Annotated in this window: 53 protein-coding genes (2 of these 53 cut by a window edge); 36 read left to right on the top strand and 17 right to left on the bottom strand. The window is 72.5% G+C overall.

The window, feature by feature from the left end:
- Window positions 1-84, bottom strand: the beginning of a protein-coding gene (locus N0B34_RS14965; RefSeq protein ID WP_263732216.1) for a GntR family transcriptional regulator. The gene continues 654 nt to the left of window position 1, outside the view; the window shows 84 of its 738 coding nt (coding positions 1-84); its start codon is at window positions 82-84; its stop codon lies beyond the left edge, outside the window.
- Window positions 85-314: 230 nt separating this feature from the next.
- Here N0B34_RS14965 and iolC point away from each other — a divergent pair, with 230 nt between their 5' ends.
- From iolC to N0B34_RS14920, 9 genes are all read left to right on the top strand, one after another.
- A complete protein-coding gene (iolC, locus tag N0B34_RS14960) occupies window positions 315-1289 on the top strand; it encodes a 5-dehydro-2-deoxygluconokinase (RefSeq protein WP_263732215.1) in 975 nt (324 codons plus the stop codon).
- Complete coding sequence (locus N0B34_RS14955) at window positions 1286-2188, top strand: deoxyribose-phosphate aldolase (RefSeq protein ID WP_263732214.1); 903 nt, start codon at window positions 1286-1288, stop codon at window positions 2186-2188. The genes iolC and N0B34_RS14955 overlap by 4 nt, the downstream gene beginning before the upstream one ends.
- On the top strand, window positions 2185-3132 hold the full coding sequence (iolB, locus tag N0B34_RS14950) for a 5-deoxy-glucuronate isomerase (protein ID WP_263732213.1): 948 nt from the start codon (window positions 2185-2187) through the stop codon (window positions 3130-3132). The genes N0B34_RS14955 and iolB overlap by 4 nt, the downstream gene beginning before the upstream one ends.
- Window positions 3129-5084, top strand: a complete 1956-nt coding sequence (gene iolD / locus N0B34_RS14945; protein WP_263732212.1) for a 3D-(3,5/4)-trihydroxycyclohexane-1,2-dione acylhydrolase (decyclizing) — start codon at window positions 3129-3131, stop codon at window positions 5082-5084. Before iolB ends, iolD begins: the two co-directional genes overlap by 4 nt.
- A gap of 34 nt (window positions 5085-5118) precedes the next feature.
- Entirely contained in the window at window positions 5119-6618 is a 1500-nt protein-coding gene (locus tag N0B34_RS14940; protein WP_263732211.1) for a CoA-acylating methylmalonate-semialdehyde dehydrogenase, read from the top strand.
- 210 nt (window positions 6619-6828) lie between these two features.
- Complete coding sequence (locus tag N0B34_RS14935; protein WP_263732210.1) at window positions 6829-7755, top strand: sugar phosphate isomerase/epimerase; 927 nt, start codon at window positions 6829-6831, stop codon at window positions 7753-7755.
- Window positions 7756-7785: 30 nt separating this feature from the next.
- The gene (gene iolG, locus N0B34_RS14930) at window positions 7786-8784 is read left to right on the top strand and encodes an inositol 2-dehydrogenase (protein WP_263732209.1); all 999 of its coding nucleotides are present in this window, start codon (window positions 7786-7788) and stop codon (window positions 8782-8784) included.
- Window positions 8777-10336, top strand: coding sequence for an alpha-L-fucosidase (locus tag N0B34_RS14925; RefSeq protein ID WP_263732208.1), 1560 nt, complete (start codon window positions 8777-8779; stop codon window positions 10334-10336). The genes iolG and N0B34_RS14925 overlap by 8 nt, the downstream gene beginning before the upstream one ends.
- Before the next feature lie 385 nt (window positions 10337-10721).
- A complete protein-coding gene (locus N0B34_RS14920; protein ID WP_412175759.1) occupies window positions 10722-12908 on the top strand; it encodes a DEAD/DEAH box helicase in 2187 nt (728 codons plus the stop codon).
- A 1-nt stretch (window position 12909) separates the two neighbouring features.
- Here N0B34_RS14920 and N0B34_RS14915 read toward each other — a convergent pair whose 3' ends face one another.
- The gene (locus N0B34_RS14915) at window positions 12910-13728 is read right to left on the bottom strand and encodes an isocitrate lyase/PEP mutase family protein (protein ID WP_263732207.1); all 819 of its coding nucleotides are present in this window, start codon (window positions 13726-13728) and stop codon (window positions 12910-12912) included.
- 110 nt (window positions 13729-13838) lie between these two features.
- Between N0B34_RS14915 and N0B34_RS14910 the strand changes: the two genes are divergently transcribed.
- The 3 genes from N0B34_RS14910 (at window position 13839) to N0B34_RS14900 (ending at window position 18315) form a co-directional block, all read left to right on the top strand.
- Window positions 13839-16598, top strand: coding sequence for an ATP-binding protein (locus N0B34_RS14910; RefSeq protein ID WP_263732206.1), 2760 nt, complete (start codon window positions 13839-13841; stop codon window positions 16596-16598).
- A 140-nt stretch (window positions 16599-16738) separates the two neighbouring features.
- Window positions 16739-17530, top strand: a complete 792-nt coding sequence (locus tag N0B34_RS14905; RefSeq protein WP_263732205.1) for an alpha/beta hydrolase — start codon at window positions 16739-16741, stop codon at window positions 17528-17530.
- Window positions 17527-18315, top strand: coding sequence for an SDR family NAD(P)-dependent oxidoreductase (locus N0B34_RS14900; protein WP_263732204.1), 789 nt, complete (start codon window positions 17527-17529; stop codon window positions 18313-18315). Before N0B34_RS14905 ends, N0B34_RS14900 begins: the two co-directional genes overlap by 4 nt.
- A 23-nt stretch (window positions 18316-18338) precedes the next feature.
- Here N0B34_RS14900 and N0B34_RS14895 read toward each other — a convergent pair whose 3' ends face one another.
- Window positions 18339-19853: an MFS transporter gene (locus N0B34_RS14895; protein ID WP_263732203.1), complete on the bottom strand. Its 1515-nt coding sequence runs from the start codon at window positions 19851-19853 to the stop codon at window positions 18339-18341.
- 109 nt (window positions 19854-19962) lie between these two features.
- Here N0B34_RS14895 and N0B34_RS14890 point away from each other — a divergent pair, with 109 nt between their 5' ends.
- Window positions 19963-20334, top strand: coding sequence for a VOC family protein (locus tag N0B34_RS14890; RefSeq protein ID WP_263732202.1), 372 nt, complete (start codon window positions 19963-19965; stop codon window positions 20332-20334).
- Between the two features lie 30 nt (window positions 20335-20364).
- Here N0B34_RS14890 and N0B34_RS14885 read toward each other — a convergent pair whose 3' ends face one another.
- Window positions 20365-21798, bottom strand: coding sequence for a DUF2079 domain-containing protein (locus N0B34_RS14885; protein ID WP_263732201.1), 1434 nt, complete (start codon window positions 21796-21798; stop codon window positions 20365-20367).
- Between the two features lie 93 nt (window positions 21799-21891).
- Between N0B34_RS14885 and N0B34_RS14880 the strand changes: the two genes are divergently transcribed.
- Window positions 21892-22578 (top strand): response regulator transcription factor, encoded by a 687-nt coding sequence (locus N0B34_RS14880; RefSeq protein ID WP_263732200.1) that lies wholly within the window; start codon window positions 21892-21894, stop codon window positions 22576-22578.
- Window positions 22575-23960: a sensor histidine kinase gene (locus N0B34_RS14875; protein ID WP_263732199.1), complete on the top strand. Its 1386-nt coding sequence runs from the start codon at window positions 22575-22577 to the stop codon at window positions 23958-23960. Before N0B34_RS14880 ends, N0B34_RS14875 begins: the two co-directional genes overlap by 4 nt.
- 20 nt (window positions 23961-23980) lie before the next feature.
- Here N0B34_RS14875 and N0B34_RS14870 read toward each other — a convergent pair whose 3' ends face one another.
- From N0B34_RS14870 to N0B34_RS14850, 5 genes are read right to left on the bottom strand one after another with little or no spacing between them, the layout of a single operon-like run.
- Window positions 23981-24826: an alpha/beta hydrolase gene (locus N0B34_RS14870; protein WP_263732198.1), complete on the bottom strand. Its 846-nt coding sequence runs from the start codon at window positions 24824-24826 to the stop codon at window positions 23981-23983.
- A gap of 58 nt (window positions 24827-24884) precedes the next feature.
- Entirely contained in the window at window positions 24885-25673 is a 789-nt protein-coding gene (locus tag N0B34_RS14865; protein WP_263732197.1) for an ABC transporter permease, read from the bottom strand.
- Between the two features lie 2 nt (window positions 25674-25675).
- Window positions 25676-26584 carry an ABC transporter ATP-binding protein gene (locus N0B34_RS14860; RefSeq protein WP_263732196.1) on the bottom strand — a complete coding sequence of 303 codons (909 nt, stop codon included), beginning with the start codon at window positions 26582-26584 and terminating at the stop codon, window positions 25676-25678.
- Window positions 26585-26586: 2 nt separating this feature from the next.
- Window positions 26587-27222 carry a TetR family transcriptional regulator gene (locus N0B34_RS14855; RefSeq protein WP_263732195.1) on the bottom strand — a complete coding sequence of 212 codons (636 nt, stop codon included), beginning with the start codon at window positions 27220-27222 and terminating at the stop codon, window positions 26587-26589.
- A 42-nt stretch (window positions 27223-27264) separates the two neighbouring features.
- Complete coding sequence (locus N0B34_RS14850; protein WP_263732194.1) at window positions 27265-27888, bottom strand: TetR/AcrR family transcriptional regulator; 624 nt, start codon at window positions 27886-27888, stop codon at window positions 27265-27267.
- A gap of 139 nt (window positions 27889-28027) precedes the next feature.
- Between N0B34_RS14850 and N0B34_RS14845 the strand changes: the two genes are divergently transcribed.
- Window positions 28028-28957, top strand: coding sequence for an alpha/beta hydrolase family protein (locus tag N0B34_RS14845; RefSeq protein ID WP_263732193.1), 930 nt, complete (start codon window positions 28028-28030; stop codon window positions 28955-28957).
- Between the two features lie 235 nt (window positions 28958-29192).
- Here N0B34_RS14845 and N0B34_RS14840 read toward each other — a convergent pair whose 3' ends face one another.
- Window positions 29193-29519, bottom strand: coding sequence for a hypothetical protein (locus tag N0B34_RS14840; RefSeq protein WP_263732192.1), 327 nt, complete (start codon window positions 29517-29519; stop codon window positions 29193-29195).
- Window positions 29520-29706: 187 nt separating this feature from the next.
- Between N0B34_RS14840 and N0B34_RS14835 the strand changes: the two genes are divergently transcribed.
- From N0B34_RS14835 to N0B34_RS14810, 6 genes are all read left to right on the top strand, one after another.
- Window positions 29707-30015: a hypothetical protein gene (locus N0B34_RS14835; RefSeq protein WP_263732191.1), complete on the top strand. Its 309-nt coding sequence runs from the start codon at window positions 29707-29709 to the stop codon at window positions 30013-30015.
- A 66-nt stretch (window positions 30016-30081) separates the two neighbouring features.
- Window positions 30082-33354 (top strand): formate dehydrogenase, encoded by a 3273-nt coding sequence (fdh, locus tag N0B34_RS14830; RefSeq protein ID WP_263732190.1) that lies wholly within the window; start codon window positions 30082-30084, stop codon window positions 33352-33354.
- Between the two features lies 1 nt (window position 33355).
- A complete protein-coding gene (locus N0B34_RS14825; protein WP_263732189.1) occupies window positions 33356-34306 on the top strand; it encodes a 4Fe-4S dicluster domain-containing protein in 951 nt (316 codons plus the stop codon).
- Window positions 34303-35349, top strand: a complete 1047-nt coding sequence (nrfD, locus tag N0B34_RS14820) for an NrfD/PsrC family molybdoenzyme membrane anchor subunit (protein ID WP_263732188.1) — start codon at window positions 34303-34305, stop codon at window positions 35347-35349. The genes N0B34_RS14825 and nrfD overlap by 4 nt, the downstream gene beginning before the upstream one ends.
- Entirely contained in the window at window positions 35337-36218 is an 882-nt protein-coding gene (gene fdhD / locus N0B34_RS14815; protein ID WP_263732187.1) for a formate dehydrogenase accessory sulfurtransferase FdhD, read from the top strand. The genes nrfD and fdhD overlap by 13 nt, the downstream gene beginning before the upstream one ends.
- 101 nt (window positions 36219-36319) lie before the next feature.
- The gene (locus tag N0B34_RS14810; protein WP_263732186.1) at window positions 36320-37351 is read left to right on the top strand and encodes an RDD family protein; all 1032 of its coding nucleotides are present in this window, start codon (window positions 36320-36322) and stop codon (window positions 37349-37351) included.
- Between the two features lie 74 nt (window positions 37352-37425).
- On the opposite strand, the gene N0B34_RS14805 is transcribed toward N0B34_RS14810, so the two are convergent.
- Window positions 37426-38586, bottom strand: a complete 1161-nt coding sequence (locus N0B34_RS14805) for an epoxide hydrolase family protein (RefSeq protein WP_263732185.1) — start codon at window positions 38584-38586, stop codon at window positions 37426-37428.
- 98 nt (window positions 38587-38684) lie between these two features.
- Between N0B34_RS14805 and N0B34_RS14800 the strand changes: the two genes are divergently transcribed.
- Complete coding sequence (locus N0B34_RS14800) at window positions 38685-39278, top strand: TetR/AcrR family transcriptional regulator (protein WP_263732184.1); 594 nt, start codon at window positions 38685-38687, stop codon at window positions 39276-39278.
- Here N0B34_RS14800 and N0B34_RS14795 read toward each other — a convergent pair.
- Window positions 39275-40117 (bottom strand): helix-turn-helix transcriptional regulator, encoded by an 843-nt coding sequence (locus N0B34_RS14795; protein WP_263732183.1) that lies wholly within the window; start codon window positions 40115-40117, stop codon window positions 39275-39277. The two genes, N0B34_RS14800 and N0B34_RS14795, sit on opposite strands and share 4 nt — an antisense overlap.
- 101 nt (window positions 40118-40218) lie before the next feature.
- On the opposite strand from N0B34_RS14795, the gene N0B34_RS14790 reads away from it, so the two are divergent.
- The 4 genes from N0B34_RS14790 to N0B34_RS14775 all read left to right on the top strand — a co-directional run bounded on the left by N0B34_RS14790 (window position 40219) and on the right by N0B34_RS14775 (window position 42637).
- Complete coding sequence (locus N0B34_RS14790; protein WP_263732182.1) at window positions 40219-40935, top strand: SDR family NAD(P)-dependent oxidoreductase; 717 nt, start codon at window positions 40219-40221, stop codon at window positions 40933-40935.
- Window positions 40936-41012: 77 nt separating this feature from the next.
- Entirely contained in the window at window positions 41013-41288 is a 276-nt protein-coding gene (locus N0B34_RS14785; protein ID WP_263732181.1) for a DUF1778 domain-containing protein, read from the top strand.
- Window positions 41228-41803: a GNAT family N-acetyltransferase gene (locus tag N0B34_RS14780; protein WP_263732180.1), complete on the top strand. Its 576-nt coding sequence runs from the start codon at window positions 41228-41230 to the stop codon at window positions 41801-41803. The genes N0B34_RS14785 and N0B34_RS14780 overlap by 61 nt, the downstream gene beginning before the upstream one ends.
- 48 nt (window positions 41804-41851) lie before the next feature.
- Complete coding sequence (locus tag N0B34_RS14775) at window positions 41852-42637, top strand: siderophore-interacting protein (protein ID WP_263732179.1); 786 nt, start codon at window positions 41852-41854, stop codon at window positions 42635-42637.
- A 53-nt stretch (window positions 42638-42690) separates the two neighbouring features.
- Here the strand turns inward: N0B34_RS14775 and N0B34_RS14770 are convergent, their stop codons facing one another.
- A complete protein-coding gene (locus tag N0B34_RS14770) occupies window positions 42691-43647 on the bottom strand; it encodes an NADP-dependent oxidoreductase (protein ID WP_263732178.1) in 957 nt (318 codons plus the stop codon).
- Between the two features lie 83 nt (window positions 43648-43730).
- On the opposite strand from N0B34_RS14770, the gene N0B34_RS14765 reads away from it, so the two are divergent.
- A complete protein-coding gene (locus N0B34_RS14765; protein ID WP_263732177.1) occupies window positions 43731-44327 on the top strand; it encodes a TetR/AcrR family transcriptional regulator in 597 nt (198 codons plus the stop codon).
- Between the two features lie 42 nt (window positions 44328-44369).
- Here N0B34_RS14765 and N0B34_RS14760 read toward each other — a convergent pair whose 3' ends face one another.
- Window positions 44370-45263, bottom strand: a complete 894-nt coding sequence (locus tag N0B34_RS14760; RefSeq protein WP_318529995.1) for a sigma-70 family RNA polymerase sigma factor — start codon at window positions 45261-45263, stop codon at window positions 44370-44372.
- Between the two features lie 81 nt (window positions 45264-45344).
- Here N0B34_RS14760 and N0B34_RS14755 point away from each other — a divergent pair, with 81 nt between their 5' ends.
- Window positions 45345-45845 carry a nitroreductase/quinone reductase family protein gene (locus N0B34_RS14755; protein ID WP_263732176.1) on the top strand — a complete coding sequence of 167 codons (501 nt, stop codon included), beginning with the start codon at window positions 45345-45347 and terminating at the stop codon, window positions 45843-45845.
- Window positions 45846-45881: 36 nt separating this feature from the next.
- On the opposite strand, the gene N0B34_RS14750 is transcribed toward N0B34_RS14755, so the two are convergent.
- On the bottom strand, window positions 45882-46898 hold the full coding sequence (locus N0B34_RS14750) for a LacI family DNA-binding transcriptional regulator (RefSeq protein WP_263732175.1): 1017 nt from the start codon (window positions 46896-46898) through the stop codon (window positions 45882-45884).
- 200 nt (window positions 46899-47098) lie between these two features.
- Between N0B34_RS14750 and N0B34_RS14745 the strand changes: the two genes are divergently transcribed.
- The 7 genes from N0B34_RS14745 (at window position 47099) to N0B34_RS14715 (ending at window position 56218) form a co-directional block, all read left to right on the top strand.
- Window positions 47099-48406 carry an ABC transporter substrate-binding protein gene (locus N0B34_RS14745; RefSeq protein WP_263732174.1) on the top strand — a complete coding sequence of 436 codons (1308 nt, stop codon included), beginning with the start codon at window positions 47099-47101 and terminating at the stop codon, window positions 48404-48406.
- 149 nt (window positions 48407-48555) lie between these two features.
- Window positions 48556-49512, top strand: coding sequence for a carbohydrate ABC transporter permease (locus tag N0B34_RS14740; protein WP_263732173.1), 957 nt, complete (start codon window positions 48556-48558; stop codon window positions 49510-49512).
- Window positions 49512-50405 (top strand): carbohydrate ABC transporter permease, encoded by an 894-nt coding sequence (locus tag N0B34_RS14735; protein ID WP_263732172.1) that lies wholly within the window; start codon window positions 49512-49514, stop codon window positions 50403-50405. The genes N0B34_RS14740 and N0B34_RS14735 overlap by 1 nt, the downstream gene beginning before the upstream one ends.
- A complete protein-coding gene (locus N0B34_RS14730; RefSeq protein ID WP_263732171.1) occupies window positions 50402-51706 on the top strand; it encodes a family 1 glycosylhydrolase in 1305 nt (434 codons plus the stop codon). The genes N0B34_RS14735 and N0B34_RS14730 overlap by 4 nt, the downstream gene beginning before the upstream one ends.
- Window positions 51703-53199 carry an alpha-N-arabinofuranosidase gene (locus N0B34_RS14725; protein ID WP_263732170.1) on the top strand — a complete coding sequence of 499 codons (1497 nt, stop codon included), beginning with the start codon at window positions 51703-51705 and terminating at the stop codon, window positions 53197-53199. Before N0B34_RS14730 ends, N0B34_RS14725 begins: the two co-directional genes overlap by 4 nt.
- 460 nt (window positions 53200-53659) lie before the next feature.
- Complete coding sequence (locus N0B34_RS14720) at window positions 53660-55714, top strand: hypothetical protein (protein ID WP_263732169.1); 2055 nt, start codon at window positions 53660-53662, stop codon at window positions 55712-55714.
- Window positions 55715-55888: 174 nt separating this feature from the next.
- On the top strand, window positions 55889-56218 hold the full coding sequence (locus N0B34_RS14715; protein WP_263732168.1) for a TfoX/Sxy family protein: 330 nt from the start codon (window positions 55889-55891) through the stop codon (window positions 56216-56218).
- 15 nt (window positions 56219-56233) lie between these two features.
- Here N0B34_RS14715 and N0B34_RS14710 read toward each other — a convergent pair whose 3' ends face one another.
- Together N0B34_RS14710 and N0B34_RS14705 are read right to left on the bottom strand one after the other, a co-directional pair.
- Window positions 56234-57037 carry an alpha/beta fold hydrolase gene (locus N0B34_RS14710; protein ID WP_263732167.1) on the bottom strand — a complete coding sequence of 268 codons (804 nt, stop codon included), beginning with the start codon at window positions 57035-57037 and terminating at the stop codon, window positions 56234-56236.
- Window positions 57038-57085: 48 nt separating this feature from the next.
- Window positions 57086-57531, bottom strand: the end of a protein-coding gene (locus N0B34_RS14705; protein ID WP_263732166.1) for an MFS transporter. 808 nt of this gene lie beyond the right edge of the window; the window shows 446 of its 1254 coding nt (coding positions 809-1254); its start codon lies off the right edge, out of view — the gene reads right to left on this strand; the stop codon is at window positions 57086-57088.

Genomic DNA, 57531 nt, shown 5'->3' with positions numbered 1-57531 from the left:
CGCGGCCTGGAGCGTCTGCGCGACCTGGTGGTACAGCGGGACCGGGCTGCTCCGGTCGAGGTCGATGCGCAGCGGCTGCGGCACGGTGTGCTCCTCCTCGCAAGGGCCCACGGAGAGCTCGCGCCGACGCGAGACCGGCGGCTCCCGGTCAGGATAGCGGTTCGATGATCGAACGTTCAGACGACGATATGTCCGGACAAACACTTGACGGCGCGACCGGCACAGGTGCATCGTCGTGGCGATCGGCCCGCTCGGCGTGGGCGGCCGTGGGGCGGGACGGAACCCGACGGTCCGGTGAGCGCGAGGAGGACGGGGTGACGCACGGCGAGCCCCCGCTGGACGTCCTCACGATCGGGCGGAGCGGTGTCGACCTCTACCCGCTCCAGACCGGTGTCGGTCTGGAGGACGTGAGCACCTTCGGCAAGTTCCTCGGGGGCAGCCCCACCAACGTCGCGGTCGCGGCCGCCCGCCTCGGCCATCGCGTCGCCGTGCTGACCGGCGTCGGGGACGACCCGTTCGGCCGCTTCGTGCGGCGTGCGATGCGCGAGTTCGGGATCGACGACAGCCACGTCGTGGTGGTGCCCGAGCTGCACACCCCCGTGACGTTCTGCGAGATCTTCCCGCCCGACCACTTCCCCCTGTGGTTCTACCGGGCACCCACCGCGCCGGACCTGCAGCTGCGCCCGGAGGACGTCCCGCTCGACGTGGTCCGCGACGCCGCGCTGCTGTGGATCACGGCGACCGGGCTGGCGGAGGAGCCGAGCCGCTCGGCGCACCTGACGGCGCTGGACGCCAGGGCGAGTCGCCGGTTCACGGTGCTCGACCTGGACTACCGCCCGTCGTTCTGGCCGGACGAGCAGTCCGCCCGCGACGCGGTCCGCGAGGTGCTCGAACGCGTCACGGTGGCGGTCGGCAACCTCGAGGAGTGCCGCGTCGCCGTCGGCGAGACCGACCCCGACCGAGCCGCCGACGCTCTGCTGGAGACCGGTGTCGAGCTCGCCGTGGTCAAGCAGGGTCCCGGCGGCGTGCTCGGCAAGACGCGCACGGAACGGGTCGTCGTCGCGCCGACGCCGGTCCGGGTGCTGAACGGTCTGGGCGCGGGCGACGGCTTCGGCGGAGCGCTGTGCCACGGGCTGCTGGAGGGGTGGCCGCTGCGGCGGACGCTCGAGTTCGCCTCCGCGGCCGGGGCGATCGTCGCGTCCCGGCTGGAGTGCTCGGGCGCGATGCCGACCGAGGCGGAGGTCGACGCGCTGATCGCGCAGGGTCGCGCGGCGGAGGCGGACCGGTGACGTCCCTCGACGAGCTCGTCTCGGTCCGCATGTCCGACCCGGCTCGGATCGCGGCACGTCTGGCCAGCCGGACCAGGTTCGCCGGGCTCCCGCCGGGGGAGCGGCTGCTGGTCATCGCGGCCGACCACCCCGCCCGGGGCGCGCTCGCGGCGGGGCGCGACCCGGCCGCGATGGCCGACCGCTGGGACCTGCTGCAGCGGATCGTCGTCGCGCTCGGCCGGCCGGGGGTGCACGGCTTCCTGGGGACCGCGGACCTGGTCGAGGACCTCACCGTGCTCGGCGCCCTCGAGGGCAAGCTGGTGCTCGGGTCGATGAACCGCGGCGGGCTGGCCGGGACGTCCTTCGAGCTGGACGACAGGTTCACCGGCTACGACGCCCGCGGGATCGCCGAAGCGGGCCTCGACGGCGGCAAGATGCTGCTCCGGATCGACCCGGACGACCCGGTGTCGGTCGACACCCTCGAGGCGTGCGCGCGCGCCGTGGACGGCCTTGCCGAACGCCGGCTGATCGCGCTGGTGGAGCCGTTCTGGTCGACCCGCGTCGACGGGCAGGTGCGCAACCAGCTGGCTCCCGAGCACGTGGTCCGCGCGATCGCCATCGCCTCGGGCCTCGGCAGGACGTCGGCGTACACCTGGCTCAAGCTGCCGGTGGTGGCCGACATGGCGCGGGTGGCGGCGGCGTCGACCCTGCCCACGCTCGTGCTGGGCGGCGAGGTCGCGGAGGACGCCGACTCCGCCCTGGCCGGCTGGGCGGCGGCCCTGCAGCAGCCGTCGGTCCGCGGCCTGGCGATCGGTCGGTCCCTGCTGTACCCCGCCGGGGGCGATGTCGCCGCCGCCGTCGACGCCGCCGTCTCCCTGCTCGGCGCGGCGATCCCCTTCCAGGAGGCGTCGACACGATGACCGACACCGAGCGCTACGTGCGCCGCGCCGCGGACCCGTCCACCGGTGTGCCGGTCGCCGCAGTGACCCCGGAGTCCGCCGGCTGGGGGTACAGCGGCCTCGAGGTGCGCGAGCTGGGCGCCGGTGCGGTGTGGAGCCGTGAGCTCGCCGCCGAGGAGGCGGTGGTCCTGCCGCTGCGCGGCGGTGTGCACCTGGCGGTCACCGGGCCGGAGCCGTGCGAGGCGGACCTGGCCGGCCGTGCCGGCGTCTTCGCCGGTCCCTCCGACTTCGCCTACGTCCCGGTCGGCTCGCGCGTGACCGTCACCGCCGGACCTGGCGGGGCACGGGTCGCGCTGGCCACGTCGCGGGCCGAGCGGGTGCTGTCGCTGCGCGTCGTGCCGCGCGACGAGGTGCGGATCGACCTGCGCGGTGCCGGGTCGTGCAGCCGCCAGGTGAACAACTACACGCTGGCGACCGAGGTGGAGGTCGACCACCTGCTGGTCTGCGAGGTGGTCACTCCCGGCGGGAACTGGTCGTCCTACCCGCCGCACAAGCACGACCAGCACTCCGAGGCCGAGCGGGTGCTCGAGGAGATCTACTACTTCGAGGTCGCCGACGGACCCGAGGGGCCCGGGGTGGGCTACCACCGCACCTACGGCACGCCCGACCGCCCGATCGACGTCCTCGCCGAGGTGCGGACCGGCGACACCGCGCTGGTGCCGCACGGCTTCCACGGTCCGTGCATGGCCACCCCCGGCTACGACCTGTACTACCTGAACGTGATGGCCGGTCCCTCCGCCGACGGTCGGTGGCTGGCCGTCGACGACCCGGCGATGGCCTGGGTCCGAGGGACGTGGTTGGACCAGGCCGTCGACCCCCGGCTGCCGTGCTCCACCACCAGCCCCACGTCCAGCCCCGTCCACGGCGTCCACGCCGACGCCCCGACCCGTGAGGACCGCCGATGAACGCGACCGCCGAACCGACGAGCCCGCGGCCTGGCACGGTCCGGCTCACCGTCGGGCAGGCACTCGTCCGTTTCCTCGCGCACCAGTGGACCGAGCGGGACGGCCACCGCCAGAAGCTGTTCGCCGGCTGCCTGGGCATCTTCGGCCACGGCAACGTCGCCGGGCTGGGCCAGGGCCTGCTGCAGGCGCACGCCGAGGCTGCCGACGCCGGCTACGGCCCGGGTTCGGCGCTCGGCGAGCACGGACCGGACGAGCTGCCGTACCTGCTCGGCCGCAACGAGCAGGCGATGGTGCACACCGCGGTCGCCTACGCCCGCACCAAGGAGCGCCTGCAGACGTTCGCGGTCACGGCGTCGATCGGCCCGGGCTCGACCAACATGATCACGGGTGCGGCCCTCGCCACCGTGGACCACATCCCGGTGCTGCTGCTGCCCTCGGACGTGTTCGCCAACCGGATCCCCGACCCGGTGCTCCAGCAGCTCGAGCACCCGCTCGGCCCCGACGTCACGGTCAACGACGCGTTCCGTCCGGTCTCCCGGTTCTTCGACAGGATCTGGCGCCCCGAGCAGCTGCTCGCCTCCGCGCCCCAGGCGATGCGCGTGCTCACCGACCCGGCCGAGACCGGGGCCGTCACGCTCGCACTGCCGCAGGACGTCCAGGCCGAGGCGTTCGACTGGCCGGAGGAGTTCTTCGCCGACCGGGTCTGGCACGTCGCGCGGCAACGGCCCGACGCCTCGGCGCTCGCCCGGGCCGCCGAGGTGATCAGGTCGGCCGAGCGGCCTCTGGTCGTGGCGGGCGGCGGGGTCGTCTACTCCGGCGCCTCGGAGCAGCTGCGCGCCTTCGCGGCGGCGACCGGCATCCCGGTCGCGGACACCCAGGCCGGCAAGGGCGCGATCAGCTGGGACCACCCGCAGGCGGTGGGCGGCGTCGGCGCCACCGGCGCCGCCTCGGCCAACGCGCTCGCGCTCGACGCGGACGTGGTGATCGGCATCGGTACGCGGTACACCGACTTCACGACGGCCAGCCACACCGTGTTCGGCAACCCGGGCGTGCGGTTCGTCAACATCAACGTGGCGGCGTTCGACGCCGCCAAGCACGCCGCGACCATGGTCGTCGCCGACGCCCGCGAGGCGCTGGTCGAGCTGACCGCCGCCCTGGCGGGCTACCGGACCACGGACGCCTACCGCGCCCGGACCGCCGACGAGGTGGCGGCGTGGCAGCGGGTGACCGACGAGTCCTACCACCGCGGTCACGGCCCGCTGCCCGCCCAGACCGAGGTGTTCGGCGCGCTCAACGAGCTGATGGGCGACGACGACATCCTGATCAACGCGGCCGGCTCGATGCCCGGTGACCTGCAGTGCCTGTGGCGGGCCCGGACACCGGTCGGGTACCACCTGGAGTACGGCTACTCGTGCATGGGCTACGAGGTGCCGGCGGCGCTCGGCGCCAAGCTGGCGCGTCCGCAGTCCGAGGTCGTGGCGATCGTCGGCGACGGCGGCTACCAGATGATGCCCACCGAGATCGCGACGTTGGTGTCCGAGCGGGTCAAGGTGATCCTGGTCCTGCTGCAGAACCACGGCTTCGCCTCGATCGGCGCGCTGTCGGAGTCGCGTGGCTCGCAGCGATTCGGCACCCGGTACCGGATGCGCAACCCGGAGACCGGGCTGCTCGACGGTGACCCGGTGCCGGTGGACCTGGTGAAGAACGCCGAGAGCCTCGGCGCCCGGGTGCTCGTCGCGCACGGCATCGACGACTTCCGTCGCGCGTACGCGGAGGCCGTGGCGTCCGACGTCACCACGGTGATCCACATCGAGACCGACCTGCTGGGGCCCAACCCCCCGGGCACGGCGTGGTGGGACGTGCCGGTCGCGGCGGTCTCCACCCTGGCCAGCACGCAGCGCGCGCGGGCCGAGTACGACGAGGCGCGCGTCCCGCAACGCCGCTACCTGTGACCCTCTCGACGGCAGTTCCGAGGAGTGAGCCCTGATGACGACCACCATCCCGCACTGGATCGACGGAGCGCCCTTCGTGGGCGACGGCGCCGCGACCTCGCCCGTCTACAACCCGGCGACCGGTGACGTCGTCGCCGAGCTGGCGCACGCCACCCCGGCGGACGCCGACCGGGTCGTCGCGAGCGCCGCCGCCGCGTTCGAGACCTGGTCCCAGGTGCCGCTCGGCAGGCGCAGCGCGATCCTGTTCCGCTTCCGCGAGCTCCTCGTCGAGCACACCGACGAGCTCGCCGCGATCGTCACGCGGGAGCACGGGAAGGTGATCTCGGACGCCAAGGGCGAGATCGCCCGCGGCCTGGAGGTCGTCGAGTTCGCGTGCGGCATCCCGCAGCTGCTCAAGGGCGAGTTCTCCGAGCAGGCAGCGACGGGCATCGACGTGTACTCCTTCCGCCAGCCCGTCGGCGTGGTGCTGGGGATCACGCCGTTCAACTTCCCGGTGATGATCCCGCTGTGGATGAGCCCCGTCGCGATCGCGACCGGCAACACGTTCATCCTCAAGCCGCCGGACCGTGACCCGAGCGCCGCCATGCTCATCGCCGAGCTGTGGAAGGAGGCGGGCCTGCCGGACGGCGTGTTCAGCGTGGTGCACGGCACCCCGGACGTGGTCGGCCGCCTGCTGACCCATCCCGACGTGGCCGCGGTGTCGTTCGTCGGCTCGACGCCGACGGCCAAGCACATCTACAAGACCGCGACCGAGCACGGCAAGCGGTGCCAGGCGCTCGGCGCGGCGAAGAACCACGGCATCGTGCTCGCCGACGCCGATCTGGAGAACGCGGCGAACAGCCTGGTCGCTGCCGCGTTCGGCGCCGCCGGTGAACGCTGCATGGCGCTGCCCGTGGCGCTCGTGCAGGAGGAGGTGGCCGACCAGCTGATCGCCCTGGTGGCCGACCGTGCCCGAGCGGTCCGGGTGCTGCCGGGCGACCACCCCGACTCGGACATGGGGCCGATCATCTCGGCACAGTCCAAGGACCGGATCACGTCGCTCATCGCCTCGGCCGAGGCGGAAGGGGCGAAGATCCTCGTCGACGGGCGGGACACGGTGGTCCCCGGGTCGGAGGGCGGCTGGTTCCTCGGCCCGACGGTGATCGACGGCGTCCATCCGGAGATGACGATCAACCGGCAGGAGGTCTTCGGGCCGGTGCTGGAGGTCATCCGGATCTCGGGTCTGGAGGAGGGCATCGCGCTGATCAACGCGAACCCGTACGGCAACGGCACCGCGCTGTTCACGTCGTCGGGCGAGGCGGCCAGGAGGTTCAAGCGCGCGGTGCAGGTGGGCATGGTGGGGATCAACGTGCCGATCCCGGTGCCCGTCGCGTGGCACTCGTTCGGCGGCTGGAAGGACTCGCTGATCGGCGAGAGCCACATGTACGGACCGGAGGGCGTCCGGTTCTTCACCCGCGCCAAGGTGGTCACCGAGCGCTGGCTGCCGCAGCCCGATGCCGTGTCGTTCCACTTCTCGGGAGATGCGCAGAAGTAGTCGCTCACGCACGCGGCCGCGGGGCAGCTGACCTGCGGTCGCGTGCGGTCCGCCACCCCGGGGTGCGCAGCTGCGATCTGAGCATGGGCGGACCTTAAATGTCAGGACAATTGCTTGACAGGTCATGTCCGAGGGCGCCACGATGGGCGCCGTGCAGGACGCGTCGTCCCTGACTCGCACCCACCCCCACGCACGTCTCTTGGAGCCGTCATGAGCAAGGCCCGCAACACCGATCCGCGCTACAGCAAGCTGACGATCGGCGTCTGCCCCGACCAGTGGGGTGTGTGGTTCCCGGACGACGAGAAGCAGATCCCCTGGGAGAAGGCCCTGGCCGAGATGGCCGAGGCCGGCTTCGAGTACATGGAGACCGGGCCGTACGGCTACTTCCCCAAGGACGCCCGGCAGCTGCAGAAGGTCATGGACGACAACGGCTTCACCGTGGTCGCGGGCACCGGCTGGGGCATCCTGCACAAGGCTGACGCCTGGGCCGAGACGGAGCGGACCTTCCGGGCGATCGCCGAGACGCACGCGGCGGTTGGCGCGGAGTACGTCGTGCACCTTCCCCCGATGTTCCGGGACGAGAAGACGTGGGAGTTCACCGACGACCGCGTGCTCTCGCCCGACGCGTGGAGCCTGTACGTCGATAACGCCAACCGGCTCGGCCAGATCCTCAAGGACGAGTACGGCCTGAAGATGGTGCTGCACCCGCACGGGGACAGCCACATCGAGACGCCGGACGACATACACCGGGTGTTCGAGGCGACGGACCCCACCTACGTGAACCTGTGCCTGGACACCGGCCACATCGTCTACGGCGGCGGCGACCCGCTGGAGATGATCAAGACGTACCCGGAGCGCATCTCCTACGTGCACATCAAGGCGTTCGACGTGGACCTCACGCGCGAGGCGCACGAGAAGGACTGGCCCTTCGGCGAGGCCGTCGCACGCGGCCTCTCGGTGCGGCCGCCGGCCGGCGCCCCGGACATGAAGAGCCTGGTCGACGCCCTCGCCGGCCTGGACAAGGAGCTGTACGTCATCTGCGAGCAGGACCTGTACCCCTGCGACCCGCGACTCCCGCTGCCCAACGCCGTGATGACCCGACAGTTCCTCGCCTCCTGCGGCCTCGGCCTGCTCTGAGCCGTCCACCACCCAGAAGGACTGACGAACATGCTGAGGTTCGCGATCATCGGCGCCGGTCGCATCGGCGTGGTGCACGCCCAGGCCATCGCCTCGCACCCCGACGCCGAGCTGGCGCTGGTCGCCGATCCGGCCGGCGACGCCGCCGTTCGGCTCGCCTCCGCGCACGGCGCCCGCTCGACGACCGTCGTGGACGACGTCTTCGCCGCCGACGACGTCGACGCCGTCGTCGTCGGGTCGCCGACCCCGTTCCACGTCGAGCAGATCATCGCGGGCGTCGAGGCGGGCAAGGCGGTGCTGGCCGAGAAGCCGGTCGACCTGGACATCGAGCGCGTCGACCGCTGCCTGGCCGCGGTCGGTGACCGCGCCGACCGCGTGATGGTGGGCTTCAACCGGAGGTTCGACCCCGGCTTCGCGGAGGTCAAGGCGCGGATCGAGCGCGGCGAGATCGGGCCGCTCGAGCAGCTGACGATCATCAGCCGCGACCCGCAGGCCCCGCCCGCGTCGTACGTCGCGCAGTCGGGCGGCATCTTCCGCGACATGACGATCCACGACCTCGACATGGCGCGGTTCATGCTCGGGGAGGTCGTCGAGGTCTCCGCGGTGGGCCAGAACACCGATCCCGAGATCCAGGCCGCAGGCGACTTCGACGGGGCGGTGCTCACCCTTCGCGCCGCCTCCGGCGCCCTGGCCACGATCATCAACAGCCGGCACTGCGCCACCGGGTACGACCAGCGCCTGGAGGCGTTCGGGCCGTACGGGTCGTTGCGCGCCGAGAACCACACGGCGACCCAGGTGCGGTACTTCGGCTCCCGCACCTCCGATGCCGCGGGCCCCTACCTGGACTTCTTCCTGCAGCGGTACGCCCAGGCCTACCGGGCCGAGCTCGACCACTTCGTCAGGTCCGTCGTCGCCGGCACCAGCCCGTCCCCGTCGCTGCTCGACGGGCGCGAGGCGCTGGTGCTCGCCGATGCGGCCACGCTGAGCGCGACCAAGGGCCAGCCGGTCAGGATCGGTCGACGTGGGTGAGGTCGTTCGGCGCGGTGCCGACTGGAGCGCGTTGCCGCCGGCGGTGGACGTGGCGGACAGCTCGGCGGGACTGTCGGCGGTGGACGCGGTGATCGCGGGCGGGCCGTTCCGGGACACCTGGGAGTCGCTGGCGGGGTATCAGCCGCCTCGGTGGTACCTGGACGCGAAGTTCGGGGTCTTCTTGCACTGGGGCGTGTTCTCGGTCCCCGCCTTCCACAACGAGTGGTACTCGCGGGAGATGTACCGCGCCGGCACGCCGGAGTTCGAGCACCACGTGGCGACGTACGGGCCGCAGGACGAGTTCGGGTACAAGGACTTCATCCCGTCGTTCACCATGGAGCAGTTCGACCCCGACGCGTGGGTGGGGTTGTTCCGCCGTGCCGGCGCGCAGTTTGTGGTGCCGGTGGCCGAGCACCACGACGGGTTCGCGATGTACGAGACGGACCGGTCCCGGTGGAAGGCCACCGCGATGGGCCCGCGTCGGGACGTGCTCGGTGACCTGCTCGATGCCACGCGGCGTGGCTGGCTGGTGGCGGGGGCGTCGTCGCACCGTGCCGAGCACTGGTTCTTCATGAACGGCGGTGCGCGGTTCGACTCCGACGTGCTGGACCCGGCCTTCGTGGACTTCTACGGCCCTGCCCAGCGGGAGGAGACCGCGCCGAACGAGCAGTTCCTCGAGGACTGGTTGCTGCGGACGGTGGAGATCATCGACCGGTACCGGCCGCAGGTGCTCTGGTTCGACTGGTGGATCGAGCAGCCGGCGTTCGAGCCCTACGTGCGCAAGCTGGCCGCGTACTACTACAACCGCGCCGCGCAGTGGGGCCGCGAGGTCGTCATCAACTACAAGTGGACGGCCTTCGCCGAGGGCAGCGCCGTGTACGACGTCGAGCGGGGGTCGATCGCCGGGATCCGTCCCCAGGTGTGGCAGAACGACACGTCGGTCTCGCGCAGCTCCTGGGGCTGGGTCGAGGGCCACGACTACAAGTCGGTGGCCGACCTGGTCGGTGAGCTGGCCGACGTCGTGGCGAAGAACGGGGTCCTGCTGCTGAACGTGGGGCCCACCCCGCAGGGCACCATCCCCGCGGCCGAGCAGGAGCTCCTGGAAGGCCTGGGCGCCTGGTTGTCACGCAACGGGGAGGCGATCTACGGCACCCGGCCGTGGGCGGTGGCCGGTGAGGGGCCCACGGCGGTGCCCGTCGGGTCGTTCGTCGACCACGAGGCCACGGCCTACACCTCGGCGGACGTGCGGTTCACGTCCCGCACGGACGTCACGGGTGACCACGTCTACGCCATCGTGCTGCGCCGGCCCCCCGACGGGACGGCGCGCATCGAGTCGTTCGGCTCCGGTCGGGGACTGCTGACCCGGGCGATCCGCGAGGTGACCGTGCTGGGCCAGGCGCACGCACCGCAGTGGCGGCAGGACCATGCCGCGCTGACCGTGGACCTCGGCCCTGCCCCCGACGGTGCGGAGCCCACCGAGGTCGGCGTGGTGGTCAAGATCTCCCTCGACGCGGAAGCCACGCGCCAGCGCACCGACGTGGTCCACGGCTGACGTCGTCGCCGAGATGGGGGGAGCGCGCCCGCCGGGGCGGCGCCCTCGTCGGTGACCCCACGCCCTCGCAGGGATGAGCGGCGAGCCGAGTCTCCACCGTTCCGGCACCCTCGGATAGGCTTCCGCCAGGTTCACGCCACCGTGGTGCGCGTCAGCACCGACCAACGTGACCCGTACGGCCCCACCGTCCGCGCCTGGCATCACCGGACAGCGCCTCGCTCTCCGCGCCAGTGCCCGCGGTTCTGATCTGCCCGAGCTGTCGGCGCCGGTCACCGAGTCCCTCGGTGGCAGCGGCGCACACCTGCGCGGCGATCGTCGGGCGCCGTGGGTCCACGTCGGGTCGGCCCGTTGACCCACGTCTGGGGTGCTCCGCGAAGGAGGAGATGTGGCCCGAGCAGGCCAGCGCGGTCAGGGCGCCACCCGGAGCGATGCCGGACGCACCCGCAACGACTCCGGTCGTCCCCGGACCGACTCCGGGGCGCCGCGGCGCCGCGGTCCGCGCCCGGACCAGCAGGGGATCATCCCGGTGCTGGCGGAGGTGGCCGGTGAGGTGGAGCGCGCCGTGCAGCGCCCGCCCATCCGCCCGTCGACCCGGACCAAGTTCCAGGTGGTGGCGCTGCTGGTGCGCGAGGAGCGCGCCCGCACCATGGCCGACGCGAGCCTGGGCCCGTCCCGACGCGGCGAGCAGCTCAAGCGGCTCGACGGGGTCGCGACGATGCTCGCCCGCATCGCCGCGCGGGACACCTCCCTGCTGCACCTGCTGGACGACGAGGCCCGCGTCTCGGACGGCGCCCGCGCCTACAAGGCCCAGCTGATGCGGGCCGGTGGCCTCGAGGTGCCTGACGAGCCCGAGCCCACCCCGCCGCCCGCCCCCGCGCCGACCGTCGAGAAGCGGGTGATCCCGCAGTCGGTGCTGTCCCACCAGCGGTCCAACCCGTTCCTCGCCCCCGACTACTCGGCGGCCGCCCAGCGCATCGCCGTCAAGCCGCGCCGGCTGGCCGGCTGGGAGCTGCTGGAGCCGCTGTTCCGCTCGTTCGAGGAGGCGTCGGCCGGCGCACCGGCGTGCATGCCGCTGCCCGAGCCGCGGTTCGTACCGCTTCCCCCGGGCCGGCAGCTGATGCCCCACCAGGCCGGCGTGGTCGCGGCCGCCGCCGGCGGGCACCGCACGTTCCTGCTGGCCGACGAGCCCGGTCTGGGCAAGACGGCGCAGGCACTGGTCGCCGCCCAGGTGACCAACTCGTACCCGCTGCTGGTGGTGGTGCCCAACGTCGTCAAGACGAACTGGGCCCACGAGGTGGGCATGTGGACCCCGCTGCGCCGCGCGACGGTGGTGCACGGCGACGGCGAGACGGTGGACGCCTTCGCCGACGTGGTGATCGTCAACTACGAGATCCTCGACCGGCACGTCGGCTGGATGGGCGACTTCGGCTTCCGCGGGATGATCATCGACGAGGCCCACTTCATCAAGAACAAGGGCTCGCAGCGCTCCCAGAACGTGCTGGCGGTGTCGCAGCGCATCCGTGAACGCATCGCGCGGCCGCTGCTGATGGCTCTCACCGGCACCCCGCTGATCAACGACATCGAGGACTTCCGGGCCATCTGGCAGTTCCTCGGCTGGATCGACGACACCAAGCCGCTCGGCTCGCTGATGGCGGCCCTGGAGGAGACCGAGCTGACGCCGGCCGACCGCGGGTTCGCCTCTGCCGCGCGGACCGCCGTGATCGAGCAGGGCATCGTCCGGCGTCGCAAGGTCGACGTGGTGGCGGACATCCCTGCCCGCCGCGTGGCCGACCTGCCCGTGGAGCTCGACGGGGCCATCGGACGGTCCATCCGCGCTGCCGAGGCGGCGCTCGCCCAGCGTCTCGTCGCGCACTACCGCTCCGCGCTGGCCGCGCGCCACGGGGCACCGGTCGAGGGCATCGACCTGGAGCTCGCACGACGGGTGGCCGCTGCCGAGCTCAAGGACTCCAGCGAGAGGTCCACCGGCGACAACGTGTTCACCATGGTGCGGCGCATCGGCCAGGCCAAGGCCGGGCTGGCCGCCGACTACACGGCGCAGCTGGCCCGCAACGTCGGCAAGGTCGTCTTCTTCGCCAAGCACATCGACGTGATGGACACCGCGGAGCAGACCTTTGCCGACCGGGGGATCCGCTATGCGTCCATCCGTGGCGAGCAGACGCCGCGCGTGCGGGCCAAGAACATCAAGGCGTTCACCGAGGACCCGGAGGTGCAGGTGGTCGTCTGCTCCCTGACGGCCGCCGGCGTGGGGATCAACCTGCAGGTGGCGTCCAACATGGTGCTCGCCGAGCTGTCCTGGACCGATGCCGAGCAGACGCAGGCCATCGACCGCATCCACCGCATCGGCCAGTCCGAGCCGGTCACCGCCTGGCGGATCATCGCCGCGCAGACCATCGACGCGAAGATCGCCGAGCTGATCGACCAGAAGTCGGGGCTCGCGGCGCGGGCGCTGGACGGGGCGGGGGAGCAGGAGGGCTCGGCGTCGGCCGACGTGCAGCTGGAGGCCCTGGTCAGCCTGCTGACGGACGCGCTGAAGGCGGAGGGCTTGGCCTGACCTATCGGCGCTCGAACCGGCGCTGGAGCTCGGCGTAGCCGAGGGCGCCGTCCAGGAAGCCGAGGGTGCCGGTGTCGAGGAGCTCGCGGCCGGCGCGTTCCAGCAGGCTGTAGGCCGCGCGCGCCAGGCTGCCGCCCAGACTGATCCGCTTCACGCCGAGCGAGAAGAGCGTCGGCGCGTCGATGGTGCTGGCCAGGCCGGCCACCACGTTGAGCGGTGCCGGGATGGCCGCGGCGAGGCGGCGGATGGTGTCGGCCTCGACGACGCCCGGCACGAAGATGCAGTCGGCGCCCGCCTCGATGTAGCGGTGGGCGCGCTCGACGGTCCGGTCGAAGGGGTCGTCGGTGGCGCCGACGAAGTAGGTGTCGGTCCGGGCGTTCAGCACGAAGCTGCCGCGGGGAGCGGCGGCCCGGGCGGCGGCGACCCGCTCGACGGCGGGTTCGAGGTCGAACAGGCGGCCGTCGGCGGCGTCCTCGAGGTTGCCGCCCACAGCCCCGAGCTCGACCGCACGGGCCACCGTGGCGGCCACGTCGTCGGGCGTACCGCCGTAGCCGGACTCCAGGTCGGCGGTGACCGGCACGTCGACCGCCGCGACGATCCGGGCGACGTGGGTCAGCATCGTGTCCCGGTCGATCGCGCCGCCGTCGGGCACCCCGAGCGACCAGGCGATCCCCGCGCTGGTCGTCGCGATGGCCGGGAAGCCGAGCTGGGCGAGGATGCGCGCCGAGCCGGCGTCCCAGGCGTTGGGGAGCACGAAGCCCGGGCCGGTGTGCAGGGCGAGGAACGCGGCGGCCTTCTCGGCGGAGCTCTGGGCGGTCATCGCGCCATCGTCCGCGCCGGGGGCTCGGCGCGGTAGTCCCGCAGGCACGTCACCATCCGGCGTCGCGTCGACCCCTGTCCAGCGGCTGCGTCGTCCCGCATGCTGAGCCCATGCCGGACATATCGCCCCTGGTCGGACGGCAGGACACGCTGCGCCGGCTGACCGCGGTCCTGGACGGGGTGCCGGAACGCGGCCGCACGGTGGCGCTGATCGGCGAGGCGGGCGTCGGCAAGAGCGCGCTGCAGGCGGCCACCGTCGAGGAGGCGCGGGCTCGCGGGTTCCGGGTGCTGGGTGCGCGGGGTAGCGAGTCGGAGTCGCACCTGCCGTTCGCCAGCCTGCACCAGGTGCTGCGCCCGCTGCTGGGCGAGGCTGCGCAGCTGCCGGTGCGGCAGCGGGAGGCGCTGCTGTCCGGGTTCGGGATGAGCGACGTCGACGTGCCGGACCGCTTCCTCATGTCGCTGGCCGCGCTGGAGCTGGTCGCGGCGCACGCGCAGGAGGCACCGGTGCTGGTGTCGCTGGAGGACCTGCACTGGATGGACGAGCCGTCGCTGGACGTCGTCTCGTTCATCGCCCGGCGCATCGAGGGTGAGCCGGTGCTGATGCTGGCGTCGGTGCGCAGCGGCACCAGCCCCCTGGCGGACGACGCGTCGATCGAGTGGCTGCACGTCGACGGGCTGGACGACTCGTCGGCCGCCGCGCTGATCGCGGCGCGAGCGCCGGGCCTGGACCCTGCCCTGCGCGAGCGCGTGCTGCGGGAGGCGGGCGGCAACCCGCTGGCGCTGCTGGAGTTCCCGGTGGCGATGGCGTCGGGACGGTTCGGCTGGACGGAGCTGTCCGACGAGCTGCCGATGACCACCCGCCTCGAGCGGGCGTTCGCCTCTCGCGCGCAGCACCTGCCGGAGGTGACCCGCACGGTGCTGGCGGTCGCCGCGCTGGAGGACGGGACGGACCTGGTCGAGATCCTCGCCGCGGTGGCGGTGCTGACCGGGGCGCCGGTGGGCGTCGAGGCGTGCGAGCCGGCGCTCGCGGCCGGCCTGCTGGTGTCCGACGGCACGTCGGTCGAGTTCGCGCATCCCCTGGTCAGGTCGGCGTTGCGGCACGCGATGTCCCAGTCGCGCAGGCAGCAGGTGCACGGCGCGCTGGCGCAGGTGCTCCAGGAGCGGCATCGCGACCGGGCCGCCTGGCACCGGGCGTCGGCCGCGGGCACGCCTGACGAGCAGGTGGCCGGCGACCTCGTGGTCGCGGCCGAAGGAGCCGTCCGGCGGGGCGCGCTCGGGTCGGCGGTGACGTGGCTGCTGCGCGCGGCGACGCTCAGCCCCGACGACGCGCTGCGCGGGGCACGGCTCCTGCGCGCCGCCGAGCTCGCCTTCGAGCTGGGGCGGGCCCGTCAGGTCGAGGAGATCCGACGGCAGGTGGACCGGGACTCGCTGCAGCCGGGGGACCGGTCCCGGCTGGTGTGGCTGGAGGGGGTGTTCGACGACGGCGCCTCCGCCGATCCGGCACAGGTGCGCCGGCTGGTCGGGTACGCGCAGGAGGCGCTGGCCGCGGACGACGTGGACCTGGCATTCCAGCTGCTGCTCGGCGCCGGACGTCGGGCGTGGTGGGGTGAGCCCGGTGCGGACGTGCGGCACGAGATCGTCGTCACCGCGCTGTCCGCCGGCCTGCACGAGAGTGACCCGCGGGTGCTGGCCGTCCTCGCGCTCAGCGAGCCGATCGAGCACGGTCCCGCGGTGCTGCGTCACCTGGCCTCGATGGTCGACGAGCCCGCGCAGCCGGACGTCGCGGCGACCCTCGCCATCGCCGCGTTCTGCGTGGGCGACCTGCGCCGTGCGCTGCGGCTGCTGACGGCACCCGTGGACGCGCTGCGCTCGCAGAGCCGGCTCAGCCCGCTGGCCGAGGCGCTCGCGATCCGCTCCTGGTCGGCGCTGTACCAGGGCGACTTCGACCTGGTGACCTCGGCAGACGAGGCGATGCGGCTGGCGGACCAGACCGGGCGCTCGCTGTGGGGCGCCGCGGGACGGATCGGCATCGCGACCCTCGGCGCGGTGCGCGACGGCCTCCCGTCGGACGGCGCCGACGCCACCCTGCTCGCCGAGGCGGAGGCGGTGGCGCTGCGGCCGGCGGTGCCCATGTCGACCCTGCTGGCGGCCGTCCAGCTGGCTCGCGGCCTGGCCGAGCTCGGCGCTGGACGGCACGAGCACGCCTACCGGCAGCTGCGGAGGGTGTTCGAGCCCGGCGACCCGGCTCACCACCAGGTCCAGCAGGTCTGGACGCTGGGTTACCTGGCAGACGCGGCGGTGGCGACGGGTCACGGGGACGACGCCCGCAGGCTGCTCACCGAGCTCGAGGCGCTCGCCGGTCACGACGCCTCACCCGCCACGGCCGTCGCCTTGGAGTATTCCCGCGCGGTGCTCGCGGACGACGAGGCCGCCGAGCCGCTCTTCCGGCTCGCCCTCGAGGGCGCCGCCCGCGGGTCGAGGTGGCACCGGGCCCGGGTCGAGCTCGCCTACGGCTCGTGGCTGCGACGGCAGCGGCGTGCGGTCGAGTCCCGCACCCTGCTGCGCGACGCCCGGACCGCCTTCGAGGGACTGGGCACCCGTGCCTGGGCCGAGCGTGCCGACCAGGAGCTGCGTGCCACCGGCGAACAGGGGCACCGGCCCACCACCTCCGACGCTGCCGAGATGCTCTCCGCGCAGGAGTCCGAGATCGCCCGGCTGGCCGCCGAGGGGCTCTCGAACCGCGAGATCGGGCAGCGGCTGTACCTCTCGCACCGCACCGTCGGCTCGCACCTGTACCGGATCTTCCCCAAGCTCGGGGTCACGTCGCGGGCTCAGCTGGGTGCGGTGCTGGCCGGCGCGCGAGTCGGATGACGCAGGCACGGCCCGCTGGCGCCGGGTCCGATGCGGCCTCGAGTGCAGTCGTCTGACTGAAGCCCGGTCCGGTGCGCCGTTCCTAGCGTCGTCGCCATGCCCCGCTCGCACCGAGCGGGCGATCGCAGGAAGGGCTGATCATGGCGACTCCGGTGCTGTTCATCCACGGGCTGTGGCTCCACGCGTCGTCGTGGGAGCCCTGGATGCACCTGTTCCGCGACGCGGGTTACGAGCCCCTCGCACCCGGCTGGCCCGGCGACGGCGAGACGGTCGAGGCGTCGCGCGCCAACGCCGACTCCATCGGCGACCACGGCATCGACGACGTGACCGAGCACTTCGCGTCGATCATCGCCAACCTCCCGGAGAAGCCCATCCTGATCGGCCACTCCTTCGGCGGGATGATCGCGCAGAAGCTGCTGGGCCGGGACCTCGGCGTCGCGGCCGTCGCCATCGACGCCGCCCAGATCAAGGGCGTGCTCCCCGTGCCGCTGTCGGCGCTGCGCGCCACCCTGCCCGTGTTCAAGAACCCGGCGAACCGGCATCGCGCCGTCTCGCTGACCAGCGAGCAGTTCCGGTTCGCCTTCGCCAACGCCGTCTCCGAGAAGGAGTCCGACGAGCTGTTCGCCCACTGGACCATCCCGGCTCCCGGCAAGCCGCTGTTCGAGGCCGCGTCGGCCAACTTCGACCCGCACTCGCCGGCGAAGGTGGCCACCGAGAACCAGAACCGCGGTCCGCTGCTGCTGATCACGGGCGGCAGGGACCACACGGTGCCCGAGGCGGTCACCCGCGCCACCCTCAAGCAGTACCGGCACTCCGACGCCGTCACCGACTTCCTCGAGTTCGAGGACCGGTCGCACTCGCTGACCATCGACTCCGGCTGGCGCACGGTCGCGGACGCCTCGCTGGCCTGGCTGCAGAAGCAGGGGCTGTGAACCTCGACCTGGCCGGCAAGGCCGTGGTGGTCACCGGTGCCAGCAAGGGGATCGGGCTGGCCGTGGCGCAGGCCTTCGCGGCGGAGGGCGCACGGGTGGTGGCGGGCGCGCGGTCGACGAGCCCCGAGCTGGCGGCCCTCGGCGAGCAGGACGACGTGGCCGTGGTGCTCGGTGACCTCACCACCCTCGCCGGCTGCGACGCGCTGGTCGCGGAGGCCGAGCAGCGGTTCGGTGGGGTGGACGTGCTGGTCAACAACATCGGCGGCGTGCGTCCGCGCACCGAGGGCTTCCTGGCGGTGTCCGACGACGACTGGCGGTGGTCCTGGGAGATGAACCTGCTGTCCGCGGTGCGCGCCACCCGGTCGGCGCTGCCGTCCCTGCTGCGGCGAGCGCCGTCGACCGTCGTCACCGTCTGCTCGGTGAACGCCGCGCTGCCGGACCCGGGCGTGATCGACTACTCCGCCGCCAAGGCGGCTCTGCGCTCGTTCAGCAAGTCGCTGTCCAAGGAGCTGGGGCCGCGCGGGGTGCGGGTGAACACCGTCAGCCCCGGGCCGGTGGAGACCTCGCTGTGGCTGGGCACCGGCGGCGTCGCGGACACGGTGTCGCAGGCGCGGGGGCTCGACCCGGCGGCGGTGCGTGCCGCGGCGGTGGCCGGGACGCCGACCGAGCGGTTCACGCACCCGGAGGAGGTCGCCGCGGTGGTGACGTTCCTGGCCTCGGGCGCCGCCGGCAACATCACCGGGGCGGACGTGCTGATCGACGGGGGACTGGTCACCACCATCTGAGCCGAGCTGGGCCGGGCCGGCCGTCACGCCTCGTCGGCGGTGACGGCCGGTCCGGAGGTCTCGTGGATCGGCGGTCCGTCCACGGCGCAGCTGTACCGCTCGCGCGGCGCCGGGGTGGGCGGCGTGGCGTCGGCGCGGGGGTTCCGGATGGTCAGCGCGGCGGTCGCGCCGCCGACGATCAGCAACCCGGCGCAGATGGCCATCGCCACCCGGAAGCCCTCGTGGAACGACGCCGGGTTCTGGTAGTCGGCACCGGAGATGCTCGCCAGTGCCGGCAGCACGGCGATGGCCAGCAGGCCGCCGGTGCGGGCCACGGCGTTGTTCACGCCGGACGCGACGCCGGCGTCGCGGTCCGCTGCGGCGGCCAGCACGGTGGCGGTCAGCGGCGCCACCATCACCGCCAGGCCCAGGCCTAGCAGGGTCACCGCCGGCAGCACCTGCGTGAGGTAGGCGCTGTGCAGGCCGAGGCGCAGCATCAGCAGCACGCCCGCGGCCGCCACCAGCGGGCCGGCGCTCATCTGCAACCGAGGGCCGATCTTCGTCGCCACCGCCCCCGACCGCGCCGAGAGCAGCAGCATCAGCGCGGTCACCGGCAGCAGCGCGGCCCCGGCCAGCAGCGGCGAGAATCCCGCGACCACCTGCAGGTTCACCACCAGCAGGAAGAACACGCCGCCCAGCGCCGCGTAGACGGTGAAGGTCACCAGGTTGGCGGCGGTGAACTGCCGGTCGGCGAACAGCCGGGGCGGCAGCATCGGGTGCCTGCTGCGTCGTTCGGTCAGCCAGAAGCCCGCCAGGGCCACCAGCCCCGCCGCGCCCAGCACCTGCACGCCGACCGACCAGCCGCCCGCGGCGCCCGTCAGGGCGTACGTCAGCGCCCCCAGTCCGACGGCGACGAGCACCGCGCCCTGCACGTCGAGCCGGGTGTCGGCATCGGGGTCGCGGGACTCCGGCACGTGCCGCCGCGCGATCACCACCACCGCCGCGGCGAGCGGCACGTTGATCAGGAAGATCCACCGCCACCCCGGCCCGGCCACCAGGTATCCACCGACGAACGGCGCGAGCGCGGCCGCCACCCCGCTGAACCCGGACCACACGCCGATCGCCTTGGCCCGGTCGTCCTGCACGAACGACGACGAGATCAGCGACAGGCTGCCGGGCGTCAGCAGCGCCGCGCCGGCGCCCTGCAGCGCCCGCACGGCCACCAGCACCCCGATGCTCGGCGCCAGTGCGCACAGCATCGAGGCGGCAGCGAACCAGACGACGCCGATCAGGAACACCCGCCGCCGCCCGAACCGGTCGCCGAGCGCCCCGGCCAGCAGGATCAACGCCGCCAGGGTCAGCGTGTAGGCGTTGACGGTCCACTGCAGCCCGCTGAACCCGGCGCCGAGGTCCCGGCCCATCCGCGGCAGCGCCACGTTGACCACCGTCGCGTCGATCCCGGCCAGCGCCGAGCCCAGCACCGTGGCGACCAGCACCCAGCGTCCGGCCGGCGCCGCGAGCGTGAGCCGGGCGGCGCCCGCGGGCGCGTCCTGGGACATGTGCCAGGCCCCCTTCCGACGACGGCTGGTTCCATGGTGCGTGACGGGTCTGACAATCGGCAGCAAATGGGAAGGCAGTCCTTAGTCGGCCCGTCGTAGGGTGCGACGCATGGCGTCTCGCATCTCCGAGCTGGTCGTCGACTGCCACGACCCGAAGCTGCTGGCCGACTTCTGGTGCCAGGTGCTGGGGTTCCGGGTGCTGGAGGAGGAGGACGGCTACGTCGAGATCGGTCCGGAGGAGGGGTTCGGCGGTCTGCAGCCGACGCTGATCTTCAGCCCGACGACGGAGCCGAAGACCACCAAGCTGCGGCTGCACATCGACGTCAACCCCGTCGGCGTGGAGCAGGACGCGGAGCTGGAGCGGCTGCTGGCCCTCGGCGCGCGGCCGGCGGACATCGGCCAGACGGGCGAGGAGTCGTGGCACGTGCTGCAGGACCCCGAGGGCAACGAGTTCTGCCTGCTGCGCCGCCGGCTCGGCTGACGCACCGCCCAGCGGGGATCCGGACCGGCCTCACGTCTCCCGCTCGAGCAGCACCACGCCGTCTGTGGCATCGACCGTCCGATAGCCGTGAGCCCGCGCCGACGCGACGAGCTCGACGAGCCCGTCACCGTCGACGGGGTACTGGCGGGTGATCGACGTGTCGGCCACGACGAACCGGGCCCGTGACTGCTCGAGCGGAACGATGCCGAGCAGGCTCACGTCCGCGCGGCCGGTGAGCTGCGGGGCCAGCGAGTTCGAGGCGGCCACCGTGACACCGTCGGGGATGCGCGCGAGGAGGTCGCGGGCGGCACGTTCATGGACGCTCGGCCGCCACAGCCCCGGTGTGGTGAGCTGCATCAGCGGCGACTGCGTGAGCAGCACCGCGGTCGCGACGACGCTCGCCCACAGCACGCCCCGCTGATGTGCGGGCGTCCACCCGGCACCGCGTCGCAATCGCGCGAGCCCGTCGACGAAGGCCGCGGTGACGACGGGCACCAGCACTGCGTCGTAGTGGAAGGCGGTGCCCCAGTACTGGGGATTGTCGGAGAGGAACCGCCACGCCAGCGTCGGCACGGCGACCAGCACGAGCGGTGAACGCAGGGCGAGAAATGCGGTGGGCAGCAGAAGGAGCACCACCGTGGTGAGCTTGAGGTGGTTCGAGAACAGCGTTCCGGCCTGCGTGATCACGGTGTCCAGGTCCAGCTGCCGGGTGTACTGGTTCACACCCGCGGGGTTCATTCTCGGGATGACGACGAGGGTCTCGAGGGCCGTGGCGCCCAGGCCGAACAGCGCCGTCCCGAGGCCGAGACGGCGACCACCGGCCGTACGTCCGAGGACGGCGACGAGCACGCCGATTCCCGCGACCGTGATTCCGAGGTCTTCCTTGACGAGCACGAGAGGCGCGGCCCAGAGCACTGCGGCCCGCCATCGGCGACGGCCGAGAGCCGTCATGGCGAAGGCGAGCAGCGGCACGGCGAACGCGATCTCGTGGAAGTCGAACGCGATCGCGTGCCAGAGGCCGCCCGCGAGCCCGTAGCTCGACGACACGACGATCGCGGCCGGCGTCCCCAGGGTCTGCCCCGCCCAGCGGGCGAGCGGCACCACGCCCACCGCGAGCAGCACGGCCTGCGCGACCAGCAGGGTCTCGGCATGCGGTACCACCGCGTAGACGGGCGCCAGCACGGCGAGGACCGGTGAGAAGTGGTCGCCGAGCAGCGGGTAGTCCACGCCCTTGAGCAGCGACGTGGGCAGCTGTCCCTCGGCGTACGAGCGCACGGCCTGCTCGAAGATGCCGAGGTCGTAGCCACTCGTCCGCAGCCGCGCATGACGCAGCAGCGAGAGCGTCGAGAAGAGCACGGCGAGGAACACTGCGCTCGTCCAGGCGACGAGCACGGGCGCGCGGATCGCTCGCTGCACGGGGGACGCGACCGACAGGGTGGACGCGACCGACAGGGTGGACGCCATGACGGCCACGTTCCGGCCGGTGCGCTGGTGTGCGGCTGACGGACCCTGACGTCGACGTCAGGATCGCCCCACGGCGCGGTGTCACACTGGGCTGTGCGCATTCTGGTCGTCGACGACGAGCGGGCATTTGCCGACGTCCTGGCGACCGGCCTCACCGCCGAGGGTTTCACGGTGGACACCGCGTACGACGGACGTTCCGGATATCTGCTGGCCGCGACGGGCGCGTACACGGCCATTGTGCTGGATCTGATGATGCCGCAGATGAACGGCTTTGCCGTGTGCGCCCGGCTGCGCGCCGAAGGCATTTCCACGCCTGTGATCGTGCTCACCGCGAAACAAGGCGAGTACGACGAGATCGAGGCGCTGAGCAGCGGCGCCGACGACTACCTCCGCAAGCCCTTCCGTTATCCCGTTCTCGTCGCCCGGCTGCACGCCCTGCTGCGGCGCCCGGCCGCGATCGCCGACGGGATCGTCACGGTGGGGGACCTCGTGGTGGATGCTGCTCGCCGGCGGGTGAGCCGGGGTGCCGATGCCATCGAGGTCGTCGGCCGTGAGTGGACCATCCTCGAGACGCTCGCGCGGGCCGCGGGCACGTTGGTGTCCAAGGAGGAGCTGCTGCTGGAGGCCTGGCCGGGAGAGGTCGACGACGTCAACCTCGTGGAAGCGCGGGTGAGCTCGCTGCGACGCAAGATCGACGCCCCGTTCGGTCGCCGGTCGCTGCAGACCGTGCGCGGCGCCGGCTACCGGCTCGTCGACGACCGGGCGCAGGCCGAGCGGTGACCCGGCTCCGGCTGCCGATCGCCGCCCGGATCGCACTGGCGGCCGGGCTGCTCGCGGCGGTCCTGCTGACGGCCGGCGCGTTCGCCGTGCGCGCCGCGATCCACGCGGCGCAGCTCCGGTCGACCCAGCAGCTGGCGGCAGTCGAGGCCACCCAGATCACGGACGCGATCGGTGCGGGCGTCCACCTGTACGGCCCGTTCGGCTCCTTGCCGTACCAGCTGGTCCGCAACGACGGGGCGGTGATCGCCGTGGCCCCCGAGGCCGAGAACGCGGTGGTCCCGCCTCCGTCCACCGAGGCCTCGCAGACGGCGGGCGAGGTGTGGCACCTCGACCCGGCGACCGCAGCCGGTGCCCGGGTCGCCGTCAGCAGCACGCTCCGGGCCTCGAGCATGACCGGCGTCGCCGACGCGGACCTGCCCGGTGGCGCCGCCGACAGGAGCACCACGGTGTACCGGGCCTACGTCTTCGTGACGCCGACGGCGGCGAGCCGGGTGGTGGCCTCGCTCGATCCGTTCCTCTGGGGTGGCGTCGTCCTCGCCGTGGCGCTCATCGCGATGACCGCGGCGACCGCGACCCGGCGCGCGCTGCGACCGGTGGAGCAGATGCGCGTCGTCGCGGACGGCATCGCCGGCGCCCCGGACGGCACCCGCCTCACCGAGCCCGAGGCGGCCGACGAGCTGCGCGCCCTCGCCACCACCCTGAACGCGATGCTGACCCGCATCGACGACGCCACCGTCCGGCAGCAGCGGTTCATCGCGGATGCCGCGCACGAGCTGCGCAGCCCCGTCGCCTCGCTCCTCGCAGCGCTCGACGTGGGGCACGCCCACCCTGAGGCCCTCCCGCCCGAGCGCACCCTCGCCAGCGTCGAGACACAGGCCCGACGCCTCGCGGACCTCACCGAGGAGCTCCTCGACCTCGCCTCGGCCGGCACCCCGGCACAGAACGACGGCGAGTCGTGCGACGCCACGGAGGTGGTCCGCGACGTCGTCGCCGGACGGAACCTGCGGGTGCCCGTCGACGTCTCCGTACCGGAGACGGCCCCCGTGCGCATCGCGGCCAGCGCGCTGGCCCGCATCGTGGGCAACCTCCTCGACAACGCCCTGCGCCACGCCGCCACCCGCGTCGACATCGCCGTGACCGTCGACGATGCCGCACGCATCTCCGTCACCAACGACGGCGAACCTGTCTCCGCTGCCGACGCCGAGCGGATCTTCGAACCGTTCGTCCGCCTCGACGCCTCGCGCTCCCGTGACACCGGGGGCACCGGTCTGGGCCTGACCATCTCGCGCGAGCTGGTGACGAGTGCGCGGGGATCCCTGGTGCTGAGCCGACTCACGCCCACCACGTTCACCGTCCAGCTGCCGCTCGCACAGGAGGGCTAGCCGGAGGGGCCGGCGCGGGGTCAGCCGGTAAGCCCGAGCCAGTCGGCGATCAACGGGCCGGCCACGGCCGCCGAGTAGACGCTCTGGTGGCCTACGCCGTTGGGGTAGTCGGTGGTCACCGGGTGGCCGGCCGCGGTCAGCGCGGCAGCGAGCTGTTCGGTGGACGCGGCCGGGACCGTGGTGTCGGCGGTGCCGTGGATCAGCAGCACCGGCAGCTGAGGTCGCTGCGGGGCGAGCGCGACGGGGTTGGCGGCGGCGATCTCGGCGGCGGTGTGCCGGCCGGGGCCCAGCAGGTCGGATGCCAGAGCGCCGAGGTGCGCGACGTCGTACGGGCCGGCCAGTCCGACGAGGCGGTCCGGTGCAACGGCCGGCTCCGCGCAGCCGGAGCCGAACGAGCCCGGCGTCAGCGCGACGACGGCCGCCAGCTGCGCACCGGCCGAGTGCCCGACGATCACTACTTCACCCACGTCCACGCCCGAGCGACGGCTGCGCGCCACGGCGTCGGCCACGTCGCACGCCACGTCCTGCGCCGGCACGGGGAAGTACGCCCCGTCCGACGACGTCCGGTAGGTCACCGTCACCACCGCGGCACCGCGCTGGGACAGCCAGGTGGCCAGGCCGGTCAGCCCGGCCGGATCCGCGGACGTCCACCCGCCGCCGGGTACCAGCACGACCACCGGCGTCTTCCCGGGCGGCGCAGCCGCCGGCGGGAACAGCCGGGAGGATGCGGCCGGGTCGAACGACACCGTCGGGCTCGGGGGGCCGGTTCGGCCGGTGCCGTCGGACGTCGACGTGCACGCGGCGAGGCCGGCCACGAGCGCGACCAGCAGCGCCGCCGTCGCCCGTCCCTGCCGCGCGTGCGTCACCGGAGCCGCACCCACCTCCGGCCGACTCCCGCGCGGATGCGGCCGACCCGCCCAGCCGTCACCGGATGTCCAGCCGCTCGACCAGGACCACGGCGGCGAGGTGCAGCACCACCCCGGCGACCACCAGCACCGTCCACGCGGTGAGCGACGGCCCCTTGCTGAGCTGGTCGCTGCCGACCGCCCAGTAGAACAGGGAGGCCGGGCGCACCGTCCTGGCCCACCCGATCACCGGAGCCAGCGAGCTGACCAGGTACGACGCGGCCGCGAGCCCGGACGCCAGCCCGAGGGCCAGCCCCCGGCTCCCGGTGAGCACGCCGATGATCAGGGCCACGAGCCCGAAGTCCACGCCCATGACCAGCACGGCGGCGGTGGTGCCCACCACCGCACCTGTCGGCAGCGTCAGGTCGTAGTGCCGTCCCAGCAGGATGAAGGCCATGGTCACCACGGCCACCGGAAGGGCGAGCAGCACCAGCACCGCGGACTTCTCCCGCACCAGGCGCCGGCGACTGAGGGGCAGCGTGGCGACCAGGCCCAGCGTCCCGTCCTCGGACTGGCCTGCGATGCAGGACGCCCCGTACCCGATGGTGAGCAGCAGGACCATCAGGGGCAGGAAGTTGGCGTAGAGGTTGCCGTTCACCCAGCCGGTCGGCGAGGTCAGCGACCCGCTCACGCCGAGCAGCGCGCCGACCGTCGGGTTGTTCGCGGTGAGGTCGCCCAGCGAGGAGTCGGACCGCACGGACGGGTACATGGCCACGAGGATGAAGGCGTAGAACGCCAGGCCCCCGGCGAACCAGAGGATGGAGCGGCGGCGCAGTCGCAGGTCGATCAGCGCGATGTTCGCGTGCACGGTCAGACCTCCTGCAGTTCGGTCGAGCGGTAGTAGCCGAGGAACAGCTCGTCGAGGTCGGCGGGCCGCGCGAGCAGGTCCACCGGGTCCAGCGGCGCGATCGCGCGCAGCACCGGTGCCACCGGCCCGGTGATGGTCAGCAGCAGGTGTCGCGGGTCGCTCGACTCGGACGTCTGGACGCCCTCGAGCCGGCCGAGCGCGGTCGTGTCGACCTCGTGGTCGAACGTCAGCTCGACGGTCCGGGGAGCGTGCCGCCGCAGCCCCTCCACGGTGTCGGTGACGACGATGCGGCCCTCGCGGATGATGGCCAGGCGGTGCACCACGCGCTGCACCTCGTCGAGGTCGTGCGAGGAGAGGAACACCGTGCGGCCGTCCGCCGTGGTCTCCTCCAGGAGCGCGACGAACTCCCGCTGCAGCAACGGGTCCAGGCCCGACGTCGGCTCGTCCAGCACCAGCAGCTCCGGGCGGTGCATGAACGCCAGCACCAGGCCCAGCTTCTGCTTGTTGCCCTTGGACAGGGTCTGCGTGGGGCGGTCGATCTCGGCCCCGAACCGCTCGATCAGCTGGTCCCGGTACCGGGTGTCGCGCAGGCCGCGGACGGAGCCGAACCTGTCCAGCACCTGCCGGCCCGTCAGGCGGGGGTAGACGGCCAGCTCGCCGGGCAGGTAGCCGGTGCGTCGGTGCAGCTCGACGGCGTCGCCGAGCGGGTCAAGCCCCAGCACGCGGGCCGCGCCGGACGACGCGTGGTACAGCCCCATGAGGATGCGGATGGTGGTCGACTTGCCTGCGCCGTTGGGGCCCAGGAAACCGAAGATCTGGCCGGGTTCCACCGCCAGGTCCACGTCGATGATCCCTCGCCGGGGACCGAACGACCTGGTCAGCGCATGCGTCTCGATGACGGCCGGTGCCATGCTCAGCTCCTTTCCACACCCTCGGCTGCGCCGTGCGGGGCGTCGGCGGCGTAGATGCCGCCGGAGTAGACCTCCAGGAGGACGGCGCCCGTCTTCCTGAGCCCTGCCGGGCTCAACGGGTCGACGCCGATGGCCTGCGTGACCAGGTCGCGCAGCACGATCTGGCCCAGGTCGTTGACGAGCAGGAACACCGCCCGGGTGTGCGCATCCACAGACGGACGCAGGATCCCGGCGGCCTCCTGTGCGGCGAGCATCGCGGTGGTCGCCTCGACCAGCCCCAGGAACAGGGCGCTCGCGGCCTCACCGCCGTCCACCAGCATCCGACGCAGATATCCCAGCAGGTCCGGCTCGTCGCGCAGCAGCGCCGCTAGAGAGCCGGCGGCTTGGCTGAGGTCCGCGCCCTCGGTGGTGGGCACCTCCGCGAGCAACGACGTCAGGCTGGTGATCAGCCGTGCGTCCGTCGCGGCCTTCAGCTGCGCCTTGGTGCCGAAGTGGTGGACGACGAGGGACGACGACACTCCGGCCGCACCCGCGACGTCACGGATCGAGGTCGCCTCGAACCCCTTCGCCGCGAACAGGCGCATGGCTGCGGCGCGGATCCTGGCCGCCGCGGTCAGGTCCTCGTCGGCTGCACGCATGTGTAGTTCATAGCACGACTGTGCAGTCCGCGGAAGAGTACGTCAGACGGCGTCCGTCGACTCCCAGCCCGGCTGCTCCTGACGCAGACCGGTGAGCAGCAACGTGACGATGCGGCGGACGTCGTAGTCGGGGTCGTGGATGGTCCACGCGACCAGGTCGCCGACGGCGCGCAGCAGCTCGTAGGGCCGGACGTCGGCCACCACCTCGCCGGACCCGCGCGCCGCGTCGAGCAGGTCGGACAGCACCGGCAGCAACCGGTTCAGGAACAGCTGGTGCAGCGCCGTCAGCCCGGAGGCGTCGCCCTGCCACACGTTGCCCAGCCCGTGCTTGGTGCCCAGGAAGTCGACGTACCGGTGCACCCACGCCAGCAGCGCGACGAACGGTGACGGAGCCGATGCCAGCAGCGCGGGACCGGCCTGCGCGCACTCGTCGATCTGGTGCCGGTAGACGGCCACCATCAAGTCCGCCCGAGTCGGGAAGTGCCGGTAGAGCGTCCCCATGCCGACGCCGGCTGCGGCGGCGACCTCCCGGACCGGGGCGTCGACACCGGACGCGCCGAACACCCGCGAGGCGGCGTCGACGATGGCGCGCTCGTTGCGCTCCACGTCGGCGCGGCGGCGCGGCGCCTCCGGCGCGGCGTCGGGTCCGGGTTCCGGGGCCGTCATCGGGTCATCGTCCCACAGGGGGGCGGCGGAACGGAGCGCGGTTCCGTATCGGCTTGTGAAATGGAGCCGCGCTCCGTATCGTCAGCGGAGCGACGTTCCGCTTTGACGTTGCCACCAGTCCCACTCGCGAGGAGCAGCCATGTCCGTAGTCGAGGTGACCGGCGTCCCGCCGGTCCAGACCGTCTCCGTCAAGCCCGTCGTCCTGCCCGCGCCGGAACGCGGGGAGGACCTGCAGGTCCGCGTCTCCGCGCCGGTCACCGGCACAGACCTGCCGGTGATCGTCTTCGCCCACGGTTTCGGCGGCTCGATGACCTTCTACGACCCGTTGGTCGACCACTGGACGGCCCACGGCTTCGTCGTCGTCCAGCCGACGTTCCTGGACTCCGCCACCCTCGGCGTCACGCCCGACGACCCGCGGTACCCCGAGATCTGGCGGATCCGGGTGGACGACCTGGAGCGCGTGATCGACGACCTCGACACGCTGCTGGCCGCCGTGCCTGGCCTCCCGCAGCGCGTCGACACCAGTCGCCTCGCCGCCGCGGGCCACTCCTGGGGCGGCCAGAGCGTCGGCATGCTGCTCGGGGCGCGGGTGCTCGGTGCGGACGGACAGCCGGGGGAGGACCGCACCGACCCGCGCATCAAGGCGGGCGTGCTGCTGGCCACCACGGGTCTCGGCGGAGACGACCTGACGCCGTTCGCCCGGGACAACTTCAGCTTCATGAGCCCGGACTTCAGCGGGCTCGCCACGCCATCGCTCGTGGTCTGGGGCGACCACGATCAGTCGGCGCTGTCCACCCGCGGCCCGGACTGGTTCACGGACGTGTACCGGCTGAGCCGGGGTGCGCGCACCTTGGTCACCCTGTTCGGTGCGGAGCACTCGCTGGGCGGCATCCACGGCTACCGCGCCGTCGACACCACGGACGAGAACCCGGCGGCGGTCGCCCTGGTCGCGCGCGCGTCGACGGCTTTCCTGCAGACGCAGCTCGGCATCGATCCGATGGCATGGAAGGCGCAGATCACGGCCCTCGCCGCGGCGGCGGAGCCGGCGGGTCGCATCGAGTCGAGGTAGCGCGCCTTCAAGCGGCCGCGAAGCAGACACCGCAGCGATGTCCACGTATGTAGTCACCGCACCGGTGTCTACATACGTGGACATCGAGCGTCGTCTGCCTGGGCTGCCGTCGAACGTCGCTGCCTGAGACAGCAAGCAGGTTCGCGATGCAGAGAGTGTCGAACAGACGTCTCAGGCGGGAATCTCACGGTTGTTGCGAGCCGGCTGCGACGGCGGCATCTCGGCCGAGCTCCGACTACGGCGAACCATGGAACAGTCCAATGGCAGAGCCGATGGTCGCGAGGAAGGCGCTCGTGGCGAGGACCGCCCAACTGAGAACGGTTCGGTAGAGCCGATCGTAGGCACGTGCCTCAGCGGGGCTCTCTCGCTTGAGTTCTTCAACGATCCTCATGTGCTCCCTGCGCCGGAGTGGATGAAGCCACGACGGCTTGGCGTCCTGCAAGTCCCAGAGGGCCACAGCGGATGCCGTCTCCGGATCACGCCGCGAGAGCTCTCGGAGGTTGCTCAGCCCTTGTGCGACCGTGCCGACGAGCGCGAAGAGGGCGGCGAGGAAATTCCACACGTGACGGAGCGTCGCAGTTGGCCACTCGGTCGCTGATGCGCCGCGCCGAGCCGACGACGGCAGTGGCGTGTCGCACACGCCGGCGCCTGCCCGCTCCTGTTGCGGCCTCCCGGTACCGCTCCGAGACTGTCGAGCGACGGTCGCGGCAACCGCGGGTCGTCCCCCTCACAGGACGGGTAGGTGCGTCGTGGTCTCCAAGCAGACGGTCCTCGACCTGCTGGACCAGGGCCTCGACTACCACCAGATCTCCGCGCGCACCGGCGTCTCCGCAGGCACGGCGTACCTGATCGCGACGGGGATGCCGGCGGACGGCGGCGACTCGTACACGCAGGAGATGCGGGACCGGCCGGGGGCCTTCCAGTCCCGTAGCCAGCTGCTGGTGCACCAGGCGGAGCAGAACCCCACGACCAAGCCCGAGGTGGGGGAGTGGATCAAGGAGCGGCTGGCCGCCGACACGCAGATGCGTGCCGCCGGGCAGACCGCCACGCACGGCTGACAGCACGGCCCGACGACCCGGCCGCGCAGCGGCGGGCGCCAGGGCGGGAACCAGAAGGAGACCGCAGTGAAGCAACTCCCGCTGATCCAGTCCTGGCCGGTGGTCCGGCAGCTCACCGGCGACGACCACGCAGGCAAGGCATCGGCCGCCAAGTCGGCCCGCACCGCCAACCTGAAGGCGCGCACCCAGACGGCGGACCGCGTCGTGAAGTCCGTCTGTCCGTACTGCGCCGTGGGCTGCGGGCAGAACGTGTTCGTCAAGGACGGCAAGGTCGTCCAGATCGAGGGGGACCCGGACTCGCCCGTCAGCCGCGGCCGGTTGTGCCCCAAGGGCTCCGCGAGCCTGCAGCTGACCACCGGTGACGCGCGCCTGCACACCGTCCTCTACCGCGCGCCCTACGGCACCGACTGGCAGCAGCTGCCGCTCGACGAGGCGATGCGCATGGTCGCCGAGCGCGTGGTGAACACGCGGGCGGACACCTGGGAGGACGAGAAGGACGGCAAGAAGACGCGCCGGACGATGGGGATCGCCAGCCTCGGCGGCGCGACGCTGGACAACGAGGAGAACTACCTCATCAAGAAGCTGTTCACCGCCCTGGGCATCGTCCAGGTGGAGAACCAGGCGCGCGTGTGCCACAGCTCCACCGTCGTCGGGCTGGGCACCAGCTTCGGCCGCGGCGGCTCGACGATGTTCCTGCAGGACCTGCAGCACGCCGACTGCATCGTCATCGAGGGGTCCAACTTCGCCGAGGCGCACCCGGTCGGGTTCCAGTGGGTGGTGGAGGCCAAGGCGCGCGGCGCCAAGATCATCCACGTCGACCCGCGGTTCACGCGCACGTCGGCGCTGGCGGACCTGCACGTGCCGCTGCGGGTGGGGACCGACATCGCCTTCATCGGCGCGCTGATCAACCACGTGCTGTCCACCGACTCCTACTTCAAGGAGTACGTGGAGAACTACACCAACGCGTCCACCCTGGTCAGCGAGGACTTCCGGGACACCGAGGACCTGGACGGGCTGTTCTCCGGGTTCGACGAGCAGAAGCGGTCGTACTCCTTCGAGACGTGGGAGTACGAGGGCGCGTCCGCGGCGCCGGCGTCCGGCATGCGCGACAAGACGCCGGGCCAGGAGGAGGCCGAGGAGGGCGGCGGCTCCGAGCCCCCCGGCATCCAGAGCGCCGGCCGCGGCGAGCAGCACGGCTCCGGCGGCACCGCGATGGAGGGTCAGCCGCACACCGACCCCACCCTGCAGGACCCGCGCTGCGTGCTGAACGTGCTCAAGCGGCACTACGCCCGGTACACCCCGGAGATGGTCGAAGAGGTCTGCGGCATCCCCAAGGAGACGTTCTTCGAGGTGGCGCAGGCGCTGATCGAGAACTCCGGCCGCGAGCGGACCACCTCGTTCGCGTACGCCGTGGGGTGGACGCAGCACAGCGCCGGCTCGCAGTTCATCCGGGCCGCGTGCGTGCTGCAGCTGCTGCTGGGCAACGTCGGGCGTCCCGGCGGCGGGATCATGGCGCTGCGCGGGCACGCGTCCATCCAGGGCTCCAGCGACATCCCCACCCTGTTCAACCTGCTGCCCGGCTACCTGCCGATGCCGTACGCGCACCACCAGATCGACCTGGAGAGCTTCATCCAGGCCGACGCGGCCCGGAAGGGCTTCTGGGCCAACATGGAGAGCTACATGGTGAGCCTCCTCAAGGCCTGGTGGGGGCCCGCGGCCACCCCGTCGAACGACTTCTGCTTCGACTACCTGCCCCGGCTGACCGGCAGCCACTCCACCTACGACACGGTGATGGAGCAGCTCGCCGGCCGGTGCAAGGGCTACTTCCTGCTCGGGGAGAACCCGGCGGTCGGGTCCGCCAACGCGACGATGCAGCGGCTCGGCATGGCCAACCTCGACTGGCTGGTGGTGCGGGACTTCTCGCTGATCGAGAGCGCGACGTGGTGGAAGGACGGCCCCGAGATCCGCAGCGGTGAGCTGAAGACGACGGACATCGCCACCGAGGTGTTCGTCTTCCCCGCCGCCGCGCACACCGAGAAGGCCGGCAGCTTCACCAACACCAACCGGATGCTGCAGTGGCGGCACAAGGCCGTCGAGCCCGAGGGGGACGCCCGCAGCGACCTGTGGTTCATGTACCACCTGGGCCGGATCATCCGGGAGATGCTGGCCGGCTCCACCGAGCAGCGGGACCGGCCGATCCTCGACCTGACCTGGGACTACCCGACCGAGGGGCCGACGGCCGAGCCGATGGGCGAGGCGGTGCTGGCCGAGATCAACGGGTGGGACTCCACGGGTAAGCAGCTGTCGACGTACATGGACCTGAAGAAGGACGGGTCGACGGCGTGCGGCTGCTGGATCTACGCCGGCGTCTACGCCGACGGCGTCAACCAGGCGGCCCGTCGCAAGCCCGGCACCGAGCAGGACTGGGTGGCGGCCGAGTGGGGCTGGACCTGGCCGCTGAACCGCCACATCCTGTACAACCGCGCGTCGGCCGCCCCGGACGGCACACCGTGGAGCGAGCGGAAGAAGCTCGTGTGGTGGGACGCCGACGCCGGGAAGTGGTCGGGGTTCGACGTGCCCGACTTCGAGCCGAAGAAGTCGCCGGACTACCGGCCGCCGGAGGGCGCGCAGGGCATCGAGGCGCTGTCCGGCATCGACCCGTTCATCATGCAGGCGGACGGCAAGGGCTGGCTGTACGCGCCGGCGGGCGTGGTCGACGGGCCGATGCCCGCGCACTACGAGCCGCAGGACTCGCCGGTGCAGAACGCCCTGTACGGCCAGCAGCGCAACCCGGCCCGGCTCGTGTTCCCCGCGGAGCACAACCGCTACCAACCTTCCGGTGACACCCCGGGGTCGGACGTGTACCCCTTCCTGGTCACCACCTACCGGCTCACCGAGCACTTCACCGCGGGCGGCATGAGCCGCTGGCAGCCGTACCTGGCCGAGCTGCAGCCGGAGCTGTTCTGCGAGGTGTCCCCGGAGCTGGCCGCCGAGCGTGGGCTCACGCACGGCGGCTGGGCGACGCTGGTCACGGCCCGCGGTGCGATCGAGGCCCGCGTGATGGTCACCCACCGGATGCGACCGCTGAAGGTGCAGGGCCGGATGGTCGACCAGATCGGCATCCCGTACCACTTCGGCCCCAACGGGCTGGTGGCGGGCGACGCCGTCAACGAGCTGTCGGCGATCGTGCTCGACCCCAGCTCGCACATCCAGGAGGTCAAGGCGTTCGCGGCGGACATCCGCCCCGGACGACGACCGCAGGGCGCCGGCCGGCCGGCGCTGGTGCGCGAGTACCAGGAGCGGGCGGGCGTCACCGCCTCGACCGGGACGGAGATCTGACATGGCGTTCGACCTGTCCGCGCTCGGCAGCTTCCTGCGCAGCGACGACCCGCCGGAGGCCGGCGGCTATCCCGATCCGGCACCGCGCGTCGGCTTCTTCACCGACACCTCCGTCTGCATCGGCTGCAAGGCCTGCGAGGTGGCGTGCAAGGAGTGGAACGCGATCCCGGAGGACGGGCTGACGTTCACCGGCATGTCCTACGACAACTCCGAGCACCTGGGCGCGAGCACGTGGCGGCACGTCGCGTTCATCGAGCAGCAGCGGCCGATGGGCGCTGGCGCTGCGGCCGGGGGGAGTGCCGGGCCCGTCGATCTCGGGATGCCGGCGATGCCGGGCGGCGCCGGGGCGCCGGCGGCGGCCGACGACGGGTCCGGCGACCGCACCGGGATGCGCTGGCTGATGGCGTCCGACGTCTGCAAGCACTGCACGCACGCCGCCTGCCTGGACGTGTGCCCCACCGGCGCGCTGTTCCGCACCGAGTTCGGCACGGTCGTCGTGCAGGAGGACGTGTGCAACGGCTGCGGCTACTGCGTCTCGGCCTGCCCGTACGGCGTGATCGAGACCCGCAAGGACGACGGCCGGGCCTGGAAGTGCACCATGTGCTACGACCGGCTCGGGGCGGGCCAGGAGCCGGCATGTGCCAAGGCGTGCCCGACGGACTCGATCCAGTTCGGCGACCTCGACGAGCTGCGCGTCCGGGCCCAGGCCCGCGTGGAGCAGCTGCACGAGGCCGGCGTGCCGGAGGCGCGGCTGTACGGGGCCGACCCGGACGACGGTGTCGGCGGTGACGGCGCCTTCTTCCTGCTGCTCGACGAGCCCGAGGTGTACGGGCTGCCGCCGGACCCCGTCGTCACCACGCGCGACCTGCCGGTGATGTGGCGCAACGCGGCGCTCGCGGCCGGGGCGCTGCTGACCGGCCTCGCGGCGACGTTCCTGGGGAGGAAGCGATGAGCGACGGCGGGTTCGGCGGGCGGTTCGGTGGCGGTGGCAGCGGCCGGCACAGGCGCCGCGGCGGGGGCCGTGGTGGCGAGGAGCTGATGGTGCCGGAGGCCGAGTTCACCTCGTACTACGGGCGTCCGATCCTGCACAAGCCCAAGTGGGAGCCGCTCGACATCGCCGGGTACCTGTTCCTCGGCGGGCTGGCGGGCAGCTCGTCGGTGCTGGCCGCCGGGGCGACGGCGACCGGGCGTCCGGCGTTGGCGCGGGCCTGCAAGGTCGGGTCGCTGGTGGCCATCTCCGGGTCGGTGGTGGCGCTGGTGCACGACCTGGGCCGGCCCGAGCGGTTCACCAACATGCTGCGGACCGTCAAGCCGTCGTCCCCCATGAGCGTCGGCTCGTGGATCCTGTCCGCCTACGGCCCGGCGGCCGGCATCGCCGCGGTGACCAGCGTGACCGGCTGGTTCCCCCGGATCGGGAAGCTGGCGACGTTCGCCGCCGCGGCCACCGGTCCCGCGGTCGCCGCGTACACCGCACCGCTGATCGCCGACACCGCGGTGCCCACCTGGCACGCCGGCCACCGCGAGCTGCCCTTCCTGTTCGTCAGCTCCGGCGCCACCGCGGCCGGCGGTCTCGGCATGCTCGCCGCGCCGGTGTCCCAGGCGGGGCCGGCTCGCCGAGCCGCCCTGGTCGGAGGCCTCACCGAGGTGGCCATCACCCGAGTGATGGAGCGCCGGATGGGGCTGCCGGGGGAGACCCTGCGGCAGGGCAAGGCCGGCACGCTGATGCGCGCGGCCGAGGCGCTGAGCATCGGCGGCGCCCTGGTGGGCGGGATCGGCGGGCGCTGGTCGCGGGCTGCGGCGGTGGTCGGCGGGCTCGCCGCGATGGCGGGGTCGGCGTGCACGCGGTTCGGGATCTTCGAGGCGGGGGTCGCCTCGACCCAGGACCCGAAGTACGTGGTGCAGCCGCAGCGTGAACGGCTGAACGAGCGTGCGGCGCAGGCGGCGGGCTCATCGTCCGGCGACGCGCAGGGGAGGGCGGACGAGTGGGCCGCCTGACGTCCCGCGTGCCGCTGGTGCGGGTCACGGTGGCGGACGACGGCTCCGCGACCACCATCGGCCGGCCCGACACCGTGGTAGCCGAGGAGCCGCTCGAGATCCGGGTCGGCGGCGAGGCTATCTCTGTGACCATGCGGACGCCTGGCCACGACTTCGAGCTGGTCGCGGGCTTCCTGGTCACCGAGGGGATCATCAGCTCCGTCGAGCACATCCGCACCCAGCGCTACTGCGCCGGCGCGACGGACGAGGGCGTGAACACCTACAACGTCGTCGACGTGTCGGTGACGGTCCCGGTGGTGCCGCGGGACGTCGCGCGGTCCTTCTACACGACCAGCTCCTGCGGCATCTGCGGCAAGGCCAGCATCGACGCGATCCGTGCCCGGTCGGCCTTCCCGCGGGTGTCGCCCGCCGAGGGTGCGGCCCTGGACCCGGCGCTCGTCGTCACCCTGCCCGACCGCCTGCGCGCCGCCCAGCGTCTGTTCGACGACACCGGCGGCCTGCACGCCGCGGGCCTGTTCGACCTGGACGGCAACCTCCTGTGCGTCCGGGAGGACGTCGGCCGGCACAACGCCGTCGACAAGGTGGTGGGCTGGGCGCTGCTCGAGGGACGGCTGCCGCTGCGCGACACGGTGCTGCAGGTCAGCGGCCGGGCATCGTTCGAGCTGGTGCAGAAGGCCCACCTGGCCGGGATCCCGGTGCTGAGCGCGGTGAGCGCGCCGTCGAGCCTGGCGGTCGAGCTCGCCGACGAGGTCGGGATGACCCTGCTGGGCTTCGTCCGGCCGCCGACGTTCAACGTCTACACGGGCGCCGACCGCCTGCGCGCGCCGGACCTCGCCGCCACCGCGGACGGGCTCGCGCCCGTGCCCTGATCCGAGCGCGTCGTCGACCGCACGCGCGGGTTGCGACGTCGAGCTGAGCTTCCCCGCTCAGACCCGCCCCGGCGCCGGGCGCGCTCTGTCAAGATCCGGATGTGAGCCTGGCCCCGGTGCTGGAGCAGCCGCTCGCCGGCGCTCTGGTCCCGCCGTACGCGAACTGGGGGCGGCGCGTCGTCGCGGCGCTGCTCGACGGCGCCGTGCTCGCGGGTGCCACCTGGCTGGTGCTCGGCAGCGGGAGCGGGGCGCCGTCGCTCACGCCCGTGCCGGACTCGTCTCCGGCCCACCAGGGCATCTCGTGGGTCAGCAGCCCGGTCCTGGTCGCGCTCGTCGTCGTGCTCCTGGCGTTGCAGGGGTACACCGGTGCGACACCGGGCAAGCGCGTCGTCGGGATCGCCGTGGTGCGCGCGTCGACCGGCAGACCCGTCGGACTGGTCACCTCGGCTCTGCGGGTGGTCGCGCACCTGCTGGACGCGATCTTCCTGATCGGCTACCTGCGGCCGCTGTGGGACGCGCAGTGCAGGACCTTTGCCGACTCGCTGCTCGGCACGGTCGTGCTGCAGACGAGGGACACGCCCCCGCACCCGTGGTTCGCCCGCCGTGCCCGCCCGACGGGGGCGGGATCGGTTCTCGTGACGGCGGGGTCGGTCGCGGTGTGCGCGCTCGGTGTCGGCTTCTCGACCACGACGACGTCGACCGCCTGGATCAGCACCGCCGTGGTGCCCTGCGTGGCGCAGACCGGCACGGACGTGGCGACCGCGACTGCATCCCGCGAGAGCTCGTGGTGGCAGGAGCGCCGGCTCTGGGTGACCCGCCCGGCGGCGCGGCAGGTGGAAGACCGGCTGAGCATCACCTGGCGCTGGCACGGTCCGGCAGCCGACCTGTCGTCGCCGACCAGCATCCGCACCGACCTGCTGGACGCCTCGGGCGTGGTGGACACGACCGTGAACCAGGAGATGGGGGAGCAGGTCGGGGTCAACGGTCCCCTCCAGCTGGGTCCCGCGACGCTGTCCACGTCCGACCTGGCGCACGCCGGCCAGAGCTGGACCGCCCGGTCGGTGATCGCTGTGTGGGGCACAACCGTGGCGTCCTGCACCGTCCGCGCCGAGGACTGGTCCGCGGCGAGCTGACACCTAGCCAGTCCGGGCACGTCGGGCGGAGGCGAACGAGGTCGGGCATCCGGTCGGTGCGAACGACAGACTTCCTACGCGCGGAGGCTCCTCAGCCCGGTGCGGAGCTCATCGACCAGGATCTCCGGCTGCTCGAGCGCGGCGAAGTGTCCGCCCCGCTCGGCCTCGCCGAAGTGGATCAGGTTGCTGTAGGTGTCCTCGACCCACGTTCGCGGCAGTCGCGGGATGTCGCGCGGGAAGACGGTGACCGCCACGGGCAGGGTCAGTTTGGGCCCGACCATGGTCGCCGTCCGGTTCTCCCAGTAGATGCGGGCCGATGACGCCGCGCTGTTGGTGAACCAGTAGAGCGAGATGGTGTCGAGCATGGCGTCGACGCTCAGCGCGTCCTCGGCGAGCCCCTGGTTGTCCGTCTTTGACTGGAACTTCTCGTAGATCCACGCCGCCTGGCCGGCCGGTGAGTCCGCCAGCGCGAACCCCACCGTCTCCGGCTTGGTGCCCTGCACGTGGTTGGACCCGCCGAGCGGGCCGCCGTAGAACGCCAGCCCGTCCACAGCCCGGCGTTCCTCGGGCGTCAGCGTCTCGGGGATCGGGTCTGGGAAGGCGTAAGGCGTGCTCAGGTGGACGCCCACCAGCCCGTCCGGCTGCATCACGCCGAGCTCGGTGGTGACCACAGCGCCCCAGTCGCCACCGTGCGCCGCCCAGCGGGAGTAGCCGAGCCGCCGCATCAGCTCCGCCCACGCGCGGGCGATCCGCGGCGCGTTCCAGCCGGGCGCCTTCGGCTTCCCCGAGAACCCGAATCCTGGGAGCGAGGGGATGACGACGTCGAAGGAGTCGGCGACGTCGCCACCGAACGCGACGGGGTCCGTCAGCGGCCCGATCAGGCCCAGGAAGTCCGCGACGGTGCTCGGCCAGCCGTGGGTCAGCAGCAGCGGCAGGGCACCGGGGTTCTTGGACCTGACGCGGAGGAAGTGGATGTCCAGCCCGTCGATCGTCGTCAGGAACTGCGGGTAGGCGTTGAGCGCGGACTCGAACCGGCGCCAGTCGTAGTCGTGCTGCCAGGAGGTGACGAGGGACTGGGCGTTGTCCAGGCGGACGCCCTGGGACCAGTCGCCGACGGTCTCCCGGTCGGGCCAGCGGGTGCGGGCGAGTCGCTCGCGGAGGTCGTCGAGGTCTGCGTCCGGGACGGCGACGCGGAACGGGCGGACGTCCGCCGCTGCGGTGGGGGTAGTGGTCATCTCACGGTTCTCCTCGACTCCCGTGCACGCCGCGGCTGGCGATTGCACACCGGTGTGCAGAGTAGGTCGATTGCACGCGGATGTGCAATCCTTGGGCCGTGCAGAACCCGTCCTCTGGCCGTCGTGACACACGGGACCGGATCCTCGACGCGGCGGTCGAGGTGCTCGGCGCGACTCCGGACGCCGGCATGGGCGAGGTCGCCTCGGCTGCCGGTGTGGTCAGGCGGACGGTCTACGGCTACTTCCCGTCCCGGTCCGACCTGGTGCTGGCGCTCGCGCGGCGCGCGGTGGACGAGATCGAGGCGGTCCTGGCCGAGGAGGCCCCAGCCGACAAGGCGGCCGACGTGGCCTGGGCGGACTTCGTCGCCCGCCTCTGGCCGCTGGTGCACCGCTACCGCGTGATGGTGGTGCTCCGGCGGGGCGAGTTCGGCGAGAACATCCACGCCCTGCTCGGGCAGGTGGAGCGCGCGCTCGCCGACTTGGTTCGACGCGGCCAGGACGCGGGGGTGTTCGGACGCCACCTGCCGGCCGGCGTCCTGAGCCAGACCGCCTGGTCCGCCGTCTTCACCATCGCCGACGACGCGCCGTCCCGGCCGGACGTCGACGCCGCCGCGGTCACCATGGCCACCCTGCTGCTGCTCGGGGTCCCTGAGCCGCGCGCGAGCGTGCTGGCCGCGCGCTCCGGCAGCTAGGCGAGCGCCTGCGTCCCCAGCACGATCGCCAGCTCGAGCCGCTCGGCATCGTCGGACCCCGGCTCGGCCGTGTAGACCATGATCCGCAGGTCGTCGCCGGCCACGACGAGGGTGTCGCAGTCCACCGTGATCGGCCCGACCGTCGGGTGGTCGATCACCTTGTGCCGGGATCGCTCGGCCGGCATCGGGTCGGGGGCGGTGTCCCACAGCTCGACGAACCAGGGGCTCGCGGCGCGCAGGTCGGCCACCAGCCGGCGAAGCCCCTGGTCGGCGGGGTACCGGGCCGCCGTCATGCGCAGGTCGGCGACGAGCCCCGCGACCTGCTCGTCGTGCTCAGCCTCTGTCTGCCGGGCGCGGGACGGCGGCCCGACGACGTTGCGCCACACCCCGTTGCGTTCGTTGCCGCGCAGCGCCGACGTCTCGCCCATCAGCGCGTCGTACGGCGCGTTCGCGACGACCAGGTTCCACGCGGCGTCGTAGATGACGAGTGGGATCCCGACGAAGCGGTCCAGCAGCCGCTGCACGCTGGCGGTGATGCGGGTCGGGACGATGCCCGGACCGGGGGCCGAGAGGCCGGCCAGCCTGAACAGCAGCTCCCGCTCCGCGTCGGCGAGCCGCAGGCTGCGGGCCAGGGCCTCGACCACCTGGGACGACGGCGACGTCGCACGGCCCTGCTCGAGGCGGGTCAGGTAGTCGACGGAGATGCCGGCCAGGCCGGCCAGCTCTTCGCGGCGCAGGCCCGGGGCGCGGCGCCGACCGCCCAGCCGAACGCCGACGGACTCGGGTGCCACCCGCTCGCGCCACCGTCGCACCGCCCGGCCGAACTCCCACTCCTCCACGCTGCGAGTCTGGGCCCGCGGCGCCGTCCTGTCGTGGCCCTGGCAGTCCTACGAACGCCAGGCGACTGCCTACCCGCGCACCCGGATCGCAGGCTCGGGGCATGACAACAACGCTGATCACCGGGGCCAACAAGAGCCTCGGCAAGGAGACCGCCCGCATCCTCGTGGAAGCCGGGCACACCGTCTGGATCGGGTCCCGCGACGAGGCCCGCGGCCGCGCGGCCGCCGACGATCTCGGCGCACGGTTCGTCCAGCTCGACGTCACCGACGACGCGTCGGTGGCAGCGGCGTTCGCGACGATCGCGGAGTCCGGCACCGGCCTCGACGTGCTGGTGAACAACGCGGGCATCGCCAAGCGGGTGCCCGGCAACCCGATGGAGGAGGCGCTGGACGGCCCCAGCGTGCTCGAGGTGTTCGACACCAACGCCGTCGGCATCGTCCGGGTGACGCAGGCGGCGCTCCCGCTGCTGCAGGAGTCGGCCAACCCGGTCATCGTCAACGTGTCGAGCGCGCTCGGCTCCTTCTGGGCGACGCACGAGCCGTCCCGGCCGGCCTCCCACTTCGTCTCGATCGCCTACGGCTCCAGCAAGGCGGCGGTCTCGATGCTCACTGTGCAGTACGCGATGGCCTACCCGGACATCAAGGTGAACGCCGTCGAGCCGGGCATCACGGCGACCGAGCTGGGTGGAGGCAGCGTCAAGGACCACCCGGGACGGCCGGCCGCCGAGAGCGCCGCGGTGGTGGCGCGCCTGGCGATGATCGGCGCCGACGGGCCGACCGGCACCTTCCAGGAGGATCTCGGCGAGCTCGGCTGGTAGCCGCTCGGTCCGACCTTCCCTCGTCCGCAGCAGTGTCCGGACAAGTCCCGTACACTGCTGCGACGAGGGAGGCGGACATGACTACCGTGAAGTCGAGGCGGATCGAGCAGCGGATCGACCCGGAGACCGAGGAACTGGTCTCCAAGGCGGCCGCGATGCTCGACGAGTCCGTGTCGTCGTTCGTGGTGCGCTCCGCCCGGACGGAGGCGGAGCGGGTGCTCGCGCGCAGCGACCTGACCCTGATGCCGGCGGAGCAGTTCGACGCGATGGTCGAGGCGCTCGATGCTGTTCCGTGGCGTCTGCCGCGGTTGGCGAAGGAAGCCGAGCGGCCGCGTCGATTCACGCGCGGGTGAGCACTCTGTTCGTCTCCGAGCGGCTCGTCGACGAGAGCGGGATCGACACGTTCGCCTGCGGGAGGCCGCAGCTGGAGGTGTGGCTTCGCGAACATGCCCTGCTGGCCCAGAAGCAGGGCACCGCGCGAACGACGGTGTGGCGGGAGCAGTCGACGCATCGTGTCGTCGCGTACTACTCGATCGCCCCGACGCAGATAGCGCGAGCCGACCTCAGCGGGCGGCTTGCAGGCGGACACGCGGTTGTGCCCGGGTTCATCCTCGCCCGCCTCGCGCTCGATCGGACGCTTCAAGGCCAAGGTCTGGGTGGGCAGCTGCTGTTCGACGCTCTCGAGACGATCTGCGCAGCATCGGACCTGGTGGGCGGCCGTGTGATCGTCGTCGACCCGATCGACAGGGCTGCGCGGGACTTCTACCTCCACTTCGACTTCGTCCCGATCGAGCGAAGCGAGCGGGAGCGGCTCTACGTGCTCGTCAAGGACGCGCGAACGAGCCTCGGGCTTGCGCCGAACCTCTGAAGGCAGATGTCTCGCGTTCGACCTCAGCCGGCCACGTAGATTCGCCGGGTGCCGTCTGCTGAGCGTCCCGAGCCCTTCGTCGCCACCGTCGTCCGTGCGGAGCAGCTGAGTCGCTCCATGCTCCGGGTGGTGCTCGGCGGTCGGGGCCTGACCGGGTTCGCGCCGAACGGCTACGCCGACCAGTACGTGAAGCTGCTGTTCCCTCGGCCGGGTCAGGACCGGCCCGCGCGGCGCACCTACACGGTGCGGGCGTGGGACGGGGGCGCCGGGCAGCTGACCGTGGACGTCGCGGTGCACGGCGACCAGGGGCTCGCCGGTCCCTGGGCAGTGGCGGCGCAGCCCGGTGACCAGGTGCTGCTCACCGGGCCCGGTGGTGGGTACAGCCCCGAGCAGTCGGCCGCCTGGCACCTGCTGATCGGCGACGAGAGCTCGCTGCCGGCGATCGCGGTGGCGGTGGAGCGGCTGGCCGCCGGGGCGGTGGCACGCGCGCTGATCGAGGTGGAGGGCCCGCACGACGAGGTGCCGCTGGAGGCGGCGGTCGGTGCAGACGCGCAGGTCGTGTGGCTGCACCGGGACGGGCGCCCGCGTGGCGAGCTGCTGGTCGAGACGGTGACGGCGATGGCGTTCCCCGTCGGTGACCCGCAGGTGTTCCTGCACGGTGAGGCCGGGTTCGTCCGCACGCTGCGGCGGCACCTGCTGGCCGAGCGGCACGTGCCCCGGGAGAGGGCGGCATCGATCTCCGGCTACTGGCGGCTGGGCCGGGACGACGAGGGCTGGCGGGCCGAGAAGGCGCAGTGGAAGGCCGACGTCGAGGCGGACGTCCCGACCAGCTGAGCTCGACCCACCCGGCCCCGGGCGGCGGTCCCCTCCTGCGTCGCCCAGCGGCGTCAGGCGATCCCCGGCACCAGCAGCAGCTTGCCGCGCGCCTGGTTGCTGCGGCTCAGCTGCAGGGCGTCGCGCCACTGCTCGAGCGGGAACGTCCGCGCGATCGGCACGCTGAACCGTCCCTGCCCCGCCAGCCCGACGAACTCGGCGAGCCCGTCGACCGGGTGCGACCAGTCCTCGTGGAAGCTGTCCCGCACGCCGAGCGCGGGCGCGTGCTCGACGTCGGTGATGGTCAGCACGTGCCGCGCCTCACCGCCCGCCGCCGCCACCAGCTCGGGCAGCACGCCGGTGACGGGTGCGGTGTCCAGCACCAGGTCGACGGGGCCGCCCACCGCGGCCCGCACCCGGTCCGCCAACCCGGGCCCGTACGAGGTGACGGTGGCGCCCAGCTGCTCCAGCGCGGGGGTGTGCGCGGGACCGGCGGTGGCGACGACGCGCAGGCCGCGCACCAGCGCGATCTGCACGGCGGCGAAGCCGATGGTGGTTCCCGCACCGCTGACCAGGAGCGTCGTGCCGGGTTCGAGGCCCAGCAACGCCAGGTGCCGGTAGGCGGTGTCGATCGCCATCGGCAGCGCGGCGGCCTCGGTCAGGTCCAGGCCGGCCGGGACCGGCACCCAGCGGTTCATCACCGCGTGGTCGGAGGCGCCTGCCGTGGTGGACTCGCGCCAGTCGGCGGTGCCGACCACCGCGTCCCCGACCGCCACGCCGGTGACCTCCGGACCGACCGCGTCGACCGTGCCGGACACGTCGATGCCGATGCCGCGCGGCAGCAACCCGGCGAACAGCCCGCCGCACAGCGCCCAGTCCGCGGGTGCCAGGCCGCAGACGTGCACGGTGACGCGGATGCGCCCCGGACCCGGCTCGGGGACGGGGACCGTCTCCAGCCGCAGGACGTCGGCGGCGTCGCCGTACTCGTGGAAGCGGACGGTGCGCATGGTGCGCGGAGCGGTGGTGGGCATGTCGGTCTCGCCTTCGTCGGGAAGGGAACAGGTAAAGTGGAACGCGTTCCGGTTGTACGACGAGACTAGCGCATAAGTGGAGCATGATCCGTTTGAGTGAGAACCCCGGCCTCCGCGCCGACGCCGCCCGCAACCGCGACGTGGTGCTGGCGGCGGCGACCCGGGTGTTCGCCTCCGCCGACGCCGAGCCGTCCATGCGCGCGATCGCCCGCGAGGCCGGCGTCGGCATCGCCACGCTGTACCGGCACTTCCCGACGCGGGAGTCGCTGGTGGACGCCGTCTACCGCGACCAGGTGGACCGGCTCACGCGCGGGGCCGACCAGCTGCTCACCGAGCACGCGCCGGCCGAGGCGCTGCGGCTCTGGATGGACCTGTTCGGCGACTGGCTGGTGACCAAGCACGGCATGGTCGACACCCTGCGCGAGATGGTCGACGCCGGTTCGGCCACGCACCTGCAGACGCGGGACCAGCTGCTGGCGGCGATCGACGGCATCCTCGACGCCGGCCGGGACGCCGGTGAGCTGCGGGCGGACGCGCGGGCCGACGACGTGGCCGCCGCGCTCATCGGCGTGTTCACCGTGGCCGGGACCTCGGCGCGGGAGGGGCAGGGCGCCCGGCTGCTCGACCTGCTGATGGACGGCCTGCGCACCCGCAGAGCCGCCGCGGCGCCCTCCGACTGAGGGCGGCTGTCCCGCGCCGACCCTGGTTCACGGGGTCGTCGGTCAGCGGGCGGTCAGGCCCGCCAGGTCGAGCCGGGCGAGGCGTTCCGGGTCCGCCAGGATGTCGATCTCGACGATCACGTCTCCCCGCACGGCCACGCTGAGCAGCGAGAACGGCGTGCCGTCACGGACGCCGAGCAGGCCCGGGACGCCGTTGACCAGCACCGGGCGGGCGTGCACGGCCAGCGACGCGAACCGGAGCGCCTGCTGCGCCACCGCGGGCGCGCCGTGCACCAGCTGCGAAGGACCCAGCGGCCCGCTGCCCGCATCGGCGCGCAGCACCACCTCGGGGTCGAGGACGGCCAGCAGCCCGTCGAGGTCGCCCTCGCGGGCCGCCGCGAGGAAGGCGTCGACCACCCGCCGGTGCCGTCGGGAGTCGACCCGCCCGCTCGGCTCGGCGCCCCGGACGCGGCGTCGAGCGCGGCTGGCCAGCTGCTTCGCGGCGGCCGGGGTGCGGTCGAGGATCGTCGCGACCTCGTCGAACGGCACGGCGAAGACGTCGTGCAGCACGAACGCGAGCCGCTCGGCCGGCGACAGGGTGTCGAGCACCACGAGCAGCGCGAGGCCGACCGAGTCGGCCGTCACTGCCTGCTCCTCCGGACCGGTGCGGGGCGCCGCGCTGACCACCGGGTCGGGCAGGTGGACGTCGAACGGGTCCTCCCGTCGCGACTGCCGGGTCCGCAGCATGTCGAGGCACACGCGGCCGAGCACCGTGGTGAGCCAGCCGCCGAGGTTCCGGATCTCGGCCGGCTCCGAGCGCACCAGCCGCAGCCACGTCTCCTGCACCGCGTCGTCGGCGTCGCTCAGCGAGCCGAGCATCCGGTAGGCCACCGCGTGCAGGTGCCCGCGCTGGGTCTCGAAGGCCGCTGCCAGCCCGTCGCCGTCGTCCACCGTCACCTTCCTTCGTCACCTTCTCTCGTCACCGTCCGTCATCACCTCGACGAACCGCACGCCCTCAAGGTGACACCAAGGAGCCAGATGGACGAGAACCACACCGCCCACGACGCACGAGCCGCGGCGGTCCGCGCCCGCACGCTGCCGGTGCAACGGCTGGTGAACCGCCTGGTGCGCGGCCTCCTGGCGATGCCGGGCGTGAGCCGGGTGGTGGGCCGCAGGCTCATCACGCTGTACGTGGTGGGTCGCAAGACCGGGCGCCGGTACACCGTCCCCGTCGCCTACCTCGCGGACGAGGGCTCGCTGCTGATCGGCACACCCTTCGCCTGGGCGCGCAACCTGCGCAGCGGCGAGCCGGTCGAGGTCCGGCTGCTGGGCCGACGGCGTTCGGCCGACGTGCAGGTGGTCACCGACGAGCCCGGCGTCGTGGCCGCGTACGCGCTGATGGCCAGCCGCAACCACCAGTTCGCGGCGTTCAACCGCATCGGACTGGACGCGGCCGGGAACCCCGACCCGGTGGACCTGCACCTGGCGTGGGCCGCGGGCGCGCGGGCGATCCGGCTCACGCCGAGGCCGCAGCCCTGACCGTGGCCCGGCCCGACGGCGGTCGGCGGATGCCGCTCAGTGCCCGACGGGCCGCCGGCCGCGGGTGCTCTCCCGGACGACGAGGCGGTGGGGGATCACCACGTCCCGCGGCCCCTCGGCGGCACCGTCGATCCGCTCGAGCAGCCGATCCACCACCGTGGCGGCCAGCACCCCCTTGTCCGGCGCCACCGTCGACAGCGACGGGATCATGTGCCGCGCCTCCGGGATGTCGTCGATCCCGATCACGGCGACGTCGCCCGGCACCGAGTAGCCCAGCTCGGCCAACCGGCGCATCGCGCCGATCGCCAGCTCGTCGTTGAAGCACACCAGCGCGTCCGGCACGGACTCCCGCTGCAGCAGGGCGTCCACCGCCGCCGCGCCGTCGGACCACTCGTAGGTGTCCACCGCGACGGGCGTGGGTACGTCCAGGTCGGCGTCTCGCAGCGCGGTGCAGAAGCCGCGGTAGCGCAGCTGTGACGTGCCGGCCAGCGGGTCGTCCTGGTAGCCGACGGCCGCGACGCGGCGGCGGCCCAGGCCGATGACGTGCGTCGTCGCGTCCCGCGCCACCGCCTCGTTGTCCACCGCGACGTGGTCGGCCGGCCCGTCGCCGATCCGCTCGCCGAGCAGCACGATCGGGCCGCGGGGAGCGGCGTCGCGGACGTCGTCGGCGTTCAGCGCCAGGGGGCTGATCACCGTGCCGTCCGAGAGTCGCGGCGGCACGCCGTTGAGCACGTCGACCTCGCGCGCGCGCAGCCCCTCCGTCTCCTCGATCAGCACCGTGTAGTCCCGGGCCGCGGCCGCCTCGATCACCAGGTGGGCCAGCTCGGCGAAGTACGGCGCGGCGATGTTGGGGATGGCCAGCGTCAGCAGACCGGTCCGGCCGGAGCGCAGCGAGCGGGCCGTCAGGTTGGGCTGGTAGCCCAGCTCGGCCATCGCGGCCTGCACCCGGAGCCGGGTCTCCGGGGCGACCTTCGGCCGGTTGTGGACAACGTTGGAAACGGTCTTCGGGGAGACGCCGGCGCGAGCTGCGACGTCCTTCACGCTGGCTGCCATGGCTTCTCGGCTCTCCTCCGACGGGCCCGCGGAGCGTCGGACGTCGTCTTACCCCTGGTCAGCCGAGCGTAGCGGCTGGCGCCCCGGAACGGGACAGCCCCGCCGCGTCCAGATCGTTATCTGGTGCGCGGTTGACCGACCGCGGAGGTGAGTGCATCCTTGGTTCCAACGTTGGAACTGGTTCTCGATGAGGAGAGATCATGTTTGGACGGCACAAGGCCGTGGCCACCATGCTGGTCGGCGCGGCAGCGCTCGCACTCGCCGGCTGCAGCAGCGGCGGCAGCTCCGCCTCGTCGAGCAGCGGCAGCGGCGGTGGTGGGACCACCGAGCTGACGTTCTGGACGGGCCTGACCGGACCGGACCGGCCGGCCGTGGAGCACATCGTCGACGGGTTCAACTCGTCGCAGTCCAAGGTGCACGTCACCATGCAGATCACGCCGTGGGACGTGCTCTACCAGAAGCTGCTGCCGGCCTACGGCTCCGGCAACGGGCCGGACCTGATCGGCATCGACAGCAACCAGATCCCGGTGTACGCGAGCAAGAGCGTCATCCAGCCGCTGGACGCGCTGCTCGGCTCGGGCGGGGTGGACCAGTCCACGCTGGTCGGCCCGGCGGTCGACGCCGGCAAGTACAAGGGCAAGATCTACGGGCTGCCGATCGAGAACACCCCGGTGCTCCTCTACTACAACAAGAAGGAGTTCACGGCGGCCGGCCTCGACCCGACCAAGCCGCCGACGACGTGGGACGAGTGGATCGCCGACGCCAAGAAGCTGACCACCGGCTCGGGCCCCGACGGCAAGCCGACGCAGTACGGCATGGCGCTCGGCGTGCACGACACCATCGAGGTGCTGCCCATCCTGATGTGGCAGAACGGCGGCGGCATCGCGTCCGACGACGGCAGCCAGGTGCTGCTGAACAGCGACGCCACCAAGAAGGTCGCCTCCCAGTGGGCGGGTCTGGTGGCCAACGACCACATCTCGCCTGTCGGCCTCTCGGGAGCTGACGCCGACAAGCTGATCTCCGCCGGCACCGCCGCGATGGAGGTCAACGGCCCGTGGGCCACCACCGGCTACAAGAACGCCGGCATCGACTACGGCCTGGCCATGGTGCCCACCGGCCCCAACGGGCAGCAGATCACGCTGGGCAACACGACGAGCCTCGCGCTGAGCGCCAAGGCGAACAAGGCGAAGACCGACGCGGCCACGCAGTTCTACAAGTACTGGACCACCGTGGACTCGCAGACGTACTTCGCCCTGAACACGGGCTTCCCGCCGGTCACGTCCAACGTGCCCGACTCCGCGCTCGCATCGAACCCGGACGTCGCGATGTTCTCCAAGTACGCCAAGTACGCGCGCAGCCTGGCTCCCGGCCAGCCGAACTTCGCCTCGATCCAGGGCGAGGTGTTCGACCCGGCCATGGAGAAGATCGAGAACGACCCCAGCTCGGTCAACGCGACGCTCGACGCCGCCGCCAACCAGCTGAAGTCGCTGCTGCAGAAGAACAGCTGACCTGCCGCTCGTACGGTCGGCGTGGGGGTTGCCCGGCAGCAGCCCCCACGCCGACCAGCGGCCCCGCGGAGCACCTGCGCCCGTGGGATCCGGCCCGCACCTGACTGCCGTCGTTCTCGTCCTTCCCGCTGTCGCAAGGAGCACCTGCCATGACGTCGTTGCTCGGTGAGCACCCGGCCGGGACCGGCGCGGGGACCCGTCGCGGTGACGCGGTACCGACCCGCCGACGCGGGGGGCTGCGACGGCGGCAGGCGCTGCGCGCGTACGGGTTCATCGCCCCGTCCGTCGTGATCCTCGGCGCCTTCATGGCCTGGCCGCTGGTCTCGTCCCTGCGGCTGTCGTTCTTCGACAGCTCGCAGTTCGGCGCCGACACCTTCGTCGGGCTGGACAACTACCGGTCGCTGCTGAGCGACCAGGTGTTCCGCGGCGACCTGTTCCGGACGCTGCTGTACGCCGTCGTCGTCACGCCCGTCACCGTCGGTCTCGCGGTGCTGTTCGCCGTGATGCTGAACCGCAAGCTCGCCGGACGCTCGTTCTTCCGGGCGGCGATCTTCGTGCCCGCCGTGCTGTCGCTCGGCGTGATGTCGATCGCGTGGGACTTCCTGTTCGACCCGAACATCGGCCTGCTGCCGCACTGGCTGGGACCGCTCGGGATCTCGTTCGGCAACGGCGCCGCGGACCCGCACCTGGCACTGATCTACGTGATGGTGGTCGGCATCTGGAAGAACGTCGGCTTCTACATGGTGATGTACCTGGCGGGGCTGGCGACCATTCCCAAGGAGCTGTACGAGGCGGCCGAGGTGGACGGCGCCCGGCCCTGGCAGAAGTTCCGGTCCATCACCTGGCCGCTGCTGGCCAACACGTCCGCCTTCGTCTTCGTCATCGCCGCGATCGCCTCGTTGCAGGCCTTCGACCAGGTGTACGTGATGACGCGCGGCGGCCCCTTCTTCCAGAGCGAGACGCTCGTCTACCTGATCTACCGCAAGGGCTTCCAGGACTTCCAGTTCGGGTACGCCTCGGCCGTGTCCTGGGTGCTGCTGGTGATCGTGCTGGTCGTCAGCGTCGCGCAGAACGCCTTCTTCTCCCGCCGGCAGGTGACGTACTGATGACCGACGTCTCCGTGGACACCCCCACGCTCTCCCTGCCCGAGCCGGGCCCCGTCGCCGAGCGGCGGCACGGCCCGTCCGGCACCGCGCTGCGCGTGCTGCTCTACGTCTCGCTGGCAGTGGTCGCCTTCGCGGTGCTGCTGCCCGTGATCTGGATGCTGTTCAGCTCCGTGAAGCCGGAGCACGACATCCTGGCCCACCCCGCGCAGCTGTGGCCGACGCACGTGACGTGGACCAACTACTCCGAGGTGTTCAAGCAGATCCCGTTCCTGCGGCAGTTCGGCAACACTGTGCTGTTCGCCGGGGCCGTCACGCTGCTGTCCCTGTTCTTCGACTCGATGACGGGATACGCGCTGGCACGCCTCGAGTTCCCCGGCAAGCGGCTGCTGTTCCTCGCCGTGCTGGTGTTCCTCATGCTGCCGGGCCAGGTGACGCTGGTGCCCGTCTACCAGCTGCTGAGCCACCTGCACCTGGTGAACACGTTCCCCGGCCTGATCATCCCGAGGGCCACGAACGCGTTCGGCATCTTCTTCATGCGGCAGTTCTTCCTCGGCATCCCGCAGGACATGAGCGAGGCCGCGCGGATCGACGGTGCGGGGGAGTTCCGCATCTACTCGCGCATCGTGCTGCCGCTGGCCATGCCGGCGCTGCTGACGCTGGGCCTGTTCCACCTGATGTTCAACTGGAACGACCTGCTGTGGCCCCTGGTGCTGACCACCGACACTGCGATGCAGACCCTGCCCGCCGGCCTGGCGATGTTCATGGGTCAGCACGTGGTGGAGTACGGCCTGCTGATGGCGGGCGCGACGATGGCGATGGTGCCGATGCTGCTGGCCTTCGTGGTGGTGCAGCGCCGGTTCATCGAGGGCATCGCCACGACGGGGCTCAAGTGAGCGCCGCCGCACGCGGGGCCGGGCGCGCGTTCGACGACGGTGCCCTGCACTTCGCCGTCGGCATCGAGGACACCTTCGTCCCGCAGGTCCGTGCCGGGCACCGGGCGCTCGACGAGTACGAGCTGACGGACCACTACCGGCAGTGGCGGACAGACGTCGACCTGGCCGCCGACAGCGGCGCGGACGCGATCCGGTACGGCGTGCCCTGGTACCGGGTGGAGCCCGAGCCCGGCCGGTTCGTGTGGGACTGGCTCGACCCGGTGGTGGACCACCTGCTGGAGCGCGGGCTGGTGCCGGTGGTCGACCTGGTGCACTACGGCACGCCGCTGTGGCTGGACAACGCCGCGATCAACGCGTCGTACCCGGAGCGCGTCGCGGCCTACGCGTACGCCGTCGCCTCCCGGTACGCCGACCGTCTGCACGTCTACACGCCGGCCAACGAGCCGGCGGTGAACGCGGAGTGGTGCGGCGAGACGGCGGCCTGGCCGCCGTACCTCACCGGCCCGGACGGCTGGACCAAGGTGGCGACGGGTGTCGCGCGGGGCATCGTCCTCACCCAGCAGGCGGTCGCCGCGGCCGTGCCGGCCCCGACGTTCGTGCACGTCGAGGCGGCGTTCCGGTACGAGCTGGCCGACGACGCACCGGACGACGTGGTCGGGGCGACCCGGCTGCGCGCCCAGCGCGACCTGCTGATCGAGGACCTGGTGTGCGGCCTGGTCGACGGCGACCACCCGCTGGTGCCGTTCCTGCACCGGCACGGGGTCAGCGACGCCACCCTCGACTGGCACCGGGCCCTGCCGATGCCGCCGGACGTGATGGGAGTGAACTTCTACCCGCACCTGTCGACCGGCGTCGTCGAGAAGGACGTCAGCCGCGAGGCACCGGCACGCGGGCTGAGCGGCGCCGACGGGCTCGAGGAGGTGCTGCGCCGGTTCCACGAGCGGTACGGCGCACCCGTCTTCCTCACGGAGACCAGCAGCCGGGGCGACGCGCAGGCGCACCTCGCGTGGCTCGAGGAGTCGGTGGACCGCATCGTCGAGCTGCGCGCCGGCGGCCTGCCCGTCGTCGGGTACACGTGGTTCCCGCTGTTCGACCTGCTCGACTGGTCGTACCGCACGGGGACCGGACCGGCCGCCCAGTACCTGGAGCCGCTCGGCCTCTACCGGCTGTCGCCCGACCCTGCCGGCGAGCTCCGCCGCGAGCACACCGCCGCCGTCGACCGCTTCCGGCAGCTCGCCCAGATGTACGGCCCCTCCGGCCGACCCGCCCCAGCCCGCCCGACCGAGGGATCGAGAGCATGAGCAAGGCAAGGATCGTCGTCGACCCGCAGTTCACCGTCGCCCCCGTGGACCGGCGGCTGTTCGGCTCGTTCGTGGAGCACATGGGCCGCTGCGTCTACACCGGCATCTACGAGCCGGAGCACCCGCTGGCCGACCAGGACGGGTTCCGCAAGGACGTGCTGGCGCTCACCGGCGAGCTGGGCGTGTCGACCATCCGGTACCCCGGCGGCAACTTCGTCTCCAACTACCGGTGGGAGGACGGCGTCGGGCCCAAGGAGTCCCGGCCCGTGCGGCGCGACCTGGCGTGGCGGTCCATCGAGACCAACCAGTTCGGCATCGACGAGTTCGTCGACTGGTCCCGCCGGGCCGGCGTGGAGCCGATGGTGGCGGTGAACCTGGGCACGCGCGGCGTCGCCGAGGCCGTCGACCTGCTCGAGTACTGCAACAGCGAGCCCGGCACGGCGCTCGCGGACCAGCGGGTGGCCAACGGGCACGAGCAGCCGCACGACGTGAAGCTGTGGTGCCTGGGCAACGAGATGGACGGTCCCTGGCAGATCGGCCACAAGACGGCCGAGGAGTACGGCCGGCTGGCGCAGGAGACCGGCAAGGCGATGAAGCGCCTGGACCCGACCATCGAGCTGGTCGCGTGCGGGTCGAGCAACTCGACGATGCCGACCTTCGGCAGCTGGGAGTCCACCGTCCTGGAGCACTGCTACGACGTCGTCGACTACATCTCCCTGCACGCGTACTACGAGCAGCACGGGGACGACGTCGCCAGCTACCTGGCGTCCGGCGTGGACATGGACCGGTTCATCGAGGCGGTGGCCGCCACCGCCGACGCGGTGGGCGCCCGGCTGCAGAGCCGCAAGCGGCTGCGGCTGTCCTTCGACGAGTGGAACGTGTGGTTCCAGGGCGAGTTCGGTGGCGAGGACTCCCTGGACTGGGCGGTGGCACCGCAGATCATCGAGAACGACTTCGGCGTGGTGGACGCCGTGGTGGTGGGCGGGCTGCTCGTGTCCCTGCTCAAGCACGCCGACCGGGTGGGCGTCGCCTGCCTCGCGCAGCTGGTCAACGTGATCGCCCCGATCCGCACCGAGCCGGGTGGCCGGTCGTGGCGGCAGCCGATCTTCGCGCCGTTCGCGCTGACCGCCGAGGGTGCGCAGGGCGTGGTGCTGCAGACGGCGGCCGAGGGGCCGACGATGACCACCGGCACGTACGGCGAGATCCCGACGGTGGACACCGTCGCGACCTGGGACGCAGGCAGCGGCACCGTCAGCGTGTTCGCCGTCAACCGGTCGCCGGAGGAGTCGGTGCGGCTGACCGTCGCCACGCAGGGCATGCCGGCGGTGCGGACCGCGACGGCGGTGCAGATGGCGGTGGGCGGTGCCGGTGCCGCGGCCGGTTCGGACGAGTCGCAGTGGAGCCCGCGCGAGACGCCGGTCGAGCTGTCCGACGAGGGTGCCGCCGTCGAGCTGGCCCCCGGCTCGTGGACGCGGGTGACGCTGGTCGCCTGAGGACGCCGACCCCGGGCTGACGCCCTGACCCCGGCACGTGTCAGCCCGGGCCGTCGTCCGTTGCTCGGGCACCTGACGTTCAACGCCTCGTCCACAGGTCCGACGCCTCGGGGCGACGCGAATTCGGACAAAGCGGCTAGCGTCGCGCCCCGGCGCACGCGGTCAGTCACGGAGCAGTCCCGGTCGGGGGCGCTCCACGCGGGTGTTCTGCGCCTCCACCGGGAGAGAGGCTGCAGTGAATCAACCAGGTCGACGTGACGTGCGAGCCGTGCTGGCCGTGATGGCAGCCCTCGTGCTGGTCTTCAGTGGGTGCTCGAATCGGCCCGCGCCCGCGCCGCACCGTAGCGACGCCACGTTCACCTCAGTGGACCTGGGTGCGTGGAACGACGAGACGGAACGGGTCTCGGACTTCACCGTGGTTGCCCCTGTCGGCGCGCTTCCTCGGCTCACCGTCGCATCCATGGGAACGGTCGGCAGGCCGCGGCACATCACCGTGTGGACGGCTGCGGCGACCGAGGGGTCGGTGCGTCCGACGACGCTGGCCGACGTTCCTGGGGACGTCGTGGGCGTCAGCGCCGACGGGAGCGCTGGTCTGACTGCGATCGGGGGGACGACGTGGCAGGACGGGCACTACTCCTCGTATCTGGTGACCTCGAGGGATCGGAGCGCGTGGAGCTCGGTGGCGCTGCCGGCCGACGTCGCGGCGTCGCGCATCACGCGGGTGGCGGTTCCGAACGCTCAGACCGTCGTCGTCGCCGGCGACGGGCTCCAGGGTCGTGCACAGCGAGTATCGGTTCTCGACACCTCGAGGGGCACCTGGACGAGCGCTGCGCTCCCGGCGCCAGGCCCGACGTCCCGCCAGACGATCACCGGACTGGACGCGACGCCCGATCTCAGAGTCCTCGTCACCCTGTCCGCCGGTGCCGACGGCGAGCTGCCGACGCCCGTGTCGTTCGTGTCCTCTGACAAGGGAGCCACCTTCACGGGCCCCACCTCGGTGGCGCCCAAGGGGTCCTCGATCGCCGGCGTGGTCTGGGCATCGACGACGTTCGTCGCCACCGGTGGCATACGAGTCGGGGGCGACACGCGCAGGCCGCGGGCATGGACCACCCAGGACGGCGCGAGCTGGACCAGCGACGAGCACAGTGCTCTGGAGGTCGGTCGGAACGGAAAGGCGGCCCCCGACATCGATGCGCAGTACGGAGCCCCGACCGAGGTGTCCGGCGTGGTCGATGTCACCGTGTCACCGGCGGACCTTCCCAACATCTTCTTCTGGCGCCGAGGCACGTCGGGTGGATGGCAGCAGACCGGGTCGACCACGCGAGCCCTGGCCATCGGTCCAAGCTCGCTCGCAGTGGCGGACGGCTCCTCGGCTCCCGCGGTGGTGAGTGGTGGGTCGCGAAGCCTGCGCGAGTATCGGTGGGCCGAGCAATCAGGCGACTTCACGTCCACGGACCTCGTCTCGGCGACGAGCGCGATGCGGACGTCGATGGTCGAGGCCGGTGCCGGAGCGATCAACACCGCGGTCGGCGCACAGCGGTTCACGCAGACCGCTGAGTCCTGGAGCACCTCCGCCGTGCAGAGGTACGGGCAGCTGACCGACGACGGACTGGCGCCCGTTGACTGGGGCCCGTCAGGCCTGCCCGGCTCCGTCGACGTGAAGAGTGCCGCAGACCCGCAGTCCGGCACCACCGTTGTGGCCGCCACGAAGCACACCGATGGCGCCTTCCCAGGATTTGCGTGGGTCAAGACCTCTGGCGCGGACTGGGCGCCGTCCACCGGCTTCGACGGCGGCACGTTCCGACACGTGACCGCGGTGGAGCACCTGGACACCGGCTGGTACATCGCCGCGCAGGAAGCCGCGACCACGTCCTACGACTCGGCACGTCCCGAGACGATCTGGCACTCGAACGACGGTGTGCAGTGGACGGCCATCGCGACGGGCCTCCTCGCCGAGGGCGCGCATGAAGCGACGGTGAACGACCTCTGCTCGGACGGCACCAGGACCGTCGCCGTGGGACGGACTCTCACTCAGGCTGGGGTCTCGACTGCGACCTGGTGGTCCAGCGACGGTGGCCCGTGGGTCACAGGCAGCCTCGACAGCGTGGGCGGGGAGTTCGATTCGTGCGCCGTCCAGGACGGCGGCTTCCGGGCGACCGGGACCGTCGACGGACGCAGTGGCATGTGGACGACGTCGGACCTGAAGACCTTCGCGCCCGACCTGCTCCTCGACCACGGGCTGGAACGGGCTGCGGCCGTGCGCGTCGACAGCGGTTGGGTGGCAGGAGGTTCGGTCGACACCGCCGACTACTCCGGGCCGGTCCTGTGGACGTCGCGCGACGGCGTCCAGTGGTCCTGGCAGCGCGTCCCGGTGGGTACCGAGTCGAGCCGCTCCACGGTCGAGACGGCGGGACGACTCCTTGCAGTGCTGGTGGACACGGCCGACGGCGTCGCGGCGTGGCGCGTCTCGCTCGGACCGGGACCCGTAGTGACCGAGAGGCGCCCCACGGGGTGAAGCCGAGGATGGTCGGCTCGCTCGGTCGTGGACGGCGAGGGACCTGCTCACCGCCTGGGGCCGACGAAGCAGACGGTTCTCCGGGTCAGAGCCGGACGGCGTCGCCCACCCCTTGACGATCGCCCGGAGAGGCGGCGATCTTCAGGCAACGACCGATCTGCGAGAGGGCTGGCGATGGCCGCGGTGCAGGTGGTGGACCGGATCAGGACGGCGCTGGCCGGCCGCGACGTCCGTGAGGTGCCGATGTTCGGCGGCATCTCGTTCATGGTGGACGGCCGGCTGGTCGTGGCGTCGCGTCCCCACGGGGACCTCCTGGTGCGGATCGACCCGGCGCGGCGCGAGGAGCTGTCCGCGCGGCCCGGCGCCGAGCCGGCGGTGATGGGCACCGGTCGGCGCATGGGGGACGCGTGGCTGTCGGTCACCCGCGAGCAGCTCGAGGGAGACGGCCTCGGCGAGTGGCTCGCGATCGCCCTGGACGGCGGCGCGCGCTCCGCCGGGGCCTGAGGGGGACGCGGGTCGTCAGCGGCGCGGCGCGACGATCGGGTCGAGCACCGCGTACGTGGCCGACGGCTGCTCGAGGTGCGGCAGGTGCCCCGCGTCGGGCACGACGACGAACGCAGCGCCGCTGCCGAACGACTCCGCGTAGGCGCGGCCGTAGGCGGGTGTGACGATCCGGTCGCTGGCGCCCCAGATCACCGTGGTGGGGACGGTGACGTCGCCCAGCCGCGCCCGCAGCGACGGGTCGTGCATGTACGGGTCGGCCACCAGGGCCTGCATCGTCTTCCGGTTGCCGCCCATGCGCGCCAGCTCCGCGGCCGGCAGCGTGGCCGGGTCGGTGAAGAAGCGCTCGCCGTCGTGGAAGCTGTGCTCGGCCACGCCGCGGGCGTCCAGCGCGAAGAAGTCGGTGATGGGCTCGCCGGGGACGTCGATCCCGACGGCGTCGACCAGCACCAGGTGCGCGATCCGCCCGGCGTCGTCGTGCGCCGCCAGCTCGGCACCGATCCATCCGCCGAGCGACGAGCCGACCACCACTACGTCGTGCAGGTCGAGCTGCTGCAGCAGCCGGCCGTACAGCGCGGCGAGGTCCGCGACGGACGCGATGGTCTCCGGGCGGGGTGCGCCGTCCCAGCCCGGGTGCGTCGGCGCGAGCACGTGCGCGTGCTCGGCGAGGTGGGCGGTGAGCACCAGCACGGTGGGCAGGCCGCCACCTCCGTGCAGGACGAGCACCGGACGGCCGGTGCCGCCCTCGGTCAGCCGGAGGTCGACGTCGGGCTGGATGCGGAGGTCGTGGGTGGTCAGCGTGGTCGACGTGTCGGTGGTCATGGTGGTTCCTCTCGGGTGGGTGAGCAGTCGGGTGGGTGAGCGGGGCGATCAGGCCTGGGGCGCCGCGGACCGGAGCAGCGGCAGGCAGGCGAGGGTGAGCAGCAGGAGGACGGCCGCGGCCAGCAGCCCGGCGCGGTGGACGACGAGGGCGGGGAGCGTGCCCGCGGTCAGCAGGGTGCCGAAGACGATTGGCCCGAGGGCGGCGCCGGTCTGGCGGATCGCGTTGCTCACGCCGCCGGCAGCCGGCACCAGCGCGGCCGGGACCGAGCCGACCGCCACCGCGGGGGAGGTGGCCATGACCACCCCGCAGCCGGCGCCCATCACCAGCAGGCGTAGCGCCACGGGGCCGAACCGGCCGTCGTCCAGCGTCGCCAGGCTGAGCGCGCCCACCGTCCCCAGGGCCAGTCCGCATACCAGGAGCGCGGCCGGCCGGACCTGCGCGGCGAGGCGCCCGGCGAGCAGACCGGCGACCGCGTTCGCGACGAAGAAGGCGG

It is taken from the genome of Cellulomonas sp. SG140 (assembly GCF_025770785.1).
GTDB lineage: Bacteria > Actinomycetota > Actinomycetes > Actinomycetales > Cellulomonadaceae > Cellulomonas.
Note: the sequence above shows the minus strand (reverse complement) of the source record. Positions and strands in the feature narration are given on the sequence as shown.

Coding starts and splice junctions, on each gene's coding strand:
- iolB (WP_263732213.1), top strand. CDS start 2,185: ATGACCGACACCGAGCGCTACGTGCGCCGCGCCGCGGACCCGTCCACC.
- iolD (WP_263732212.1), top strand. CDS start 3,129: ATGAACGCGACCGCCGAACCGACGAGCCCGCGGCCTGGCACGGTCCGG.
- N0B34_RS14940 (WP_263732211.1), top strand. CDS start 5,119: ATGACGACCACCATCCCGCACTGGATCGACGGAGCGCCCTTCGTGGGC.
- N0B34_RS14935 (WP_263732210.1), top strand. CDS start 6,829: ATGAGCAAGGCCCGCAACACCGATCCGCGCTACAGCAAGCTGACGATC.
- iolG (WP_263732209.1), top strand. CDS start 7,786: ATGCTGAGGTTCGCGATCATCGGCGCCGGTCGCATCGGCGTGGTGCAC.
- N0B34_RS14915 (WP_263732207.1), bottom strand. CDS start 13,728: ATGACCGCCCAGAGCTCCGCCGAGAAGGCCGCCGCGTTCCTCGCCCTG.
- N0B34_RS14910 (WP_263732206.1), top strand. CDS start 13,839: ATGCCGGACATATCGCCCCTGGTCGGACGGCAGGACACGCTGCGCCGG.
- N0B34_RS14905 (WP_263732205.1), top strand. CDS start 16,739: ATGGCGACTCCGGTGCTGTTCATCCACGGGCTGTGGCTCCACGCGTCG.
- N0B34_RS14895 (WP_263732203.1), bottom strand. CDS start 19,853: ATGTCCCAGGACGCGCCCGCGGGCGCCGCCCGGCTCACGCTCGCGGCG.
- N0B34_RS14890 (WP_263732202.1), top strand. CDS start 19,963: ATGGCGTCTCGCATCTCCGAGCTGGTCGTCGACTGCCACGACCCGAAG.
- N0B34_RS14885 (WP_263732201.1), bottom strand. CDS start 21,798: ATGGCGTCCACCCTGTCGGTCGCGTCCACCCTGTCGGTCGCGTCCCCC.
- N0B34_RS14860 (WP_263732196.1), bottom strand. CDS start 26,584: ATGGCACCGGCCGTCATCGAGACGCATGCGCTGACCAGGTCGTTCGGT.
- N0B34_RS14855 (WP_263732195.1), bottom strand. CDS start 27,222: ATGCGTGCAGCCGACGAGGACCTGACCGCGGCGGCCAGGATCCGCGCC.
- N0B34_RS14850 (WP_263732194.1), bottom strand. CDS start 27,888: ATGACGGCCCCGGAACCCGGACCCGACGCCGCGCCGGAGGCGCCGCGC.
- N0B34_RS14845 (WP_263732193.1), top strand. CDS start 28,028: ATGTCCGTAGTCGAGGTGACCGGCGTCCCGCCGGTCCAGACCGTCTCC.
- N0B34_RS14825 (WP_263732189.1), top strand. CDS start 33,356: ATGGCGTTCGACCTGTCCGCGCTCGGCAGCTTCCTGCGCAGCGACGAC.
- nrfD (WP_263732188.1), top strand. CDS start 34,303: ATGAGCGACGGCGGGTTCGGCGGGCGGTTCGGTGGCGGTGGCAGCGGC.
- N0B34_RS14805 (WP_263732185.1), bottom strand. CDS start 38,586: ATGACCACTACCCCCACCGCAGCGGCGGACGTCCGCCCGTTCCGCGTC.
- N0B34_RS14790 (WP_263732182.1), top strand. CDS start 40,219: ATGACAACAACGCTGATCACCGGGGCCAACAAGAGCCTCGGCAAGGAG.
- N0B34_RS14785 (WP_263732181.1), top strand. CDS start 41,013: ATGACTACCGTGAAGTCGAGGCGGATCGAGCAGCGGATCGACCCGGAG.
- N0B34_RS14770 (WP_263732178.1), bottom strand. CDS start 43,647: ATGCCCACCACCGCTCCGCGCACCATGCGCACCGTCCGCTTCCACGAG.
- N0B34_RS14765 (WP_263732177.1), top strand. CDS start 43,731: ATGATCCGTTTGAGTGAGAACCCCGGCCTCCGCGCCGACGCCGCCCGC.
- N0B34_RS14755 (WP_263732176.1), top strand. CDS start 45,345: ATGGACGAGAACCACACCGCCCACGACGCACGAGCCGCGGCGGTCCGC.
- N0B34_RS14750 (WP_263732175.1), bottom strand. CDS start 46,898: ATGGCAGCCAGCGTGAAGGACGTCGCAGCTCGCGCCGGCGTCTCCCCG.
- N0B34_RS14745 (WP_263732174.1), top strand. CDS start 47,099: ATGTTTGGACGGCACAAGGCCGTGGCCACCATGCTGGTCGGCGCGGCA.
- N0B34_RS14740 (WP_263732173.1), top strand. CDS start 48,556: ATGACGTCGTTGCTCGGTGAGCACCCGGCCGGGACCGGCGCGGGGACC.
- N0B34_RS14735 (WP_263732172.1), top strand. CDS start 49,512: ATGACCGACGTCTCCGTGGACACCCCCACGCTCTCCCTGCCCGAGCCG.
- N0B34_RS14725 (WP_263732170.1), top strand. CDS start 51,703: ATGAGCAAGGCAAGGATCGTCGTCGACCCGCAGTTCACCGTCGCCCCC.
- N0B34_RS14720 (WP_263732169.1), top strand. CDS start 53,660: ATGGGAACGGTCGGCAGGCCGCGGCACATCACCGTGTGGACGGCTGCG.
- N0B34_RS14715 (WP_263732168.1), top strand. CDS start 55,889: ATGGCCGCGGTGCAGGTGGTGGACCGGATCAGGACGGCGCTGGCCGGC.
- N0B34_RS14710 (WP_263732167.1), bottom strand. CDS start 57,037: ATGACCACCGACACGTCGACCACGCTGACCACCCACGACCTCCGCATC.